A 55,612-nucleotide genomic window follows, 5' to 3' on the forward strand; every position below is an offset into this window, starting at 1 on the left:
GCCGGGCGGCAGCGCACCGTGAGCGCCGAGGGCCTGATCCTCGCCCGCCCGGACGTGATCGTCGTCCCGGCCTGCTGCGGCGTGGACAAGGGGCCGGAGGCGGCCGAGCCGCTGGTCGCGCAGCTGCGGGCGGATCCGGCGCTGGCGCAGGTCCCCGCGGTGCGGGACGGGAGGGTGTTCACGACGACGTTCGCGGAGGTCAGCCCGGGCATCCGGAACGCCGACGCGGTCGCGACGCTGGCCCGGCGGCTGCACCCGGAGCAGTTCGCCGACCGATCCGGCTGATCGCCGGCCACCGGGACGGCGGCCGGAGGGGCTGCCGTGCGGATCCGTCCGGCGCCGTTGCCGGACGGACGTCGAGGAGGTTATCGCCGAGTCACCGCCGAGTACAGACCTCGTGAACGATCTATGCCGGCGGTGCGGTCGACGGCTCCGGTAGCCGCGGCCGGCCCGGGCGCAGCCCGTCGAGCAGCAGCGCCAGGTAACGACGTTGGTCGGCGGCGGGGTCGGGTCCGTCGTCGTCCGAGGTGCTGACCGCCATCGCCATCACCAGCACCGCGGACAGGTCACGGGTGGTCAGCTCGTCGCGCACCACGCCGGCCTCGCGGGCCCGGTCCAGCAGCCGGGCGAGAACGCGGCCGTAGCGCTGCACCGACTCGACGTCGTAGGCCCCGGACTCCCGGGCCAGCCGCAGCAGCGTCCGCCGGCCGACGATCGCCTCGACCGCACGGGTCAGCGACCCGGTCAGGTCGGCCCACGGGTCGCCGTCACCGGCCGCCGCGGTGGGCTCGACCTCGGCGGTGAAGACGTCCTCGAGCACCGCGCGGATCAGCTGGTCGCGGGTCCGGAACCGGCGGTACAGGGTCGCCACCCCGACGCCGGCCCGGCGGGCGATCTCGTCAAGCGCCACGTCGGCGCCGTCGCTCTCGAACGCCGCGGCGGCCGCGTCGACGATCCGGCGGTGGTTGCGCGCGGCGTCCGCGCGCAACGGCCGCGCGGGCCCGGCCCCGGTCGTACTCATCGGAGCACGGTAACGGTCACCAGGTCACGGGCAGTGTGTGCATCCCGTAGACGAAGTGGTAGGCGCGGAACGCCGACGCCGGCACCTCGCCGGCCGGAGCCAGCGTCGGGAACCGGCGCAGCAGCGCCGGGAACGCGGTCGTCATCTCCATCCGGGCCAGCGGCGCGCCCAGGCAGTGGTGCACGCCGTGCCCGAACGCGACGTGCCCGGGAACCCCGCGCCGGACGTCGAGCCGTTCGGGGGCGTCGACGCCGGAGGCGGGGTCGCGGTTGGCCGACGGCAGCGAGCAGATCACCACCGAGTCCTTCGGGATCGCGGTGCCGCGCAGCGCGGTGTCGGCGGTGGTCACCCGGGCCACCCCGGAGTGCACGATGCTCAGCCAGCGCAGCAGCTCCTCGACGGCGGGCCGGGCCAGCTCCGGGTCGGCGCGGATCGCGTCGGCCTGCTCCGGGTTCTCCATCAGCGCGAGGGTGCCCAGTCCCAGCATGTTCGACGTCGTCTCGTGCCCGGCGATGAGCAGCAGCCCGGCGATGCCGGTGAGCTCGTCGTGGGTGAGGTCGTCGCCGTGCTCGCGGACCAGCATCCCGAGGATGTCCTCGCCCGGGTCGGCCTGCGCGCCGTCCACCAGCCGGGACATGTACTCCCGGCTCTCCCGGGACACCGCGAGCCGCTCCTGCTGCGGCAGCGACAGGTCGAGCAGCCGCGAGGAGCGGGCCTGGAACTCGGCCCGGTCGGCGTAGGGCACCCCGAGCAGCTCGCAGATCACCAGCGACGGGACCGGCAGCGCGAACTCGGCCACCAGGTCGGCACCCGGACCGGCCTTCTCCAGGGCGTCCAGATGGTCGTCGACGATCTCCACGATCCGGGGTTCCAGCCGGGCCATCCGGCGCTGGGTGAACTCGCGGGTCAGCATCCGGCGCAACCGGCTGTGCTCCGGCGGGTCCTGCGCGAGCAGGTTCCCGGCCCGCGCCCGCTCGATCTCCTCCTCGGAGGGCTGCGGGCCGCCCGGGCGGCGCAGCGCGATGCCCGCCGCGTTGGAGTAGGTGGTGGCGTCGCCGAGCACCTCGCGGACGTCGTCGTAGCGGGTGACCAGGAACGCGTCGGTCCCGAACGCCGTGCGGACCAGCGGGATCTCGTCCGCGGTGCGGAGCTCGGCCAGCTCCGGGGCCGGGGTGAACCGGTCGCGGCGCATGTGCAGCGGCAGCGTGTCGGGGCGGACCGGGGAGTCGGTCATGGGAGAGGTCCTCCGGCTGGGCGTGAGTGGTGGACCCCCGACCGTACCCGCCGAATCGATAGGCCGCTGTCGGTTAGGGGCGGAGTGCCCGGTTCCGGGGCGGAGGTCCGCTTCGGCCGGGCCGCGGCCGCGCGGCAGGATCGGCGGATGCGACTCGCACTCCGGGTGCTGCCCACCGCCGACCTCGGCCCGAGCGGCCTGCGCGGCCTGCGCGGTCTGCTGGAGGCCGCCTTCACCGACGGCTACGACGACGGGTCCTGGGACCACGCGCTCGGCGGCCTGCACGTGCTCGCCGGGCCGCCGGAGGCCCCGGTCGGACACGCCGCGGTGGTCCTGCGGCGGGTGCTGCACGGCGGGGTCGCGCTGCGCACCGGCTACGTGGAGTCGGTCGCGGTGCACCCGGACCGGCAGCGGCACGGGCTGGGCGCCGCGCTGATGGCCGAGGTCGAGCGGCTGATCCGGGGTGGCTACCAGATCGGCGCGCTGGGAGCCGCGGACCGCGCGGCCGCGCTGTACCGGCGTCGGGGCTGGCAGGTCTGGACCGGTCCGCTGGGCGGGCTCACCCCGGACGGCGTCGTCCCCACACCGGACGAGCGTGGGGCGGTGCACGTGCTGCCGGTCGGCATCGACCTGGACCCGTCGACGCCGCTGGTGTGCGACTGGCGGGACGGCGAGCTGTGGTGAGCGCGGCGACCGCCGGCGCCCGTCGCGCGAGTGACCCCGCAGGTTCACCCGGACGTCAGGTGGGGCTCGGGTCCCGGCCATCCCGGGGGACTGGGCTTCGGGCGTGCAGCTGGCCGTCCTGGATCTCGCGGGTACCACCATGGCCGACGACGGTCTGGTGCTCGAGGCGATGCGTGCCGGCCTGCGCGCCTGCCGGGTCCGGGTCGACGGCCCCTGCTACCCGGCGCTGGACCGGCAGGCCCGCGCCACGATGGACCGCTCCACGCTCACCGTGTTCGGCGAGCTGCTCGACGGGGACATGTACCGGGCCCGCCGCGGGCACGCCGCGTTCACCGAGTTCCTCACCGCCGCCGCGGACGACGGCCGGGTCCGGCCGGTGCCCGGCGCCCCCGCCGCCCTCGACGCGCTGCGGGACGCCGGCGTCCCGGTGGCGCTGATCTGTGGTTTCGCCCCGGCCCTGCGGGACCGGCTGGTCGTCGCGCTGGGGTTCGGCGCCCGCGCCGACATGGTGCTGTGCCCGGCCGAGGTCGGCGGCCGGGGCCTGCCCGACCCGGACCTGGTGCACGCCGCGCTCCGCCGGTCCGGCGCCGAACCCGCGCAGGCCGCGGTGGCCGGGGACGCCACGGCCGGCATCGACGCCGCCGTGCGGTCCGGGGCCGGGCTCGCGGTCGGGGTGCGCGGGGGAGCGCACGGCGAGCCGCGGCTGCGCGCGGCCGGCGCCGACGCCGTCATCGACTCGGTGGCCGACCTGCCGGCGCTGCTCGGCCTGCCCGGCTAGCTCCCGATCTCCGCCCGACACCCGCTGTGGTGCCGTTGACCATGACCGACAGCCGCCGGCCCGGGTACCGTCCCCGGGTGATCATGCCGCGGTGACCGCGCCGTGGCGAGCGCCGAGGAGGGGCCCGTGCAGAGACGCACCGTGCGGATCGCCGACGAGGTGGCCGGGGCCCTGGCGGCCGGTCGACCGGTGCTGGCCTGCGAGTCCACGATCGCCACGCACGGGCTGCCGCGACCACGGAACCTGCAGGTCGCGCTGGACGCCGAGGCGCTGGTGCGGGACCACGGCGCGGTCCCGGCGACGATCGGGGTGCTCGACGGCGAGGTCGTCGTCGGGTTGTCGGAGGGCGAGCTGGAGCGCCTCGCGGGCAGCGACGGTGTGCACAAGCTCAGCGCGCGGGACCTGCCGGTCGCCGCCGCCACCGGCGCCAGTGGCGGGACGACGGTGGCCGCCACCGCGCACCTCGCGCACCGGGCCGGGATCCGGGTGTTCGCCACCGGTGGGCTCGGCGGGGTGCACCGCGGCGCCGCGCGCACCTTCGACGAGTCCGCGGACCTGCCCGCGCTGGCCCGGCTGCCGGTCGTGGTCGTCAGCGCCGGGGTGAAGTCGGTGCTCGACGTGCCCGCCACCCTGGAACGGCTGGAGACGCTCGGCGTCGCCGTCGCCGGGTACCGCACGCACGCATTCCCCGGCTTCTACGTCGCCGACTCCGGGCACCGGGTCACCCAGTGCCTGGAGTCCCCCGAGCAGGTCGCGGCGGCCTGGCGGGCCGCCCGCGACCTCGGCCTGGACGCGGCGCTGCTGGTCGCGAACCCGGTGCCCGGACGCGACCAGCTGCCCCCGGCCGAGCACGACGCGGCGCTGGCATCGGCGCTCGCCGCGCTGGAGACCGCCGGCATCACCGGTGCGGCGGTGACGCCGTTCCTGCTGCAGCACGTCCGGGACACCACCGGCGACCGCAGCCTGGAGGTCAACGTCGCGGTGTACCGCAACAACATGGACCTCGGCGCCCGGATCGCAGGCGCGCTCGCAGGCCCCGGGTGACCGCCGTGCTCGCAGTGCTCGGCGACCTCGTCGAGGACGTCGTGGTCTGGCCGGGCGGCCCTGTCGAGCCCGGCACCGATACCGCGGCCCGGGTGTTCCGCCGGCGCGGGGGCAGCGCCGCCAACGTCGCCGCGGCCGCCGCCGCGCTCGGTGCCCCGGTGCGGTTCCTCGGCCGGGTCGGTGCCGACGCCGCGGGGACCGCGCTGGCCGACGGGCTGGCCGGGCTCGGCGTCGACGTGCGGGTGCAGCGGGCCGGGACGACCGGATGCGTGGTCGTCCTGGTCGACGCCGACGGCGAGCGCACCATGCTCCCCGACCGGGGCGCGGCGGCCGAGCTGGCCGATCCGGACCCCGGCTGGCCGGACGGGGTGACGCTGCTGCACCTGCCGGTCTACTCGCTGCTCGACGAGCCGTGCGCGGGAGCGGCCCGCGCGCTCGCCGCCCGGGTCCGCGACGCCGGCGGTGCGGTGTCGGTGGACGCCGCGTCCGCCGGGTCGCTGCGCGCCCACGGCCCGGCCCGCTTCCTCGACGACCTGGCCGCGCTCGGCCCGGCACACCTGCTCGCGAACCGGGCCGAGGCCGACCTGCTCGGCCTGCCCGGGACGGCGCCGCCGGGCACGGCCGTCGTCGTCAAGGACGGGCCGCGGCCGGCACTGGTGCACCTGCCCGGCGTCGCCCGCCTCGGGCTGCCCGGGGTGCCGGTCGCCCCGGCCCCGGTCGACGGCGTCCGGGACACCACCGGCGCCGGGGACGCGTTCGCCGCCGGCTACCTCACCGCGGTGCACGCCGGTGCCGACCCGCTGGTCGCCGTCGCCCGCGGGCACGCCTGCGCCGCCCGGGTGCTGTGCGGCCCCGGCGCCGCCGGGGCGTGAGCCCGGAGCGGCTACAGCCCGAACACCGACCGCGCGGTCTCGCCCAGGATGTTGCGCTTGGCGTCGTCGTCCAGGAACGGCAGCCGGGCGATCCGGCCCGGCACGTCGAAGTCCCAGTGCGGCCAGTCCGACGAGTACATCAGCGTGTTCGGGGCGTCGATCGCCCGCAACGTCGACTCCAGCAACGCGTCGTCGGTCCACTCCATCGGCTGCGAGGTGTAGTACATCTCGCGCATGTAGTGCGACGGCGGCTTCGTCAGCAGCGGCGCGTCCGACTGGCGCATGTAGTACTCGTGGTCCAGGCGCTGCATCATGAACGGCACCCAGGCCAGGCCGGACTCGATCCAGATCGTCTTCAGGCCGGGGAAGCGCTCCGGGATCCCGTTGATCACCCAGTTCGTCAGGTGCGTCATGTTGCAGGTCACGAAGCTCATCGCGTGCGCCGAGAGGAACTTGTTCATCGTCGAGGTCATCGTGTCGGCCTGGTTCGGGCCCGCATGGAACCCGATCGGCAGGCCCCGACGCTCCAGCTCGGCGTAGACCGGCATGTAGGCGTTGCGGTGCACCCCGGCGTGCCGCTGGCTGGTGACCAGGAAGCCGATCACCCCCGGGTGGTCGGCGAACTCCTCGATCGTGGCCAGGCAGGCGTCCGGGTTCTCGAACGGCAGCCCGAGCATTGTCCGGATCCGCGGTTCGTGGGGCAGCACCTGCTCGGTGAACCAACGGTTGTAGGCCTGCAGCAGCGCCGTCGCGACCTCGGGCTGCGGGTGCAGCCCGGTCTCCAGCATCGGCTGCGGGAACACCACCTGCAGGTCGATGCTCATCGCATCCATCGCGCGGCGGACCAGCTCGGCGTCGCGCTCCCCACCGGAGGCCGCTCCGGGGGTCTCCTCGGCCAGCGCCGCCTGGTGCGGGATCCGGCCCGAGACGTCCTGCATGGTCAGCCCCGGCGGGTGGTTGTGCAGGGCCAGGCGGGAGGCGTTGGGCCAGTTCCGCATCATCTGCGACGCGGTGTCCTTGAGCACCGGGGACTCCAGGTACTCCAGGATCTCCGGCCACGAGTCGAGCTCGACGTGGTGCGAGTCGACGTCGACGACGAAGTAGTCCTGCAGGTTGTAGCGCTCGGTGTCGCGGGCCGCGTTGGCCAGGATCTCCCGGCTGTCGGTGTGGGTGGTGATCTCCTGGGTGGCCGGGCGGCGGACGGCCGGGTCGGTGCGGGGCTCGGTGGCGGTCATGAGTCACTCCTCATCGCATCACTGCGCGAGAACCAGAGGGCCAGGTCGAACGGGTTCAGGTCGTGCGCGCGGAGCACGGCCGTGGCCAGCACGACGGCGTCGGTCGGGGTCAGATCGCCGGCGGCGGGCGGCTCGGCGCCCTCCTCGGCGGCGACGGTGTAGCCGCGGGCCGCGGCGGCGACCAGGGCGCGGGCTGTGCTCCGGTCCAGCGCGGCGATCGCGCCGTCGCCGAGCCCGGCGTCGATCTCGGCAGCCAGCTCGGCGACCAGGCCGTCGATCCGGCGGGCCCGCGCGCGGTGTGCCGGGATCTCAGAGGTGGACACGGACGCGCCCCCCGCTCTCGCTGACCTCGAACGCGCGCAGCGCGAAGTCCGGGCGGCCCGGGTGGGCGCCGGTCGTCACGTCGTACTCGAAGCCGTGCCAGGGGCAGACGATGTGCATGGTGTCCGGGTCGAAGACCAGCCCACGGCTGGCCTTGCGGTCGTCGAGGTCCTCGCGGACGCGGGAGACGATCCGGCCCTGGCAGGCGGGTCCGCCCTGATGGGCGCAGCGGTTCTCGTAGGCCCGCAGCTCGCCGCGGAACCGGAAGATCCCGGCCGTGCGCGGGGGAGTGGTGCCGATCTCGACGATCAGCCGGCCGCGCTCGGGGATCTCCTCCGAGCCGGCGACGTCGACGGCACGTGTGGTGGGTTCGGCTGTCACGCGCCCCAGAGTGAGCGCCGTCCCAACCTCTGTAAAGTTCACGTATATCGTGTAGTTCGTGAGCTCACCCGAGGAAGCTCCGCCGTTCACCCTGCGCCAGCTGTCGTACCTCGTCGCGGTGGCCGAGGCCGGCACGTTCACGGCGGCCGCGGAGCGGCTGCACGTCTCGGCGTCCGCGCTGTCGCTGGCCCTCGACGAGCTGGAGCGCGCCCTCGGCGTCCAGCTCACGGTGCGCCGCCGCGCGCACGGGGTACGGCTGACCGCGGCCGGGGCCGACACCCTGCGCCGGGCCCGGCACCTGCTCCGCGACGCCGGCGAGCTGGTCGGGGACGCCGGCGGCGGCTCCGGAGTCGCGGGCACCGTGCAGCTCGGCTGCTTCCCGACGCTCGCGCCCGCGGTGCTGCCCGGCCTCCTGACCCGGTTCGCCGCGGCCCACCCGCGGGCCCGGGTGGACTTCGCCGAGGCCGACCAGGACGTCCTGACCCGACGGTTGCGCGACGGTGAGCTGGACCTGGCGCTGCTCTACGACCACGACCTCGACCCGGCGCTGGCCACCCGCCGGATCACCTCGAACACGCCGTACCTGCTGCTGCCCGGCTCGCACCGGCTGGCCGGGCGGGGGCCGGTGCGCCTGCGCGCGCTCGCCGACGAGCCGATGGTGCTGTTCGACCTGCCCCCGGCGTCGGCGCACCTGACGACGGTGCTGCGTGCGGCCGGGGTGGCCCCGTGGGTGGCGCACCGCACGACGTCGGTCGAACTCGCCCGCGCGCTGGTCGGCGCGGGGCTGGGCTGGACCGTGCTGGCCCAGCGGGCTCCGTCCGGCGGCACCGCGGCCGCACAGGTCGGGGCGGTCGTCGAGGTGGCGCTGGCCGACGACCCGCCGCCGCTGGAGGTCGTGCTGGCGACGGCCCGCGCCGTCGCTCCCGGGCCGGCGGCCCGGGCGTTCGCCGAGGTCGCCCACGATCGCTGACGGGGTGCCCGGCATCCGAGGATCGTCCGGGGACGGGCGGGCGGTCGGCGTCAGACCACCGGGGTGAGGGTGCGCAGCGCCTGCGAGCCGCGGACGGCCGCGGTCAGGTCGGCCAGCGCCCGCCCGTGCGATGCGGCCAGTTCGGTCGAGTCCGCGGTGAGGGTGTTGCGGTCTTCGTACCCGGAGTGGTCCAGGTAGAGCCCGGGGGAGAGCACCTGGACGGCGAAGAACCCGGCCAGCACCGAGCGCAGCTCGTTCTGGGCCAGGAAGTGGTGCCCGCTCGCACCGGTGAGCACGGTCGCGGCCACCTTGCCCTGCAGTGGGGCGGTCTTCTCGCCCCACTTGCCGCGCTCGGTGGCCTCCAGCAGCGCCTTCAGCGACGCCGTGTGGCTCGCCCGGTAGACGGGGCTGCCGAACACGACGGCGTCGGCCTCGGCGAACGCGGCGGTGACCTCCTCGTGCGTGCTCTGCGACAGCTCGATCAGGCGGGTGTCGGCTCCGGTTCCGGCCAGCACCCCGGCCACGGCGGCCGCGGTGCGGCCACCCGGCTCCGGTCCCGCGACGACGCCGAGGACGGTCTGACTCATGTGGACTCCCGGGGGGTGAGGTGGTAACCGCCGCGGAAGAACAGCAGCGGTAGTCGGTCGGTGTCGGCGCCCAGCGCCTCGACCCGCGCGGCGACGATCGTGTGGTCCCCGCCGTCGTGCTCGGCCCACAGCGTGCAGTCGATCCAGGCCCCGACGCCGTCCAGCACCGGCGCCCCGGACGGCGCGGATGTCCAGTCGACGCCGGCGAACTTGTCGACGCCGGAGCGGGCGAACCCCGCGCTGTGATGCTCGTGGTCGGCGGCGAGCACGTTCACGCAGAACGAGCCGATCTCCCGGATCCGTGGCCAGGTCGAGGAGCTGCGCGCGGGGGAGAAACTGACCAGCGGCGGGTCCAGCGACAGCGACGAGAACGACTGGCAGGTGAAGCCGAGCGGGCCGTCCGGGCCCTGCGCGGTCACCACCACGACCCCGGAGGCGAAGGCGCCGAGGGTGTCGCGGAGCGACTCGGGTGTGACCGGGCCGGGGGTGGCGTCGGCGCGGGCGGCGGATCCGGACATGACTCGACCCTATGCAACACGGCGGGCCCCGGCCAATGATCACCGGTGCTGTCCCGCCCACCGGGAAACCGGACTCCGCAAAACCCGGCCGCGCGGGCCGCACCGGTCGGTGATCCGGCCGGCACCCGGGCGGGTCGCGCTCCGCGCCCGGGTGCCGACCGGGTACAACCTCCGGTGCCCGACGCGAGCCCCGAACTCGTGGGGAGCCCCGGGGTCCGCACACGGCCGTGTGCGTGCGTGCGGGGGTGTGTGAGCCGGTCAGCTGGCGTAGGCGCGCAGCTTGTCGGCGCGCTCGCCGACCCGCAGCTTCGCCATGACCTCGCGCTCGATCTGCCGCACCCGCTCGCGGGACAGCTTGAACGCGCGACCGATCTGGTCCAGCGTGTGCGGCTGGCCGTCGTCCAGGCCGAACCGCATCCGGATCACCGCCTGCTCCCGGTCCTCCAGGGTGGCCAACACCCGGCGGAGGTCGTCGTGCAGCAGGTGCGAGATCACCGTGTTCTCCGCGTCGGTGGCCTCGGCGTCCTCGATGAAGTCGCCGAGCGGCGCCTCCTCCTCGGACCCGACCGGCATGTCCAGGCTCACCGGGTCACGCGCGTGGTCCAGCAGGTCGGCGATCTTGTGCTCCGGGATGCCGGACTCGGCGGCCAGCTCGGCGTCACTGGGTTCGCGGCCCTGCCGCTGGTGCATGTCCCGCTTGACCCGGGCCAGCTTGTTCACCTGCTCCACCAGGTGCACGGGCAGCCGGATGGTGCGGGCCTGGTCGGCCATCCCGCGGGTGATCGCCTGCCGGATCCACCAGGTCGCGTAGGTGGAGAACTTGAAGCCCTTGGTGTAGTCGAACTTCTCGACCGCGCGGATCAGACCGAGGTTGCCCTCCTGGATCAGGTCGAGCAGCGGCATCCCGCGCCCGGTGTAGCGCTTGGCCAGGCTGACCACCAGGCGGAGGTTGGCCTCCAGCAGGTGGTTCTTGGCCCGCGCCCCGTCCCGCACGACCGCGCGCAGGTCACGGCGGTACTGCAGGTCCATCGACTCCAGCGTGCCCTCGGCCGCGGCGCTGTCCAACCGGTGCTGGGCGAAGACGCCGGCCTCGACCCGCTTGGCGAGGTCGACCTCCTGTGCCGCGCTCAGCAGTGCGGTCTTGCCGATGCCGTTGAGGTACACGCGCACCAGGTCGGCCGCCGGGCTCTGCGCGTCGAGATCCTCGGCCACGGCGGCGGCGGCACCGGGTACGGTGGCCTGGAGCGTGTCGTCGGTGCGGGCCGGCTCCGCGCTCGCCGCCGTCGCCGCGGTGGCGGCTCCGGAACGGGAACGCTTCGAGGCGGCCTTCGCGGGCGCAGCGGGAGCCTCGGTGGTGAGGCGGGGGCCGGGAACGGCCGGGGTCGCGGCCGTGTCCAGGACCGGAGCGGTCGTGGTCACCGTCATGTGTATTTCCTCCCCTGCTCGGGCGCGACGTGTCGGCGGGACAGGCCAGGGATGGCTGCACGTCGCATCGCCCTACACCGGGGTCAACGCACGAGGGAGGGCGATCGTTCCCGCGACGCGGCCCCGACCGCGGGAAATCCGCGGCCGGGGCCCATGACGTCGATCACAGATCGTTGCGCGACGGTCGCGCGTGCCCGGTCAGGGGGCGGGGACCCGCGGGGTGTTCCGCGGGTCGGCCACCGCCCGGGCGCTGCTGCGCCGCCGGGACGCCTTGCCCGTCGCCGCGGCGTCCCGCCTCGTGCCCGGCAGCGAGTGCGCGTACACGGTCTCCATCAGCACCGGCCAGTCGTGGCGCAGCGCGTCCCGCCCCATGAACAGGCCCAGGTGTCCCGCCGAGGCGGTGCGGTAGGTGACGTCCCTGGCCGGGGTGGAGACCTTCTCCGCGGCCGCGAACAGCTGCGGGGGCGGGGTGATGTGGTCGGTCGAGCCGGCCAGCAGCAGCAGCGGGCAGTCGATCGCGGCCATGTCGACCCGCTCGCCGTCGACCGTGAGCGTGCCCTCGATCAGCCGGTTGCGCCAGAACAGGTTCTCCACCAGCCACAGGTAGAACGCGCCCGGGATGTCCTGGGTGTACTTGAACCAGTCCTCGAACACCCGGTAGCGCTCGACGTGCGTGGGGTCGTCGATGTTCTCCAGCAGCTGCAGCTGGCGGGACACCTCGGACTGCGGCTGGATCGAGATGAAGTTCGACAGCACCGCCGAGCCCGGCATGTTGCCGCCGCCCGCGGCGACCAGCGCCTTGTACGGGGCCATCCCCATCGAGCCGGCCATCAGCTTGGTGGACGCCGAGATGATCGACTCGCCGGCGTGGAAGTCGATCGGGGCCCCGGCCAGGGTGAGGGTGTTGACCCGCTCCGGGTGCAGCGCGGCGTAGATCGTGGCCAGCCAGCCGCCCTGGCAGTCGCCGACCAGGTTGGCCTTCCCGCCCATCCGGCGGATCGACCGGTCGATCACCTCGAGGTAGTCGGTGATCGTGACGTTCTTCGTCGCGGTGGTCGCCGGGCGCCAGTCCAGGGTGTAGAGCCGGGTCAGTCCGGCCGCCCGGATCATCGCCAGCTGGCTCTGCTGCGGCGAGTAGTCGACGACGGTCGAGGAGTGCCCGGCCTGCGGTGGCAGCACCAGGGTGGGGACGACGTCGTCGTCGCGGTCCTCGGGCCGGGTGAAGTCGCGCAGCGACGCGAACGGGGTGGACAGCGCCACCTCGTTGGCCAGGTGCCAGGTCGGCTCGCTGCGGTCGGCCATCGTCGAGAGCCACAGCAGCGACCGGCGCGCGGCGTCGCCGGGCTTGGCGAGCCGTTGCACGGCGTCGATCCAGTAGGCCCCGGTGGCGCGCCCGACCTCGGTGACCACCTTGGCGAGGTTCGTCGCGTTGTAGGAGAGCAGGTAGCGCAGCGGGTCCGGTGCGGTGCTCCCGGACCTCGTCGCGGCGGCCGTGTCCCGGTCCTCGGGCAACACGCGCGGACCGCGCTCCCTGGCGGGGGCACTCGTCTGGCTGGTCGCGGTGCTCATGGGCCTCTCCCATCGACTCTGATGACCGGGGGCCTCCACCCGGGTTACCGAACGGTAAAGGGCGTTCGAGATCCCAAGCAACCCGAGACCTACTCGGGAGTAGTGCTTGCTGGATCAAGCGCAGGTGAGGGGGCTCTCACGCGAACCTCGCGATCGGGACTGCCTACCCGTGAGTACGCCGTCACCATGGGTGGCATCCCTTTCGGGCCCTCGTCCGGGCCCGCGCACCGAGGCACGGACGCCATCCCGGCCGATCGCAGGAGTGAGTCACAGTGACCAGCCAGCCCGCCGCATCCCAGCCCGACACCACCGAGGACACCATCAGCCCCCAGGCCGCCGAGGTGCTGCGCCGGCAGGCGGCCGGGCTCGTCCGGGACCTGCGCGAGCTCGCCGACCCGGAGGGCATCGCGGCGAAGGTCGACCCGGTCGGCTTCGGTGGCGCGCTGGGGGAGGCCGCGAAGTCCCTGACCCGCAGTCCCGGCGCGGTGCTGCGCGCCGGCTTCGGATTCGGCCTCGACTCGGCCAAGGCGGTCGGCGCCGCGGCGAACCGGGCCGTCGGCCGGACCACCACCGGACCGGCGTCGTTGCCCGAGAAGGACAAGCGCTACGCCGACCCGGCCTGGGAGGGCAACGCCTGGTACTACCTGGCCCGCCAGGAGCACGCGCTGCTCGCCGACCGGCTGACCGAGCTGTCGCAGGCGGCGCGGGTGTCGCCGGTGGCGCGCCGGAAGCTGGACTGGCTGGTCGGGCAGACGATCGAGGCGCTGGCCCCGAACAACGCCGTCGTCACCAACCCGGCCTGGCCGAAGAAGATCGTCGACACCGGCGGGCTGAACGTGGTCCGCGGCGCCCGGAACATGCTGCGCGACGCCGTGCAGAACCGCGGGATGCCGCGCCAGACCACTCCCGGCCAGTTCGTCGTCGGCAAGGACCTCGCGGTCACCCCGGGGCAGGTGGTCTTCCGGAACCGGCTGATCGAGCTGATCCAGTACGAGCCGCAGACCGAGAAGGTGCACGAGACACCGCTGCTGATGAGCCCGCCGTGGATCAACAAGTACTACATCATGGATCTCGCACCGGAGAAGTCGCTGGTCGAGTGGGCGGTGCAGCACGGCCACACGGTCTTCATGATGAGCTACCGGAACCCGGACTCCGGCCTCGCCGACGTGACGATGAGCGACTACCTGCGCGAGGGGCCGCTCGCCGCGCTGGACGTCGTCGGTGAGATCACCGGCAAAGACAAGATCAATGTCGCGGGGCTGTGCCTGGGCGGCACGCTGTCCGCGGCCACCGCGGCCTGGCTGCGGGCCAAGGGCGACGACCGGATCAACTCGCTGACCCTGATGAACACGCTGCTCGACTTCACCGGTCCCGGGCAGCTCGGCGTGTTCACCGACGAGCAGACGGTGAGCCGTCTCGAGCGCTCGATGCGTAAGGACGGCTACCTGCCCTCGTCGAGCATGAAGACCACGTTCGACCTGCTGCGGGCCACCGACCTGATGTGGAACTACGTGGTCAACGACTGGATGCTCGGCGAGGACCCGAAGCCGTTCGACATGCTGAGCTGGAACGCCGACTCCACCCGGATGCCGGCCGCGATGCAGACCGAGTACCTGCGCACGCTCTACCTGCAGAACCAGTTCGCCGAGGGCAAGCTGGAGCTGGCAGGGGAGCGGCTCGACCTGGCCGACATCCGGCAGGACACCTACGTGATCACCGCCGAGTCCGACCACATCGCACCGTGGAAGTCCGTCTACACCGGAGCGGCGAAGATCGGCGGCAAGGTCCGCTTCGTGCTCTCGAACTCCGGGCACATCGCGGGCGTGGTGAACCCGCCGTCGCCGAAGTCGCGGCACTGGTACGGCGAGTCCGAGGACCTGCCCGCATCGGCCACCGACTGGCGCGACGACGCCGGCGAGCACAAGGCGTCCTGGTGGGAGGACTGGACGCCGTGGATCGCCGAGCACGCCGGCAAGCAGGTCGCTCCGCCGAAGAAGGTCGGCAGCGACGCCCACCCGCCACTCGAGCCCGCGCCCGGGCGCTACGTGCGCAACGGCTGAGCGCCGCCACGCACCGCCCCGATGATCGACGACGAGCGCCGGGGCGGTGCGCGCGGGGCGCGCCGGGTGCGTGCGTCGCGGGCCCGCAACGGGAACAATGCGCGGCCATGGACCGTGTACCTACCCCGTCCGCGCGCCGGCGCCCGCCGCGCGGACCGCATCGCAGCCGGGTCGCGCCGTGAGCCGGGCGCAGCGGGCCGACGGGGAGCGGCGCAACGGCCGGCCCGCCGGATCGGACGGGGCCAGTGCCGCGTCCGCCGCCGCGACGGGCCCGAACGGGCTGCGCGAGGCCGGCGCGCGCGCCGCCGAGGACGCCTGGAGCGCCCAGGTGAACGCGCTCGGCGGCTTCATCCGCGCGCAGCGCCAGATGGCCAAGCTCTCGCTGCGCGAGATGGCGGCGATGACCAAGGTGTCGAACGCCTATCTCAGCCAGGTCGAGCGCGGGCTGCACCAGCCCTCGCTCAAGGTGCTCCGCTCGATCGCGGACGCGCTGCACCTCAACACCGACCAGATGCTCAGCCGGGCCGGCTGGTCGGCGCGCGACGACGACCCGGTACCGGGCCCTGACGGCCCGGCGGCCGAGTCGGGGCCCGCCGAGTCCGCGGAGCCCGTGGTGCCCTCGGTGGAGGCCGCGATCGCGGTGGACTCCCGGCTGTCCGAGGAGCAGAAGGCGGCCCTGCTGGGCGTCTACCGGAGCTTCGCCGAGCGTGCTTGACATACTTATCGCCGCTGCGTAGTTTTGTGGGCACGACGGAGCGCGAGCCTGCGCCCGCCGCTCTGCAGACACCGAGCAGCACCCCGGAAGGGAGAGTGCGATGACCGCCTCCACCGAGCAGTTCGTCGACATCACCAAGCGTGGCCAGGATCTGGTCACCGAGTCCGTGCGCAGCTGGACCGACGCCGTTCAGGGCTTCGCCGGCCAGTTCGCCGGCGGCAACCGCCCGCAGCTGCCGGACGCCGGCCTGGCCGTCGACCGCGTCTTCGACTTCTACGAGCAGGTTCTGGGCCAGCAGCGCCAGCTGGCCAAGACCGTCGTCGGGGCCGGGCACACGGTCGTCGACCAGTGGACCGAGCAGACCGGCAAGGCCGCCGAGGCCGTGACCGAGCACGCCGCGTGGAACACCGAGAAGGCCGCGGACGGCACCGCCGAGGGCGCCCAGAAGACCGCGCGCGCCACCCGCTCCACCGGCAAGTGACATCCGCGCCGGCCCGACCGGCCGGCGGCGCGATGCCGCGACCCCCCGTCCGGTTCTCCGGGCGGGGGTCGCTCGTGCGTGTGACCGGTGCGACCGGCTGCCGCGCGTCCCGGGGTCGGCCCTGTCGTTACCGGCCGGTCGGGGGAAGCCTGGGCCCATGAGCAGCCCCGCACGACCCCGCCGGATCGCGATCGCCTGCCAGGGCGGGGGCAGTCACACCGCGTTCACGGCCGGTGTCCTGGCCCGGATGCTGCGCAGTGGCGTGTTCGACGACGCCGAGATCGTCGGGCTGTCCGGGACCTCCGGCGGCGCCCTCTGCGCGCTGGTGGCCTGGGACCGGCTGCGGCACGGCGAAGGAGACGGGGAGGGGGACACCGCATCGCACCGCACGGCGGCCGCCGAGGCGCTGGAGGAGTTCTGGGCCGACAACGCCGCGCGCTCGCCGCTGGCCCGGCTGCAGAACGCCGGCCTGGTCTGGGCCGGTGCGCTGCAGGGCCTGGGGCTGCTCCCGGCGAGCACCCCGTACGCGCTCCCGCGCCCGCTCGACGGCAGCAGGCAGTTCCTCGACCTGCTCGCCCGGCACGTCGACCTGCCGACGGCCGCACCGGATCCCGAGGGCCGGGAGCCGCTGCTGCTGCTCGGCGCGGTCGACGTCCTGACCGGCGAGTTCCGCGCGTTCTCCAGCCGCACCGACCGGATCACCGGCGAGGCCGTGCTGGCCTCGGCGGCGATCCCGAACCTGTTCCGCGCCGTGCACGTCGACGGCGGCGCCTACTGGGACGGGCTGTTCTCGCAGAACCCGCCGGTGCGCGACCTGCTCAGCACCGATCCGGACGAGCTCTGGGTGATCCAGATCAACCCGTCCGAGATCGACGCCGAGCCGCGCTCGCTGGTCGAGATCTCGGACCGGCGCAACGCGCTGGCCGGCAACCTCTCGCTGCACCAGGAGCTCGGGTTCATCGAGACCGTCGACCGGCTGCTGGCCGACGGGATGCTGCGTCCCGAGTCCGGGTACCGGCAGGTCACCGTGCGGGTGCTGGAGATGCCGCGGTCGGTGCTCGCCGCCCGGATCATCGGGTCGGCCTCGAAGCTGAACCGCGACGTCCGGTTCCTGGACCACCTGCGGCGCCGGGGTGCGGCGCAGGCCGACCGGTTCCTCGGCGCGCTGGCCTTCGAGCGGGCGGTCCGCGACCGGGACCCGGCGGCGATGCGGGCCGCGATGACCCCGGACGCGCGGCTGTGGTCCACCCGCCCCGTTCCGCGAGCGGGATGCCGCCGGGGTCCCGCTGGCCGAGCACGCCGACGACCTGGTCGACGGCTGGTTCGCGATCGACCCGACCCGCAAGCAGGTCGCCCGGGACGAGGCGACCTGGGCGGTCCGGGTCACCCGGCCCGACGGGACGGAGGCCGAGGGGCGCGCCGAGGCCGTCCTCGCCGGTGACGGCCGGGTCAGCACGCTGTGGCTCGGCCCAGTGCCCGGCTGAGCGTGCCCGGTTGAGCCCGGCCCACGGATCGGAGCCGGACCGGAGCCGGATCGGCAGGGTCAGAACGGGATCAGCGGCACCACCACGAGCCGCAGCAGCAGTACCGCCACGAACACGATCAGGACCGCGAGGTCCAGGCCGACCGCGCCCATCCGGACCGGCTGTACGCGCCGCCGGACCGGCGCGACGACCGGCTCGGTGACGCCGTGGGTGATCCGCTGGGCGGTACTCAGTGCGGTGCCACCGCGCCCGTACCCGGCCACGTCGATCCAGTCGACGATCACCCGGGCGAGCAGCACGACCTGGAACAGCACCAGTACCAGGCCGATCAGGGAAGCGATCACGGTAGGACTCCTCTCCGGTTTCTCCCGATCGTCCCTTCCCGACCTGAGAACCGGATGAGAGACCGCCGGTGCGGATCCGTGTCAGACCTCGACGAGGACGGTGAAGGGGCCGTCGTTGACCGACTCGACGGCCATGGCCGCACCGAACTCGCCGGTCTCGACCCTCGCGCCGCGCCCGCGCAGGGCCGCGACGACCGCGTCCACGACCGGTTCCGCGTCGTCGGGCCGGGCCGCCGCAGACCAGGACGGGCGGCGGCCCTTCCGGGTGTCGCCGTACAGCGTGAACTGGCTGACCACCAGCAGCGGGGCGCCGGTCTCGGCGCAGGACAGCTCGCCGCGCAGCAGCCGCAGCTCGTGCAGCTTGCGGGCCATCGTGCCCACCGCGGCCGGGTCGGCCGTGTCCACCGCGGCCGGGTCGGCGATGTCGTCGCGGTGCACGCCGAGCAGAACCAGCAGCCCGGCCCCGATCTCGCCGGAGACCCGCTGCCCGACGCCGTCGACGTCCTCGATCGTCACCGACGCCCGGCGCACCCGCGCGACCACCGCCCTCACCGGCGGGTCCGCCCGATCAGGGGCGCGGCGCGGGTCATCCGACCGGGCCGGCCGGGGTCGCCGGCGCCGCGATCCCGGTGCCCTGCGGCCACCCGTCGACCGGGATCAGCAGGCCGTGCCGGACGAGCTCGCGGACCGCGGGCAGCGAGGCCGCGGTCAGCGCGTCGGCGGGCCGGTCGTGCGCGAACGACAGCAGCGCGATCAGCTCGGACAGCGGCAGGTCGCCCCGGCAGCCGGCGAGCAGCGCCGCGGCCGGCCCGTCGACCTGGTGCTCCCAGCCGGGGCCGCCCCAGCGGCGCACGGTCGTCGACAGCTCGGCCCAGCCGCCCTCCGGGGCGACCGACGACGCGGTCTCCAGCACCGTCTCCGGGGCGATCAGCAGCCGGGCGCCGAGCAGGTCGTCGTCCCGGGAGTGCGCGCGCAGCCAGTCGATCCGGTCGAGCCAGCCGGTCATCTCCCGGCCGAGGCCCTCGCCGAGCTCGCCGGGCAGGTCCTCGACCACGACGGTCGGCTCGGAGTCGGTGCGGCGCAGCAGCAGGAACCCGAACCCGACGCCCTCGACCCGCTCGGACTCCATCCAGTCCAGCCACGCCCTGGCCTGCTCGCGGGCCGCCGGCGAGGACGGGACCAGCCCGGCGTCGCGCTGCCAGGTCCCGACGTGCATCGCCGGGTCGACCACCTCGCGCTGCAGGATCCAGGCGTCCATCCCGGGCGGCAGCCAGGACCGCACCCGGTCCGGCCAGTCCTCGCCGCGCACGTGCAACCAGGATCCGAGCAGCTGCGCGACACCGCCGTCGGTGAGCAGGCCCGGCAGCTCACCGACCAGGGCCGCGAGCGCGGAGTCGCCGGCCTGCCCGGAGTCCCGGTAGACGTAGTCCACCCGGGGCGGGCCGGGCACGAACGGCGGGTTCGACACGATCTGGTCGAAGCGTTCCCCGGCAACCGGGGAGAACCACGGGCCCTCCCGCAGGTCGGCCTCTACACCGGACAGCGCGCAGGTCAGCCGGGCCAGTGCCAGCGCGCGCGGCGCGACGTCGGTGCCGACCACCCGCAGCGCGTGCCGGGAGGCGTGCAGTGCCTGCACCCCGCAGCCGGTGCCCAGGTCCAGCAGCGAGCCGACCGGGCGGCGCGCGGTGGCCGCGGCCAGCGACAGCGACGCCCCACCGACGCCGGTGACGTGCTCGCGGTCCTGCCTCGAGGCCGGCCCCTCCAGATCGGACACCACCCACCAGTCGGCGCCGGAGGTGCCGTCGTCGCCAGCGCCCTCGCCGTACGGGCGGACGTCCAGCGCCGCCCGGATGCCGTCCGGGGTGCGGCGCAGGATCCGGCCGGTCAGCAGCGGGTCGAGATCACCGAGCGCGGCGGTGACGCCCGGCTCGGGCTCGGTGCCCGCCAGCAGGAACAGCCGGATCAGGGTGCCGAGCTCGCCGCCGTCGGCGCACGCCCGGGCCGCGGGCTCCGGCTCGCCGCGGGTCAGCGCCTCGTGCGCGGATGCCCCGAGCAGCGCGTGCACGCCGTCCGGGGTGAAGTCGGCGTCGCGCAGGCAGCCGCGGACCCGCTGCGCCCGGGTGGGGTCGAGATGGGGGAGCACGGGCCCATTGTCGCGTGCCATCCTTTCCGGCATGACCGGCATCTGCATCGCCCAGGAACCCGAGGCCGACGCGTTGCTCGAGCGCGAGCCGCTGGCGCTGCTGATCGGCATGCTGCTCGACCAGCAGATCCAGATGGAGGTCGCGTTCCGCGGGCCGCAGAAGCTGCACGAGCGGCTCGGGGGCCTGGACGTGCGGGTGATCGCCGACCACGACCCGGACGCGTTCGCCACGCTGGCCACCACGCCGCCCGCGATCCACCGCTACGGCGGCTCGATGGCCAGGCGGGTGCAGGAGATGTGCCGGGCGATCGTCGAGGACTGGGACGGTGACCCGGCCGCGATCTGGACCCGGCCCGATCCGGACGGCACCGGCCCGGACGGCCGCGAGGTGCTGCGCCGGCTCAAGGCGCTTCCCGGCTACGGCGAGCAGAAGGCGAAGATCTTCGTCGCCATCCTGGGCAAGCAGTACGGCGTCACCCCGGAGGGCTGGCGGGAGGCGGCCGGTGACTACGGCGCGGACGGCTCCCGGCTCTCGGCCGCCGACGTCGTCGACGGGCAGACGCTGGTCGAGGTGCGCGACACCAAGAAGGCCATCAAGGCCGCGGCGCGCGAGAGGAAGGCCGCGGCCACGAAATGATCGTCGCGGCGGGCTAGCATCGGTGGCGTGCACAAGGTCCCGGACGCGCTCAGCGGCGCACGAGTGATCGACCCGGACCAGGTCTGCGACGCCGTCGCGGTGCTCGCCGACGCCGACCGGGTGACCGAGGCGGCGACCGTCCTGGATGTGCTGGGCGAGGTCAACCGGCTCTCCATCCTGCTCGCGCTGCAGCACGCCGGGGATCTCTGCGTCTCCGATCTCGCGGTCGCGGTGCGGATGAGCGACTCGGCGGTGTCGCACGCGCTGCGGCTGCTGCGGGCGCACGGCATGGTCACCGCGCACCGGCAGGGCCGGCTGGTCCGCTACCGGCTCTCCGGCGGACTGCCCCGGCAGCTGCTGGAGGTCGTGTCCGCGGCGGCGGTGTCCGCCGGGCGGCTGCACGCGCACGGCGGCGGCGACGGTGCCGAGGCCACTGAAGGCCCTCTCGCAACCGAGGGCACTGTCGGAACCGAGGGCACTGTCGGAACCGAGGGCGGGGAGTTCGCGTGACGGGGACCGGTCGGGTCGCGATGGTCGAGCAGGTCCGCCCGCCCGTCTCGGACGAGAAGATCGACGACGAGATCGACCGCCTGCTCGATGCCCTGGACACCGTGCACGACGAGGGCTGGTACCCCGAGGTCGAGGTCGTCCGGCCGTGGTCGGCGCACAACCCGCGGATCTCCGGCGAGTTCGCCCGGCCCGGCGCGATCCGCCGCTACCTGCACCGCGAGCTGCGTGAGCTGGCCGCGGCCGGCGCCACGGTCACCGTGCGGGCGTCCCGGCCCGCCATCGGCTTCGACGACCCGGCGTTCTTCGCCGCGCTCGACGAGGACCGCTTCGACCTGCGGGTGAAGAAGCTGTTCCTGTTCGGCCCGGAGCGGATGGCGATCTCGCTGGACCGGCTCTCGCATTACACCGGCACGCCCGCAGAGTCGTTCCAGCGGCACGTGCTGTTCACCAACTACGCGATGCACGTCGAATCGTTCCTGGAGCGGTTCCCGGACGCCGAGCGGCCGGACCGGGACGGCGTCCAGATGCCCGCCTACCACCACCCGCGCGCGGGTGGCGACGGCGTCACGCTGGTCAACATCGGCGTCGGGCCGGCGAACGCCAAGACCGTCACCGACCACCTGGCCGTCCTCCGGCCGGACACGATGATCATGATCGGGCACTGCGGCGGCCTGCGAAACCGGCAGGAGCTGGGCGACTTCGTGCTGGCCACCGCCTACCAGCGGGCCGACCACGTGCTCGACGGGGTGCTCCCGGCCGACGTCCCGGTGATCCCCAGCCTGCGGCTCAACGGCTACCTGATGGATGCGCTGGGCGACGCAGGCGCGACCTGGCGGCCCGGCGTCGTGCACACCACGGACAACCGGAACTGGGAGTTCAACCAGTCCGCAACGCTGGCCAGGATGCGGGCAGCGCGGGCGGTCGCGGTGGACATGGAGTCCGCGACGATCGCGGCCAACGGCTTCCGCTACCGGATCCCGAACGCCACCCTGCTCTGCGTCTCGGACAAGCCGCTGCACCACGAGCCGAAGCTGGCCGGTGGCGCCCGGGCGTTCTACGAGGCCAGCAAGCGCAAGCACCTCGGGATCGCGCTGGAGGCTCTCGAGCGGGTCCGCCGGGAGCACCCGGACGGCCTGCCCGGCTCCGAGGTCCGCTCGGTCGACGAGCCGCTGCTGGGTAACGGCCCGGACGGCGTCTGAACGGGCTCCGGTGGCCCGTGTCGTCGGTCGCCGCCGACGGCGCGCGGGGAACGGTTGCGAGTGACACCATGGGGGACGGAGGTGGTCACGTGAGCGACCAGCGAGATGCGGACTCCGTCCTCATCACGGACGCCCAGATGTCCTACGACGAGGAGCTGGCGGTCCGCAAGCGGCGCTACAAGTGGATGATGGGCATGCGCATCCCGTGCATGATCCTGGCCGCCGTCTTCTACCAGGTCCCCTGGGTCGCGGTGACCCTGCTCGTGATCTCGATCCCGCTGCCGTGGATCGCCGTGCTCGTCGCGAACGACCGGTTGCCCCGCAAGGTCGAGCAGCCCAGCCGGTACCGGCCCGACCGTCCGGAGCTGGAGTCCCGCCCGTACGAGGTGATCGACTCGTCGGAGCCCGCGAGCGGTACGGCGCCGCCGGCCGCCGACCCGGCTGCGGACGCCCCGGACGGCACGCCCGGGGCTACCGGGACCGCGTCCGGGCCGAGGCCCGGCCCGGGCGGCTGAACACGCTTCCCCCGTCGGGCATCATGGAGCCATGACCACGACGACGCTGCCCGAGGTCGACACCAAGCCAGAGGGCACCGAGACCACCGGCGACGACACGCCGGAGATGTTCCACTACGTCCAGAAGTCCAAGATCGCGGAGAGCGCGATCCTGGGCAACATGGTGGTGGCGCTCTGCGGCGAGACCTTCCCGGTGACCAAGTCCCCGCGGCCCGGTTCTCCGGTGTGCCCGGAGTGCAAGGAGATCTTCGAGGGCCTGCCCAAGAGTGGCGACGACGACTCCTGAGTGACGGCCTGCGGGCCGTGCCCGGCTCACTCCCGTGCCAGTACCAGCCGCAGCGCGGGCGCGGTGGGGCATCCGGGCACCGAGGGCAGCCGGGTCTCGACGACCAGGCCCTCCGCGCGGTAGAGCGCGAGCGCGGGCCGGTTGTCCGGGGCGACCTCCAGCCACAGCCGCCCCGCGGCGAGCCAGGGCGGCGCCGCCCATCCCGGGTCGACGGTGACGCCGTCCGGTCCCGCCGCGCCCGGGACCGCGGCCAGGGTGAGCGCCGCCCGCAGCAGGGCGCGGCCGAGCCCGGTGCCGCGGTGCTCGACGGCCACCACCAGGCGGTGCAGCTCCACCCCCGGCTCCGGGCCGCGCGGGCCGGCGAGCACCAGGTAGCCGGCGAGGCCGGCGCCGTCGTCGAGGACCAGGTGGACGCGGTCCGGCGCGGCCGCGGCGGCCGCGTGCCATCCGGGGCCCGAGTCACCGAGCACCCCGCCGGTCCCCGCGTCCAGTCGCTGCAGGGCCGCCTCGTCGGTACCGGCAGCCCGTCCCGCCCCGTCGGTACCGCCGGACCGGGCCGGACGCAGCACCAGAGCCATCGGCCGTCCCTCCGTTCGGCGCCGCCGGTGACCTGCCGCGTCCCTGACCCGGCCCCGGTCAGGAGGCCAGGAAGCGGTCGATCTCCGCGGCGAACGGCTCCGGATCGAGGATCAGGTCCAGATGCCCGCCGGGATAACGGTGCACCCGGGAGCGCTGGATCCCACGCTGCATCATCGTCGCGTTCCCCCGCGGGACGATCGGGTCGTCGTCCCCGGCCATGATCAGGGTGTCCGCGGTGATCGCGGGCAGCAGCGGCAGGCTGGTCCAACCGGACAGCGCGAGCAGCTGGTAGTAGTAGCCGCGCATCGGGCCGCGGGCCGCGCCCGCCCCGAGTGCCTCGGCCGCCCGCTCCGGGTGGTCGCGCAGCGACCCGCCGTAGATCCGGGCCGCCACCGAGTCGACGTAGCCCGGATCCTGGTGCCGTTTCGGCGAGGTCAGGACCGCCATCACCCGCGGCGAGGCCGGGATCATCAGCGCACCCGGCCCGGTCGCGGCCAGCACCAGCTTGCGCACCCGCCGCCGGCGGCTGATCGCGATCTGCTGGGCCAGCATGCCGCCCCAGGAGAAGCCCAGGACGTCGGCCTCGCGGATGTCGAGCCGGGTCAGCACCTGGCCGATCCGGTGCGCCAACCAGGACAGGTGGTACGGCAGCCGGGGCAGCGGCGAGCCGCCGATCCCGGGCGGGTCGAACCGTATGACGTCCAGATCCGGCGGCAGCGCCGCGACCAGCGGATCCAGGACGTCGGTGGCAGCGCCGATGCCGTTGCACAGGAGCAGCGGGGTACGGCGCGCACCGGGCCCGGAGGCGGGGCGGCGCGTCACGCGCAGGGTCCGGCCGCCGACGAACACGTCGTGGACCTCGACGTCGGCGCGGTCCGGCCCGGGCACGTGGGAAGCGGGAGTGGCCATCAGGTCGCAGCGTAGGGGCCCGGCGCGCCGGGCGCCGTTGCCAACCTCACCCCCGGACGTCGGCGGGGACGGCCGCGGCCGGGCCGAGGTTGGTGCCCGGGGCCGGGAACAGCGGCCGCAGCCGGCGTCCGCCCAGCTCCGGCGGGGCGTCGCGCAACGTCCCGGCACGGGTAGCTAGCCATCCGGCCAGGTCGTCCCACCAGGAACCGGCCACCTGCTCCGCCGCGGCCGACCACCCGGCGGGCGTGCCGCCGCCGGCGTCGCACGGTCCGACCCGGAACGACGACCCCGCTCCGGGTGGCGCGATCAGCGCCCCCGCCTGGTCGCCCGGGGCGAGCACCAGCCGGCAGGCGCCGCCGAGCAGCCGGGCCGTACGGTGACCGCCGGACCACGGCCGCACCGGGTCGTCCGCGACGGCGACCAGGTAGCCGTCCCGGCGGAGCTCGGCCGGGCGCACCGGGGTCCCGAGCACGGTGCCGCCGGCGGCCCCGTCCGGCCCCGCCCCGGCCAGCGTGACCAGGTCGGTGTGCAGCGCGGCCGGCAGCGGCAACAGGTCCGCCGCCCAGGCCCGCAACGCCCGCGCCGCCCGGCCGGACCCCGCGGGCGCCTGTCCGGCCGGGTGCTCGGCGACCGCGAACGGCAGCACCCGGTCGGCGCCGCGCCGCCACGCCCGGGGCCGGACCGCCTCGTGTCCGTCGAGCACGCCGTCCCGGGTCGCCCGCTCCGACGCCCGGCGCAACGCGGCGGGGTCCGGCCGGGAGCCGGGCAGCGCGTCCGACCGGTCCAGCACGGTGGCCAGGTAGGCGGCTGCCGCGATCCGGTCGTCGAGCCCGACCGCGGCGAGGTGCGCCTGCACCGCGGCCGTCAGCAGGCCGCCGGAGCGCACCCCGACCAGCGACGCCCGCGGCGCGCGGGTGATCCGGGTGCAGGCGTCCAGGGCATCCAGGACGGCGGCGGCGTGCGCGTCCAGGTCCCGGCCGGCGTCGGCGGGCCCGGCCGGGCGCCAGGACAGCGTGAACACCTGCAGGCCCGCCCGCAGCAGGTGCTCGACCAGCGAGAACCCCGGCGCGAGGTCGGCCAGCCAGTAGCGGTGCACCAGCGGTGGGACGACCAGCACCGGGGTGTCGTGCACCTGCTCGGTCGCCGGGAGGTACTGCAGCAGCTCGAACACCGGGGTGCGCAGGACGACCGCGCCCGGTGCGGCGGCGACGTCGCGGCCGCGGACCGGGCCGGAGACCGTGTCCCGTGCGCCGGTGTCGAACGGGTCGCCGGGACCGGGGGTGCTGCCGCCCCGGTGCGGGCCCTCCCTGCCGGCGGCCGGTACGTGCGCCGGGTGCGGGATCAGGCCGGTCAGGCCCGCCAGCACGGCCCGCAGCCGGGCGGCGTCGGCCGGGGGGAGGTGGGCGGTGTCCGCGCCGGTGTCGTCGAGCACCCCGGTGGCGGCGGTGACCGTCGCCAGGCAGGTCTGCACCGCGCGGCGCCGCAGCGGGTCGGTCACCCAGCTGCCGAGCAGGCCACCGGCCCGATCGTCGTCGGCCCGTCCGCCGGCCGGGCCGAGCGTGGACAGGCCCAGGCCGACCCGGCCCAGCTCGACCACGAGCGCCCCACCCCGGCGCAGCAGCACGGTCGGCCGCGCGGCCAGCGCCGCGGCCAGCCGCAGCCCGGCGGCCGGGAGCGCCGGCGGCCCCGCGGACCGCTCCGGACCGGCCGGGTGCTCGTGCGTGCTCATCATCACCACCATCATCCCCATGCGCGGATGCCGCGACACGTTCACCCGGGCGTCGTCGTCCGGTCGTCCGGGGCGGGCAGCGTGGGCGTCCGCGGCCGGGGCGAGGAGCCCGGCCGCGCCGTCGACCGTGGGAGCCCGATGACCACCGTCCCCGCCCCGTCCGCCCGGTCCGCCGGGGTGTTCCTGCGCGAGTTCGTCCGCCACCCGGTGCACACCGCGTCGTGCACGCCCAGCTCACGGGCGCTGGCCGAGGTGATGTGCGCGCCGGTGCCCGCGGACGGGGACCCGGTCGTCGTCGAGCTGGGGCCGGGGACCGGGGCGTTCACCGACCTCATCGCCGAGCGGCTCGGCGGGCGCGGGCACCACCTGGCCGTCGAGCTGAACCCGCGGCTCGCCGCCCTGCTGCAGCGCCGGCATCCCGGCCTGGACGTGGCCGTCGCCCCGGCCGCCGAGCTGCCGGCCCTGCTCGCCGAGCGCGGCCTGGCCGGGTGCGACGTCGTGGTGTCCGGACTGCCCTGGGCGGCCTGGCCGGAGACCACACCGCTGCTGACCGAGGTGCTCGCCGCGGCGCTGCACCCGGACGGCGCCCTCACCCAGTTCGGGTACGCGTGGACTCGCCGCGCACGCCCGGCCCGACGGCTGCGCCACCGGCTCGACCAGGTGTTCGCCGAGGTCGTGAGCGGGCCTGCGATCCTGCGCAACGTCCCGCCCGCGTTCGTGCACACCGCGCGGCGGCCCCGGCGCGAGGACGTCCCGCGGCGCTGACCCCGGACGGAGCCGCCACGCCACCCGACCGGCGGCCGTGCCGACCCCGCCGCGCCGAGGCCACGCCGACCCGCCACGCCGGGCTGGGTGGGCTGACCTCGGCGGGTGGTCCCGGGCCGTGCCCACCCGGGGGTCGCGGGCCCGCCGCGGGATATCCTGATCGTCGCCCCGCAACCGCGCCGCGGCGCCCGGTGGCCGGTCGGTTCACCAGCCCGCCGGCAGCCCGGGGCAGGCAGGTTCCCGCTCCGGGAACGACCCACGGACCAGGGGAGACGTGTGTCGCAAGCCCAGCTCGTGTCGCCCGAGACCCGTCCGCTGCGCGCCTGGCAGCGCAGCGCCCTCGCCCGCTACCTGGCGTCCGGACCGCGGGACTTCCTCACGGTCGCGACGCCCGGCGCGGGCAAGACGACGTTCGCGCTGCGGGTCGCCGCCGAACTGCTCGCCGACCGGGTGATCGACGCCGTGACGGTCGTCACGCCGACCGAGCACCTGAAGCACCAGTGGGCCGAGGCGGCAGTGGCCGCCGGCATCGCGATCGACCCGGAGTTCCGCAACGCGACGGGCGGCACGTCGCGGGACTACCACGGCATCGCCGTCACCTACGCCGGTGTCGCCGCGCACCCGATGCTGCACCGCAACCGCACCGAGAACCGCCGGATGCTGGTGATCCTGGACGAGATCCACCACGCCGGTGACGCCCGGTCCTGGGGGGATGCGGTCTACGAGGCGTTCGAGCCCGCGACCCGGCGGCTCGCGCTGACCGGTACCCCGTTCCGCTCCGACGACAACCCGATCCCGTTCGTCGAGTACGTCCCGGACGCCGAGGGGGCACCGCGCAGCCGGGCCGACCACCAGTACGGCTACGCCGAGGCACTGGCCGACAACGTCGTCCGGCCGGTGGTGTTCCTGGCGTACTCCGGGACGTCCAACTGGCGGACCAGCGCGGGGGAGGAGATCACCGCGCGGCTCGGCGAACCGCTGACCCGCGAGCAGACCGCGATGGCCTGGCGGACAGCGCTGGACCCGGCCGGGGACTGGATCCCGTCGGTACTCGCCGCGGCCGACCGGCGGCTGCAGAGCCACCGCGACGGCGGTATGCCGGACGCTGGCGGGCTGGTGATCGCCTCCGATCAGGCCACCGCCCGGGCCTATGCCGGGGTGCTGCGCGGCATTACCGGGGTGCAGCCCGCGGTCGTCCTCTCCGATGAAGCCGGGGCCTCCGAACGGATCGCGGAGTTCGGCCGCTCGGAGGAGCGCTGGATGGTCGCGGTGCGCATGGTGTCCGAGGGTGTCGACGTGCCGCGGCTGGCCGTCGGTGTCTACGCGACCTCGGCGTCCACGCCGCTGTTCTTCGCCCAGGCGATCGGCCGGTTCGTGCGGTCCCGGCGGCCGGGGGAGACCGCGTCGGTGTTCGTCCCGAGCGTGCCGGTGCTGCTCGGGCTGGCCAGCGAGCTGGAGTCACAGCGCGACCACGTGCTGGGCAAGCCGCAGCGCCCGGACGAGACCTGGAACGACGCCGAGCTGAACGAGGCCAACCAGCAGCAGGACGAGCCCGGCGAGCAGGACAAGGGCTTCACCTCGCTGGGTGCCGACGCCGAGCTGGACCAGCTGATCTACGAGGGCGCCACCTACTCCGCCGACGAGGAGGACTACCTCGGGCTGCCGGGCCTGCTCGAGCCCGAGCAGGTGCGCACGCTGCTGTCCAAGCGCCAGGCCGACTGGGTCGCCAAGGGGTCGCCCACCCACCCGTCGCCCCGCTCCGGTGCCCAGGCCCGCGCCACCCCGGCGACCGAGCCGACGCCACCGCCGCCCGCCGAGCGGGGCCCCGCCGGTGTCCGGGAGCGGCTGCAGACCCTGCGCAAGGAGCTGAACACGCTCGTCGCGCTGCACAACCACAAGACCCGCAAGCCGCACGGCAAGATTCACAACGATCTGCGTGCCCACTGCGGCGGCCCGCCCGTCGCGATGGCCACCATCGAGCAGCTCGAGGAGCGGATCGCCACCCTGCGCTCCTGGCGCTGACCGCCCGGAAGGCGCGCCTCCCTGCGGCTCGGCAGCGGACGCGCACGGGATCGGAGAACGCGCACCCGATCGGGCGCGCGTTCATCGAATCGGTGCGCGTCCGCCCCCGGGACACGCCCTCCGGCGTCCTCGCCGGGCCGGGGTCCGGCGGCGCGGCTCCTCCGGGAGCGCGGTCGGCCGGGGACGGTGCGCCGTTCCGGGCGGGTCCGCTCAGGTGGGGTGGTCGCGGGTGCCGGCGGAGCCGGCGGTGGCCGGCTCCGGGGCGGGGTCGTCACCGTCCTTGGAGCGCACGGCGACCGCGGCGATCACCAGCGCGATCCCGGCCGTCTCCAGGGCGCCGGGGAGCTGGGCCAGCACGACCAGGCCGACCAGCGTCGCCGTCGCGGGCAGCAGCGCCAGCAGCACCGCGAACCGGGCCTGCCCGACCCGGCGCAGCACCACCTGGTCCAGCACGTAGGGGATCACCGACGACAGCACGCCCAGCCCGATGGACAGGGCCAGCACCCACGGATCGGCGAGCGGTGTGAGGTTGACCACGCCGAAAGCCGCCGGCGAGCCGGCGGCGCCGGTGAGCAGCAGCGGGGACAGCAGCACGGCGGCGAGGGTGAAACCGGTGGCGAGGTCGTCGATGCCGCTCCCGGCCCGGGCCACCCGCTTGCCGAGCACGATGTAGGCCGCCCACATGGCGGCCGCACCGAGCGCCCAGAGCACCCCGCTGGGACTGCCGGACCAGCGGACGTCGGCGATCAGCAGGACCCCGACGGCGGCCAGCAGCACCGCACCCCAGTCTCGGAACCGGCGCGAGGCCAGCGCCGCGACCAGCACCGGGCCGGTGAACTCGATCGCGACCGCGGTGCCAAGCGGCAGCCGGGCGATCGCCTCGTAGTACGCGACGTTCATCAGGGCCGTGGCCAGCCCGAACAGGCCCGCGCGGGCCAGCCGGGCGCCGCTCCAGGCGGCACGGCCCGGTCGGCGCCACGCCAGCAGGATCAGGGCTGCCCCGATCAGCCGCAGCTCGGCCACCGCGGCGGGGGCCAGCCGGTCGAAGAGTCCTACGGCGAGTGCCGCACCGACGTACATCGAGGTGCCGCCGACCAGGAAGAGCAACGGTGCGGGGATCCGCTCGCCGATCGGCCGTGCACTCACCCGGCCACGGTAACCCGCGACACACGGTGGTCACCGTCCCGCGCTTGCACGGGCGCCCGGTCGCCCCGCATGATTCACACGCAGTCAACTTCATACGTAATCGGTCACCGCGGGTATATCGAGGCGACCCCGATGCGACCGGATCCGGAGCCGGACGTGACGGACGTCGCGACGCGCCCCGGGAACACGTGCAGGGGTCCGACACGTCTGCTTAAGTGTGGGCGACCCGCCTGGTGCGGTCGTCACAGTGATACGGCGGAGGGCCGCCCGAGCCCGCCGCCGCGATGGAGGGAGACCGCTATGCAGCCCGAAACGCTGACCCGGCCCGAACTGACCCTCGCCGACCGCTGTGACCGTTGCGGTGCGGCGGCCAAGGTGCGTGCGATTCTTCCCTCCGGTGGGGAACTCCTGTTCTGCAACCACCACGGTCGTGCCCACGCCGAGAAGCTGCGTGAGTCCGGCGTGGAGGTCCAGCAGGGCGAGGAGTGACCGTCCGCGGGCCGAAGACGCCCGACCAGACCTGAACCGGACGGGGCGGGGATCCAGCAGGGTCCCCGCCCCGTTCGCGTGTCGGGTCCCGCCCACGACCGTCCCGCCGGACCGCGTGGAGCGCGCGGGGAACCCCGACCGGGAGCCCGGCGGGACCCGAGCTACCCGAGCAGCGCCCGGGCCCGGGCCCAGCTGTCCGGATCCACCGGCACCCCGCGGGCCAGGTTGTCGGCCCGGACGGTGCGGGCGCGGTCGCCGGGAACGGCGACCGGCCCGTGCCCGGGCGCCGGTTCGAGGGCCCGCAGGGCGTCCAGGTACGCGCGGACGCCGGCGGCCGGGCCGCCGAACGCGGCCGGGTCGACCGCCAGCAGCAGGTCGCCCTTGGTGACCGGGTCGGTGACGTCGAGGGTGCCGCGGACGTCCGTACCGAGCGCGGTGTGTGTGAGCGAGGCGACCAGCAGCTCCAGCACCAGCGCCAGCGCGTAGCCCTTCGGACCGCCGAACGGGGTGATCGCCCCGTCCAGGGCGGCGGCCGCGTCGGTGGTCGGCAGGCCCTCGGCGTCCACCACGGACCCGGACGGGAGCGGCTCGCCGCGGGCGGCGTGGTCGAGCACCTTGCCGCGGGAGACCTGCCCGGTCGCCATGTCGAGCACCACCGGCTCCCCGCCGTCGGTCGGGACGGCCGCGGCGAGCGGGTTGGTGCCGATCATCGCCGGGGCCGCGCCCCACGGGTGCACGAGCGCCTCGGACGTCGTCGTGGCGATCCCGACCAGGCCGCGGGCGGCCAGCCGCTCGACGTAGGGCGCGAGCATCCCGAGGTGCCCGCACCTGCGGATCGCGGCGACCGCGATCCCGGTCTCGGCAGCCGGGCCGGGGAGCGCGTCGCAGGCGGCCAGAGCGGTGGGCGGGCCGAGGCCGTCGTGGCCGTCCACCCGCAGCACGCCCGGCCGGGCCCGCTCGGTCGTCGGCGCCGCCACCGGGTCGATCAGCCCGGCCCGCACCCGTCCGGCCAGCACCTCGAGGCGCCGGATGCCGTGCGAGGCGTGCCCGCGCAGGTCGCCCTCGCAGAGCCACTCGCCCTGCACCCGGGCCGTGGCGTCCGGCACGCCGAGTCCGGTGAGGACCCCGACGGTCAGGGCCACATGGTCGTCGACGGGTACGCGGTGGTCGCTGCTCACGATCGGTCAGCGTAGGGTCGGGCCCAGAACCGCGGGAGCCCGCGTACCGGGGCTGAGAGGGCGGCAGGACCGGCCGTCGACCGTTCGAACCTGATCCGGTTGACACCGGCGTAGGGAGGCCGCTCCTTGCTGTTCTCACGTGCCCGTCCCCCCATCGTCGTGCCGGCAGCGCTGCTGCTCGCGCTCGCGCTCGTCCTGACCGGCTGCGCCGACACGGGCGACGACCGGGGGAACGGCGGCGAGCCGATCCGGGTGGCCCTGGACTGGACGCCGAACACCAACCATCTGGGCCTGTTCGTCGCCCAGCAGGCCGGGTACTTCCGCGACGCCGGGCTGGACGTCGAGTTCCTGCCCTACAACCAGACGTCGCCGGACGTCCTGGTCGGTTCCGGTGCCGCCGAGTTCGGCGTCAGCTTCCAGGACTCGTTCACCTACTCCAAGGCGGCCGGTGCGGACATCACCTCGGTGATGGCGATCCTGCAGCACTGGGCCACCGAGATCGCCGTGCGCGCCGACCGGCCGGACATCACGCGCCCGCGCGACCTCGACGGCACGGTCTTCGCCGGGTTCGGCGGGCCGGGCGAGACCGCGACCATGCAGGCGGTGATCAGGGCTGACGGCGGCCGCGGCGAGTTCCGCACCGAGGTCCTCGCCACCGCCGCCTACGAGGCGCTCTACGCCGGACAGGCCGACTTCACCCTGCCGTTCGTGCACGTCGAGGGGCTCGAGGCGCAGCTGCGCGGTGAGCCGTTGCGCACGTTCCGCTACACCGACTACGGCTTCCCGGACGCCTACAACGTCCTGCTCGCCGGCAACTCGACCTGGCTGGGGCAGAACCCGGACCGGGCCCGGGCGTTCGTCCAGGCGGTGCAGCGCGGCTACGCCCTCGCCGCCGAGAACCCCGCCGGGGCCGCGCGGATGTTGAAGGAGGCCAACCCGGGCGCGTTCACGAACGACGAGCTCATCGACCGCGGCGCCGCGATGCTGGCGCGGGGATACCTGCGCGACGGGCAGGGCCGGGTCGGGTTCCAGACGCCGGAGAAGTGGTCGGCGTTCTCCGGGTTCCTCTACGACACCGGCACCGTCGCCGGGCCGGACGGCGCGCCGGTGCGGCAGAAGCCGGACTTCGCGACCTGGTTCACCAACGAGTACCTGGCGCCGTGAGGGCGGGCGGGTTGGCGCGCCGGCTCGCACCCGCGGTGCTCGTCGTCGCCGTCGGGCTTCTCGCCTGGCAGGTCGCGGTCACCGCGCTCGGCCTGCGGCCGCAGGTACTGCCCTCGCCGCTCCGCGTGCTGGCGCAGGGCTGGGCGTTCCGCTCCGCGCTGTGGGAGAACACGCTGCCGACGGTCCAGGTCACCGCGATCGGCTTCGCGGTGTCACTGGCGGTGGCCTGGTCGATCGCGGTCGCGGTGGACTTCTCGCCGTGGCTGCGCCGGGCCCTGACCCCGCTGCTGGTGGCGTCCCAGACACTGCCGGTGGTGGCGATCGCCCCGCTGCTGATCATCTGGTTCGGCTTCGGGCTGCTGCCGAAGGTGCTGGTGATCGCGCTGGTGACGTTCTTCCCGGTCGCCGTCGGGCTGATCGAGGGGTTCGCCGCGACCGACCGGTCGGCGACCGCGCTGCTGCGCAGCATGGGCGCCTCGCGCTGGCAGCGGTTCCGCTACGTCCGGCTGCCGGGCGCGCTGCCGTCGTTCTTCACCTCGCTGCGGATCGCGATCACCTACGCGGTGACCGGCGCGATCTTCGCCGAGTACGTCGGTGCCCGTGCCGGGCTGGGGATCTTCATGCAGCTGCAGCGCAACCAGTTCCGCACCGATCTGGTGCTCGCCGCCGTCGGGGTGGCCGCGGCGCTCTCGGTGGCCCTGTTCGGGCTCACCTACCTGGTGCAACGCCTGGTCACCCCCTGGTACCGGGGTGATCATCGATGAAGGTCGCGGTGCACGACCTCGCGGTGCGCTACGGCGCCCTGGAGGTGCTGTCCGAGGTGTCGCTGTCGGTGGCGCCCGGCGAGTTCGTCTCGATCGTCGGGCCGTCCGGGTGCGGGAAGTCGACGCTGTTCGAGACGCTCGTCGGGATCGGAGACGGCGCCACGGTCACCGGGACCGTCGAGGTGGACGGCGGCCCGGCCCGGGGCGCGCCGTTCGGCTACATGCCCCAACAGGACCTGCTCTTCCCCTGGCGGACGGTGCTGGACAACACCACGCTGGGGATGGAGGTCGCCGGGGTGTCCCGGCGCGAGGCCCGTGAGCGGGCGCGGGCGCTGTTCGAGCCGTTCGGGCTGGCCGGATTCGAACGATCCCGGCCGGCCGAACTCTCCGGTGGGATGCGGCAGCGGGCGGCGCTGCTGCGCACCGTCGTCGGCGGGCAGTCGGTGCTGCTGCTCGACGAGCCGTTCGGCGCCCTGGACGCGCTGACCCGGGTCGGGATGCAGGAGTGGCTGGAGTCGATGCGTGAGCACTACGGCTGGACCACCCTGCTGATCACCCACGACGTCCGGGAGGCGGCCTTCCTGTCCGACCGGGTCGTCGTGCTCTCGCCGCGGCCCGCGACGGTACGGACCGAGATCGCCGTAGACCTGCCCCGGCCGCGGACCCGGGAGATCCTCACGGACCCGGGACTCGCCCGTGTCGAGGCGGATCTGCTGGAGACCCTGCGGAGCTGATGCCCGGGCAGGCCGGGTGGCAGCACGACAACAAATGACCGCGGCCGTGACCGGATCGTGACTCGGTCGGGTGGACTTTCTCGATCCAGTGTGCTGTGCCTCGCATCGCTCGACCTAATACGTTGGCGCTCGCAACATTATAGGTCTGAAGCCACAGTGTCGTGGAGGGATGTCCATGAGGATGCGCGAGGCGCGGCCCCGGCTGCGGCGGACGATGGTGGCGGCGGGGCTGGGCCTCGTGCTCGCGCTGTCGGCGTGCGGCCAGAACAGCGCCGGCGGCGGCGAGGAGGCCGCAGGGTCCGGCGAGTCCGGGGAGGGTGGGATCAAGGTCGGGGTGATCCTCCCGGAGACCGACACCTCGGCCCGCTGGGAGGGCTTCGACAAGCCAATGCTCGACAGGGCGATGCGTGCCGAGGGCCTCGATCCCGACATCCAGAACGCCCAGGGCGACGAGCAGAAGTTCTCGACCCTGGCCGACGGGATGATCTCGAGTGGGGTACAGGTCCTGGTCATCGCCTCGATCAGCGGCGACGGCGGCAATGCCGTCGCGCAGAAGGCCAAGGCGCAGGGCATCCCGGTGATCGACTACGACCGGCTGAACCTGGGCGGCACCAGCGACTACTACGTCTCGTTCGACAACGAGAAGGTCGGGGAGCTGCAGGGCCAGGGCCTCGTGCAGGGCATCGGGGACAAGCCGGGCGCGCAGATCATCCAGATCGAGGGCGCGCCCACTGACAACAACGCGACCCTCTACACGAACGGCCAGCTGAAGGTGCTGCAGCCGAAGTACGACTCCGGCGCGTACCGGCTCGTGCAGAACCAGGCCATCGACAAGTGGGACAACCAGGTCGCGGGCACCACGTTCGAGCAGATCCTGACCGGCAACGGCGGCAAGGTCGACGGCGTCGCCGTCGCGAACGACGGCATGGCCGGTTCGATCATCACGGTGCTCAGCAAGTACGGCCTCAACGGCAGGGTCCCGGTCACGGGGCAGGACGCCACCGCCGACGGGCTCGCCGCGATCCTGCGCGGCGACCAGTACATGACGGTGTTCAAACCGATCCAGGAGGAGGCCGACGCCGCCGCGAAGTTGGCCGGCGCGCTGGCCAGGGGCGACACCGCGGCCGCCGACGCCGTCGCGACGCAGACGGTGAACGACCCGGAGGGCGACCGGGACGTCAAGTCCGTGCTGCTCACCCCGCAGCTGATCACCAAGGGCAACGTCAAGACGGTCACCGACGCCGGCTACATCGAGCCCGCCGAGATCTGCGACGGCCCGAACGCCGCGGTCTGCGGCGAGCTCGGCATCCAGTAGCAGCCACCTCCGGCCGTGGCGGGACGACCTCCCGCCACGGCCGGGCCCTACCGGAGGGACGGCCATGGCCGAACCGATCCTGACCCTGCGCCGGGTGTCCAAGAACTTCGGCGCGGTGCGGGTCCTGCACGACGTCGACCTCACCGTCCGCGCCGGCGAGGTCACCGCACTCGTCGGTGACAACGGCGCAGGCAAGTCCACCCTGGTCAAGTGCGTCGCGGGCATCCACCCGATCGACGGCGGTGAGATCGTCTTCGACGGTGCGCCGGTGACGCTCGGCGCGCCCGCGGACGCCGCCCGGCTCGGCATCGAGGTCGTCTACCAGGACCTCGCGCTGGCCGACAATCTCGACATCGTCCAGAACATGTTCCTGGGCCGCGAGCGCGGCCGGCCCTGGATGCTCGACGAGGGCTCGATGGAGCAGGCGGCGCGCGACACGCTCGCGTCGCTCTCGGTCCGGACCGTCACCTCGGTGCGGACCCCGGTGGCCTCACTGTCCGGCGGGCAGCGGCAGACCGTCGCCATCGCCAAGTCGGTGCTCTGGGACTCCCGGGTCGTCCTGCTCGACGAGCCGACCGCGGCGCTCGGCGTCGCGCAGACCCGCCAGGTGCTCGACCTCGTCCGGCGGCTGGCCGAGCAGGGCCTCGCCGTCCTGCTGATCAGCCACAACATGGCCGACGTCTTCGAGGTCTCGGACCGGATCGCCTGCCTCTATCTCGGCCGCATGGTCGCCGAGGTGCCGACCCGCGACGTCACGCACTCGCAGGTCGTCCAGCTGATCACCGCCGGTCGCTCCGGCGAGCTGGGACTGGCCCGGCCCGAGTCGGAGACCGTCTGATGGCGGGCCGCCCCGGCTCCGGACCCGAGCCCGACCCCGTGGAGCCCACCGACGGACCGATCGTGACCGACCGCCGGACCGACCGGGCGGGAGAGCAGGCGGCGCCGGCGAGCGCCGCGCAGCGGACGAACCCCGGCAACCGGGCCGCCGACTTCGGCATCGACACCACCGCGCACACCACCTCCGAGGCGGTCGGGGCCTACCTGAAGGGACTGCGTGCCGGCGAGCTCGGCACGCTGCCGGCGCTGCTCGGCCTGGCCGCGCTGTTCGTGCTGTTCACCGTCCTGGACTCCGGCGGCACCTTCCCGAGCCTGCTCAACCTGGCCAACCTCCTGCAGCAGGGCGCAGGCCCCACGATCATCGCGATGGGCCTGGTGTTCGTGCTGCTCACCGGGGAGATCGACCTCGCGGCGGGCACCGCGTCCGGGCTCGCGGCGGCGCTGATGGCGCTGCACCTGGTGAACGACGGCAACGTTCTCGGCGCCACCGGGACGGTCGTGTTCGTGCTGCTCGTGATCGTGATGCTGGTCGCGGCCGCGCTCGCCGCGCTGGTCCGGGTGTGGGCCGGGACGGTGATCAGCCTGCTCACCGCGGTGCTGCTGGTGGTGGGCGTCCCGGCGACCGCGTGGACGGTGATGGGGCTCGCGATCGGCGCCGGTGTCGTCATCGGCTGCCTCACCGGCTTCCTCGTCGCCCGGGTCGGGATGCCGTCGTTCGTGGTCACCCTGGCCCTGTTCATCACCTGGCAGGGCGTGATCCTGCAGCTGATCGGCGACGGCGGCACCCTCGCCCTGCGCGATCCCCTGATCAACGCGGTGGCCAACGGGAACCTGTCGGTCACCGCGTCCTGGGTACTGTTCGTGGTGGCCGCGGGCGGCTACGCGGCGGTCCAGCTGGTCCGCCAGCGCTCCCGGCTCCGCGCCGGGCTGGTCGCCCGGCCGACCGGGCTGGTACTGATCAAGATTGGGGCGGTGGTGGTGCTGGGCGGGCTCGCCACGTTCGCGCTCGTCCAGAACCGCTCGCCGGGCGTCGTCGCGATCGCCGGCGTGCCCTACGTCGTCCCGATCGTGCTGGTCCTGCTGGTGCTGGGCACCTGGGTGCTCGACCGGACCCGCTTCGGCAGGCACGTCTACGCCGTCGGCGGCAACCGGGAGGCGGCCCGCCGGGCCGGCATCGACGTCGTCCGGATCCGGGCCTCGGTGTTCGTGATCTCGACGGCGTTCGCGGCGATCGGCGCGATCGTCTACTCGTCGAAGATCGGCTCGGTGAACCCGGCCGCCGGCGGTGGCAACACCCTGCTGTTCGCGGTCGGCGCCGCGGTGATCGGCGGGACGTCGCTGTTCGGCGGGCGGGGACGGATCAGCTACGCCGTCATCGGCGGCACCGTGCTGGCCACCGTGCAGAACGGTCTCGGCCTGCTCAAGCAGCCGGCCGCCGTCGTGTTCGTGGTGACCGGCCTGGTGCTGCTGCTGGCCGCGGCGGTCGACGTGCTGTCCCGGCGACGATCGGTGGCCACCGGGCGGTGACCACGACCAACCCCGGTGCCCACTCGGGCACCCGTCCCGACGACGCGCGCCGGCACAACCGGTCGGCCCTGCTGCGCAGGCTGCACGTCGACGGCCCGTGCACCCGCGCCACCCTGGCCGGCGAGCTCGGCCTCAACCGCAGCACGATCAAGTCGGTGGTGGACGGGCTCGCCGAGGCCGGGGTGGTGTCCGAGGCCGTCCCGGCCCGGCGCTCCGGCGCCGGGCGGCCGTCGTTGCTGGTGCTGCCCGACCCGCAGGCGGCCGTGGTGCTCGCCGTCGACATCCGGGTGGACCAGGTCGCGCTGGCGATGGTCGGGATCGGCGGGCAGATCCTCGGCCGGCACAGCTGGAACCTGCACCGCACGACCCGGTTGCCCGGCGAGGTGATCACCCACATGGCCGAGTCGGCCGACCTGTTGCGCGACGAGCTCGGGGTGACCGAGCACGGCGTCGGGGTGTCGGTGCCCGGCGTCGTGCGGCGTGCGGACGGATTCGTGCACGAGGCACCCAACCTGGGGTGGCGCGACGTCGGGCTCGGCACCCGGCTCGCCGGCGTCCTCGGCCGTCCGGTGCAGGTCGCGAACGACGCCGAGCTGGGGGCGCTGGCCGAACACGTGCGCGGGGCCGGCCGGGACGCCGCCGACATGGTCTACGTGTCCGCGGACGTCGGTGTCGGCGGCGGGGTGATCTCCGGCGGGCGTCCGCTGCGCGGCACCGGCGGCTACGTCGGCGAGCTCGGTCACCTGCTGGTCCGCCCGGACGGGCGGGAGTGCTTCTGCGGTGCGCAGGGTTGCTGGGAGACCGAGGTCGGCGAGCCGGCGCTGTGCCGGGCGCTCGACCTGCCCGAGGACACCCCGCGCGGGGTGCTGGTCGCCGAGCTGCGCGCGCTGGCCGCGGTGCCCGGTCGCGCCGAGGAGCTGCTCGGCGACTACGCCGGGTGGATGGCGGCCGGGCTGGTGACCGTGGTGAACATGCTGGCGCCCGAGCTCGTCGTGCTCGGTGACCTGTTCGGTGCCCTGCCCCCGACGGTGGTCGACCGGGTCCGTGCCCAGGTCGAGCGGCGCAGCCTGGTCAGCCGCGCCGTCGGCGGCACCCGGGTCGCGGTGTCCCCGCTCGGCCGCGACGGCGCCCTGGTCGGCGCGGCCGAGCTGGCGTTCGAACCGGTGCTCGGGGCCGTCTGAGCGGGTCGCTCAGTCCAGCCGGGACGCCAGCTCGGGCAGGGTCCTGACGGTGAAGGTCGGCGCCGTGAGGTGGCCGGGCCACGGCTCGTCGTGCCGGTCGAGCCAGGCCGTCGCCATCCCGACCCGCTGCGCGCCGTGCAGGTCCCACGGGTGCACCGCGACCAGCACCGCCTCGGACGGCTCGATCCCGCAGACGTGCAGCGCGTGCTCGTAGGCGGCGGGAGCGGGCTTCCAGATCCCGGCGTCCTCGACCGAGAGGACGGCGTCGAACTCGTCGCGCAGCCCGTGCTCGCCGAGCAGCCGTTCGGCGACGCCGGCGGCGCCGTTGGACAGCGTTACCAGCCGCAGCCCGGCCGCGCGCAGCGCCGCGACGCCGGCGTGCACGTCCGGGTGCACCGGCAGCGCGAGGAAACCGTCCAGGACCTGCCGCGCGCCGTCGTCCGGATCGGCGCCGGAGCCGTGCCGGCGCAGCAGCTGCGCCGCGGTCTCCCGGCCGATCTCGGCGAAGGTCCGCAGCTCGCCGCCGGCGGCCAGCGCGATGCCCTCGCGCAGCGTGCTCGCGAACCAGTACGGGGCCACCCACTCGGGGGCGCCGAGGCCGGTGAACCGCTCGGACAGCGGGGTCAGGTCGGACAGCGTCTCGTTGACGTCGAACACCACGGTCGTGATCGCCATCCGCCTACCCTGGCGGGTGTGGGAGCTCCGCGCACGCTGATCGTCCTCGGCGGCACGACCGAGGGCCGGGCGGCCGCCGCGGCACTCGCCGGACGGCCGGGGGTGCGGGTGGTGTCGTCGCTGGCCGGGGCGGTGCGCGCACCGTCACTGCCGGACGGCGAGGTGCGGGTCGGCGGGTTCGGCGGGGCCGAGGGGCTGGCCGCGTACCTGTGCGCGGAGCGGGTGGCGGGAGTGCTGGACGCGACCCACCCGTTCGCGGCCGGGATGACCGCGAACGCGGCCGCCGCCTGCGCGGCGGCCGGCGTTCCGCTGGTGGTGCTGCGCCGGCCGGGCTGGACGGCCGGGCCGGGGGACCGCTGGCACCGGGTCGGCTCGGTCGCCGCCGCCGCCGCGGCGCTCCCGGCCCTGCTGCCCGGCGACGGTCGGGTCCTGCTGACGACCGGGCGCGGCGGGCTGGCCCGGTTCGCCGGCGTCGACGCCGCGTTCTGGATCCGCTCGGTCGACCCGCCGGACCCGCCGCTGCCTGCCCGGCACACCCTGCTGCTCGACCGCGGCCCCTTCGACCTCGATGCCGAGCGCGCCCTGCTCGACGGTGTGCGCCCGCACGTGCTGGTCACCAAGGACTCCGGCGGGACCGCGACCGCGCCGAAGCTCACCGCGGCCCGGGAGCGCGGGGTGCCGGTCGTGCTGGTGGACCGCCCGCCGCTGCCCGGCGGCGTGCCCGCCGTGTGCACCGTGGACGACGCCGTGGCCCGCCTCCTCGAGTGAGCCCGGCCTCGGGTTCGACGGCCCGGCACCCCGGCGCTCCGGATGTCCCGAGGGTGCCCCTCGGAGCGGCGCGGGCGGCGTGCGCGGCGACGGTGCTCGTCGCACCTCCGATATCCTCGCAGGACGAGTGAAAGGGGTGGCCGGTGGTCGCAGCGGTGCTGTTCGACATGGACGGGACGCTCGTCGAGTCCGACGCTGCGGTGGCCCGCTCCTGGTCGGCGTGGGCCCGCGAGTACGGGGTGCCGGCGGAGGCGCTGGACGCGGTCGCGCACGGGGTCCCGGCGGACGGCACGATCCGGTTGCTGCGCCCGGACCTGACCGGTGCCGAGCTGGACGCGGCCGCCGCGCGCCAACTGGCGCTGCAGTACGACGACCTGCACGACGTCACCGCGCTGCCCGGCGCGCACGACCTGCTCGCCGCGCTCACCGCGGCCGGGGTGCCATGGGCCGTGGTGACCAGCGCCGACCGGCGGCTGGCCCGGGCCCGGCTGGCCGCGGCCGGCATCGATCCTCCGGTGCTGGTGGCCCGGGACGACATCGCCCGCGGCAAGCCGGACCCCGAGGGCTACCGGGCTGCCGCGACCGCGCTCGGGGTGTCGCCGGGGGAGTGCCTGGTCGTCGAGGACGCCGAGGCCGGCCTCGCCGCGGGCCGCGCCGCCGGGGCCCGCACCGCGGCGCTGCGCGGACTGGACGGCGACGTGCGCCCGGCCGACCTGACCGCGCTGGCCGGGCTGCTCGGCCTCACCGTCCCGGCCCGCTGAGCAGGGCTTTCCACCCGGCGCCCGAGCCCGGCCGGCGGAGCAGCACATCTCGACCGGTCGCCGTCCCGGCCGGCCGGGCGGCGCGGGTCAGCCGGTCGTCGTCCCGGAGCCGTAGTGGCGGGGGGTGAACACGACCGGTGCGCCGCCGCGCTCGACGACCCGGGTGGTCGACGATCCGACGATCACCAGCGTGCGCATGTCCACCAGCTCCGGATCCAGCTCGCCCAGCGTGGTGACGGTGATCCGCTCGCCCGCGCCGCCGACGTCGCGGCCCAGCACCACCGGGGTCTCCGGCGCGCGGTGCTCGAGCAGCACGTCGCGGGCCGCGCCGACCTGCCACGGACGGGCCTTCGACCGCGGGTTGTAGATCGCGATCGCCAGGTCCGCGGCGGCCGCGGCGGCCAGCCGTCCGGCGACGACGTCCCAGGGCTTGAGCCGGTCGGACAGCGAGATCAGCGCGTGGTCGTGGCCCAGCGGGGCGCCCACCGACGCCGACACCGCCTGCGCCGCGGAGAGCCCGGGCAGCACTCGGACCGTGACGTCGCGGTACTTGGGCTCGGCCGCGACCTCCAGCACGGCGGTGGCCATCGCGAACACGCCGGGGTCACCGGCCGAGACGACCGCGACCCGGCGGCCGGACGCGGCCAGCTCGAGCGCGTGTGCGGACCGCTCGGACTCCACGCGGTTGTCCGAGGCGTGCCGGGTCTGGCGCGGGTTCGGCGGGACCCGGTCCAGGTAGGGCCCGTAGCCGACGAGGTCGTCGGCCTCGGCGAGCGCGGCGGCGACCTGCGGGGTCAGCCAGTCCCGCCCGGCCGGACCGGTCCCGACGACCACGACCTCGCCCGGGCCGCGGACACCGCCCTCGCCCGCGCCGGGGACGCCGCCCTCGACCGGGTCGCCCGGCGGCAGGACGCGGCGCTCGGCGTCCGGCACCGAGGACGCGACCTCGCCGGGGACCAGCGCGATCGCGAAGTAGGGCACCTCGCCCGGGTCGACCTCGGCGATCGCCCCGGTCCGCTGGTCCGGCATGGTGGCGCGCTCGACGTACCGGGCCCGGTCCAGCTTCCCGGAATCGGTCAGGGCGTCGCGCACGGCGCCGAAGGTGCGGCCGAGCTTCATCACCGCGGCCGAGTCGGTGTCGGCCAGCCGGCGGGCCAGCTCGTCGCGCGGCAGCGTCCCGGGCAGCACGGTGAGCACCTCGTCCCGCTCCACCAGCGGCCTGCCCAGCGCGGCCGACGCGGCACTGATCGAGGTGACGCCGGGGACGACCTCGGTGCGGTAGCGGCCGGCCAGCCGCTTGTGCATGTGCATGTAGGAGCCGTAGAAGAGCGGATCGCCCTCGGCGAGCAGGACGACGTCGCGCCCGGCGTCCAGGTGCGCCGCGAGCCGGGCGGCGGCCTCGGCGTAGAAGTCGTCGATCGCGCCCTGATAGCCGCCGGGATGGTCGGTGGCCTCGGTGGTGACCGGGTAGACCAGCGCCTCCTCGATCGCGGTGCCGGACAGGTGCGGTTCGGCGATCCGCCGCGCGATCGAGCGGCCGTGCCGGGCGGAGTGGTAGGCGAGCACGTCGGCGTCCCGGACCAGGCGGGCCGCCTTGATGGTGGTCAGTTCCGGGTCGCCGGGGCCGAGCCCGACGCCGTACAGGGTGCCCGCAGTGCTGTCCGGCCCCTCCGCGGGACCACGTACGTCGGGGCTCACGCGATGATCTCCTGCTCGTGGGCCAGCGCGTTCAGCGCCGCCGCGGTGATCGCCGAGCCGCCGCGCCGGCCGTGCACGACCAGGTACTCCAGGTCGGTGCGCGCGGCGAGGGCCTGCTTGGACTCGGCGGCGCCGATGAAACCGACCGGGATGCCCAGGACCGCGGCCGGTCGCGGGGCACCCCGGTCGATCAGGTCGAGCAGGTGGAACAGCCCCGTCGGGGCGTTGCCGATCGCGACCACCGCACCCTCGAACCGGTCCGCGAGCAGTTCCAGCGCCGCGGCCGAGCGCGTGTTGCCGATGCGCGCCGCGAGCTCGGGGACCCGCGGGTCGCGCAGCAGGCACAGCACCTCGTTGCCGGCGGGCAGCCGGGCCGCGGTCACGCCGGAGGCGACCATCGTCGCGTCGCAGAGGATCGGTCCGCCGTCCTTCAGCGCCCGGCGCGCGCTCTCGACGACGCCGTCCGACGCGGCGATGTCGGCCGGCAGGTCCACCTGCCCGCAGGCGTGGATCATGCGGACGGCGACGTCGGCCATACCCGGCGGCAGCCCGCACAGGTCGGCCTCGGCGCGGATCGTCGCGAACGAGCGCCGGTAGATCTCGGCGCCGTCGGTGATGTAGTCGTACCCGCTCATCGCACTCCCTCGCTGCGCTCGGTCGGCGCTGCGCGCAGGCGCTGTGTCGATGATGCGCTCGCAAGCTCGCTCAGCGGTGCTCCTCGGTCGGTTCCGGAAGGTCGGTCGGTGCCGGCAGGCCCCGCGCCAGACCGTCGATCTCGTAGGACGCCGGGCCGGTGGCGACGGCGTCGGCGTGTGGGGTGTGCGGGGCGCCGCAGCGACGGGCGCAGCCGGCGACGTGCACGGCCCGCTCGGTGCCGAGCCGGATCAGCTCCCGGGCGTGCCCGCGGACGTCGGACAGCGACTTCGCGCACCCCGGTGCGCCGGCGCACGCGCTGACCCGCAGCGCGGGATGAGCCGGGTCGACGACGAGGCCCGCGTCCCGCAGCACGCCGAGCACGCTCGACGGGTGGTGCGGCGCCGGCAGGACGAGCGTCCGCCACGGCGTGACCAGTAGTTCCGGGGCGAGGTCGGCGAGCGTGCGCACCTGCGCCGACGACAGCTCACCCAGTACCGGCGCCGCTCCCACCGCGGCGCCGTCCAGCGTCCCCACCGCCGGACCGGCTCGCCCGGCGCCCAGCGTTGCGCGATCGTCGTCCGGATCGCCGTTCGGCAACGCTCGACCGGCCGCGGATGCGTCGGCGGGGGCGGATCGGGACGCTCGGTCCCGGAGGGCGGTGGCGATCCTCGCGGCGGCGTCCGGGAGCTCCGCGGCGCGCCAGGCGCGGGCGTCCGGGTCCGCGGCGTGCTCGTCCCGCAGCGCCACGAACACCTCGGCGGCGTCGAGCAGCAGGCCGGGCGCACCGGCCGGCGAGCAGGTCAGGCCGGTGCCGGTGCCGGTCACCCGCAGCTCGCCGCCGGTGGCAGAGCCGGCGACCCAGGACAGGTCGGGGCGCTCGCCGGCGACGTCACCGCGGCCGTCGTCGAGGGCGATCAGGAACCTGCCGGGCAGGCCGGCGAGCGCCGGGCGGGCACAGAGGCCGACGTCGAGCAGGGCGGCGAGACCGCGGACGTCGGCGAGCCCGCCGGTGATGCCGGACAGCGGGGAGGCCAGCACGTTGCGGACCCGCTCGTGGGTGGTCGAGGGCAGCAGCCCGGCCGCGGCGAGCCGGGCCACCGGGCGCGGGTCGCCCGGGTCCAGGCCGCGCAGCTGCAGGTTGCCGCGCGAGGTCAGGTGGACCGCGCCGTCGCCGGCGGCGTCGGCCAGCTCGGCGACCGCCCGGAACGGGTCCGCGCCGACGACCCCGCCGGGCAGCCGGACCCGGGCCAGCGCACCGTCCGCCGCGAGGTGCGGCGACACGACGCCGGGGCAGGCGTCGGTGCGGGTGCGGGCGGGCGTCGGCACGACCGTCACTCTAGGCGGCGTCGATCGTGATCCGGCCCGCCCGGACGCGGCGGGATCGGTCACACGGCGCGGACCGGCCCGACCGCACGGCCGGCGCCCCGCGCAGGCGCCCGGTGCGCCGAGCTGCCGGCCGCCGGAGCGGCGTTCGCGTCGGCCGCGTACCCGGCGTCGGCCTGTAGGTGTCGGCCAGCGCACCGCCCGCCTCGGGACGGGCGCGGAGGTCGCCGAACGGCACGTGACTGCTCTTCGATCATCCTGGGCTCAGGGGGCGTCGGGCAGGTACCGGCGAGCCGCGGAGAAGTCCGTGCGGACCGGGGTGAGCCGGACCGGCGTCGCGGCGTCGAACGCCTCGATCATGGTCCCGTCCCCGGCGTACAGCGCGACGTGCGTGGCAGGGGAGCCCCAGAACAGCAGGTCGCCGGGCTGCAGCGCGTCCCGGTCGACCGGACGCCCGCCGCGGGCCTGGTCCGAGGCGTCCCGGCCGATCGTGACGCCGTGCAGGGCGTGCACGAGCCCGGTCAGCCCCGAGCAGTCCGGGCCGAACCCGGACCGCCCGCCCCACAGGTAGGGCCGGTCCAGGAACAGCCGCGCGGTCCGCACCAGGTCCGGGCCGGTGGGCGCGGCCGCGTCGCCGACCCGGACGTGCCCGGCGTCGGTCCAGGCGGTCCCGCCCTCGGGCAGCGCGAGCTGCACCGACTCGCCCCCGCCGGCCAGGACCGGGAGCCGGGTCCCGGCGCTGACCTCCCGCAGCCGCTCGGTGCGCGCGGTGTCGCGGTGCAGCCAAGTAGTGGCGACACCGTCGACGGTCCCCGCGGGCAGCGTCGCGGCCAGCCCGGCGAAGGTGGCGGAGTCGGTGAGCTGGGCCTGGGGGATCCATCCGGGGTAGCCGCGGTCGTCCTTGCCGCTGGGCTGGTCCGGGACCGCGACCCGCGCCCACCCGTCCTGCCGCTCGAGCACCCGTACCGGGGCGCCGTAGAGGACCTGGGTCTGGGTGCGGGACGCCGTCGTCAGCTCGCGGCGGTCGGCCACCGTCATCGCCGAGAGCCAGCCCGCCGGGTCGGCCGGGGAGCTCACGGCCGCCCGGTCCTGCGCGCGCGGGCTGGTCGGCGAGGTCCAGACGGTCGCGACCGAGACGTCGACGTGGGCCCGGTCGGCCGCCGGGAGCTCCGGCCCGGCGTGCGCGACGGACAGCGGCAGGCCGGCGGTGACACCGCAGGCGAGCAGCAGTGCGGTCACCCGGCGCAGCGCGCGGAGCGGTGAGGGCGGACGCACGGGCACGGGGGCTCCTCCGCTGGCCGGGATGGTGCGCCGCCAGGCTGCGGGCGCACCGCGCGTCCCGCCCGCAGGCACACCGGCGGGCCCCCCGGTCGGGGGTGGACGGTCATCCGGGCCGGTGACGGAGCGGGCCCGCGTCGGGGGAGACCGGGTCCGCGGACCGGCCGCTGCGGCGGTCCCACTCCGCCCGGACGTCGTCGCCGGTCGGGCGGGTCAGCAGCGACACGACGACGAACGCGACCAGCCCGGACCCGATGCCGGCGAACACCGGCTCGTTGGCGTAGAGGTCGCCGAGCGCGAGCATCGTGGCCAGCGTCGCCACGGTGCCGGCGGCCATCGCGGCGAGCGCCCCGGCCCGGGTGGCGCGCCGCCACACCAGCCCGCCGATGATCGGCACCAGCAGGCCGCCGACGAGGATGCCGTAGGCGAGGGTGAGTGCGGCGACGACGTCCTGCAGCAGGCCGGAGAGCACGATCACCACGACGCCGAACCCCGCGACCGCCCAGCGGTTCCCGGCCAGCTCGTCGTCGGAGCCGGACGTCGGCCGGAACCGGCCCAGCAGGTCCTGCTTGAACACCGTCGCCGTCGCCAGCAACGCGCCGCTGGAGGTCGACATGACCGCGGACAGCGCCGCGGCGAGCACCAGCCCGGCCGCGACGGGCGGCATCGCCGCGTCGACGATCGCGGCGAACGCGTCGTCCCGCTCGGCCAGTCCGGGCACGATGACCTGGGCGGCGGTCCCGATCAGCGCGCCGGCGACGCCGTAGGCCAGGCAGTAGACGCCCGCACCGACGCCGGCCCAGCGCGCGACACCGGGGGAGCGGGCGGTGAACACGCGCTGCCAGATGTCCTGCCCGATGAGCAGGCCGAAGCCGTAGGTCACGAAGTAGGTGAGGATCGTGCCGCCCCCGATGGAGGTGAGCGACAGCGCGTCGGCCGGGACCGCCGCGGCCAGGCCGTCCCAGCCGCCTGCCCGCCACAGCACCACGGGCAACAGCACCAGGAAGATCCCGATCGTCTGGATCAGGAACTGGACGAAGTCGGTGAGCGTCACCGACCACATCCCGCCCAGGGTCGAGTAGATGACGACCACGATCCCGCCGACCACGATCGCGGGCACCCGGCCGATGTCCAGCAGCACGCCGAAGATCGTCGCGTAGGCGATCGTCGAGGTCACCGAGAGCATCAGCGTGTAGGCCCACATGACGACGCCGGCCGGCGCGCCGAGGCCGGTGCCGTAGCGCAGCTCCAGCATCTGACCGACGGTGAACACCCCGAGCCGCTGGATCCGGGCGGAGACCAGCGACGACAGCACCAGGATCCCGCTGCCGATCGCGACGACCAGCCACATCCCGGAGATGCCGTACTCGTAGCCCAGCCCGACCCCGCCGATGGTGGAGGCCCCGCCGAGGACGACCGCGGCCATCGTCCCGGAGTACAGCCACGGCCCGAGCCGGCGTCCCGCGACGAGGAAGTCGCTGCGGTCACGGGTACGGCGGCGCCCCCAGAACCCGAAGGCGATCATGGCGGCGAGGTAGAGGACGACGACGGTGACGTCCACGGCTCAGCCCTCCGAACGGTTGGCGGCGAGCACGGACAGCAGCTCGTACGCGACGTGCGCGGCCGCGATGCCGGTGACCTCCGCGTGGTCGTAGGCCGGGGCGACCTCGACGACGTCGGCGCCGACGACGTCGGTGCCGACCAGCGCGCGCAGCACGTGCAGCAGTTCCCGACTGGTCAACCCCCCGGCCTCCGGCGTCCCGGTGCCGGGGGCGTGCGCGGGATCGAGGACGTCGATGTCGACCGAGACGTACACCGGCCCGGTACCCACCCGCTGCCGCATCCGCTCGACGACGGCCGGTAGCCCGTCGGTCTGGAACGCGTCGGTGTGGATCACCTGGAAGCCCAGGACCTCGTCGTTCGTCAGGTCCTGCTCGGAGTAGAGCGGCCCGCGGATGCCGACGTGCAGGCAGCGTGCCGGATCGAGGAGTCCCTCCTCGGCGGCGTTGCGGAACGGCGTCCCGTGGGTGATGTCGGCGCCGAAGTAGGTGTCCCAGGTGTCGAGGTGCGCGTCGAAGTGGACGACACCGACGGGGCCGTGCGTGCGCGCCACCGAGCGGAGCAGGGGCAGTGCGACCGTGTGGTCGCCGCCCAGGGCGAGCAGCGTCGTCCCGTCCGCGCGCAGCCGGTCGGCGGTCTCCTCGATCGTCCGGACCGCCTCGGCGATGTCGAACGGGTTGATGCCGAGGTCGCCGGCGTCGGCGACCTGCTGCGCCGCGAACGGCGCCGCCCCCAGCGGCGGGTGGTAGGGCCGCAGCAGCTTCGACGACGCCCGCACGTGCGCGGGCCCGAACCGCGCGCCCGGCCGGTAGGAGACCCCGGAGTCGAACGGCAACCCCAGTACCGCGACGTCCGCACGGTCGACCTCGTCGAGACGGGGTAGGCGGGCGAACGTGGCGGGACCGGCGAAACGGGGGACGGTGCTGGCGTCGACCGGGCCGACGGGCATGGGGACCTCCTTGTGCGGTTCGGCACACCGTCCTCCCCACCTGCCGCCGGAAGAAGTGACAGAACGTCGAACTCGTCGCAATCATGTTCGACATGACGTCCATGCCGCCCGACGGCGTGACCCTGCGGGCCCTGCTGGCCGACCCGGCGCTGCGGCTGGGTCGTGAGGCGGTCGACGACGCGGACCTCGACGTGTCCGTCGCCGCCGCGGCGGTGTCCGAGCTCGTGGAGCCGGGCGGCTGGCTGCAGGGTGGCGAGCTGCTGCTGACCGTCGGGTTCCTGCTGCCCGCCGACGTCGACGGCCTGACGGCCTACGCCCGGCACCTGCGCGCGCACGGCGTCGTCGCGCTCGGGATCGGGCTCGGCGCCGACCTGCCGCACCGGCGCACCCCGCCGGCGCTGGTCACCGCGACGCGGCGGGCCGGACTGCCGCTGCTGTCGGTGCCCGACGGGGTGCCGTTCATCGCCGTCACCAAGGCGGTGTTCGCCCACCGCCACGCGGCCGAGCGGGCGCGGTTGCAGTGGGCGCTGCGCACCCGGCGGGCACTGACCGCGGCTGCCGTCGCGCCGGGCGGGGCGGAGGCGGTGCTGGCCGCGCACGCCGGGGCGACCGGCCGGGCCGGGGTCGTGGTGGACCTGCTGGGACGGGTGCTGGCCGCCGCACCGGTCGAGGGTGCGGCCGAGCTGGCCGGGGAGCTGGCGACGACCGTCGCGGACGTGCGTGGGCAGGGCCTGCTCGGCGCAGCGGTCGAGGTGACGCCCGCGCCGCCGGGCGAGGCGCGCCGCCGGGAGGTCCACCCGCTCGGCGCGCGCCGGATCCGCGCCCTGCTGCTGATCGACGGCCCGGCCGGCGCTCCCGCTCACCAGGTCACCGGGGACCTGGTCTCGTTGCTGTCGCTGGAGCTCGAACGCCGGTTCGGCCTGGACTCCGCGGCTCGTCGGGACCGGGCACGGCTGCTCGCCGCCCTGGACCGCGGCGTGGTCGACGACGACGTCGCCGGACGCCGGCTCGCCGCCGCGGGAGTGCCGGAGACGGCGTTGCGGGCCGCCGTCGTCGCGGCGCCGCGCCCGGACGAGCTCGCCGCCGATCTGGCCGCGGTGTTGCCGGACGCGCTGGTCCGGGTCGCCCCCGGAGCGGAGGGCTCCGACGGGCCGGACGACGCGGCCGGGCGGGTGGAGCTGGCGGTGCCGGCGTCGGTGGACCTGGAGGCGGTCCTCGGTGCGTTCTCCGCGCAGCGGCCTGCCGGGATCGGCATCGCCGTCCGGCCCGGCGCCCTTGCGGTGTCGCTGCGGCAGGCACGCTCGGCGCTGCCCGTGGCCCGGCTGACCGGACGCCCCGCGCACGCCGACGACGTCGCCTCCAGCCGGATGCTGCTCGCCCTGCTCGACCGCGACCGGCTACGGGGGTTCGCCGACGCCGTCCTCGGTCCGTTCGACGCCGATCCGCGCGGCGCGGAGCTCGTGCGCGCGGTCGCCGCGTTCGTCGAGCACAACGGGCACTGGGCGGCGACCGCGTCGGGGCTGGGCGTGCACCGGCACACCGTGCGGAACCGGATCGAGGCCGCGGAGCGGATCAGCGGCCGGCGGCTGGACTCGGCTCAGGACCGGCACGAGCTGTGGCTGGCGCTGCGCGCCCGCGACCTCGGCCGGGCCGGCGACGGCGGCTGAGCCCGCCGGGCCGGGCGTGTGGATCACCACCGGAGGCGCGGCCTTGCTTGACGGGACACGAGCCCGCCCGTGAAGGTGAGCCCACAACCGAAGACGGCGGGCGGGAATGCAGGAAGCCGGTGCGAGTCCGGCGCGGTCCCGCCACTGTGACCCGCGCTCCGTCCCCGGCGCCGCGGACAGCCAGACACTGTCACCGCTCGCCGCGCCCGCCCGCACGCCGCCCGGCGCGCGGGCCCACCTGCTCCCGGGACGAGGATCCCGAGGAAGGTCCGGATGATGACGCCCGCCCGCACCGGGGGCACCCGGTGATCCTGCTCCTGTCCACCTCGGACACCGACCTGCTCTCAGCCCGGTCCTCGGGTGCCGACTACCGGCTCGCGAACCCGAACCGGGTGACGCGCGACGAGCTGGCCGAGATGGCCGACGCGGCCGACGTCGTCGTCGTCCGGGTGCTCGGCGGCTACCGGTACTTCGAGGAGGGCCTGGACCTGCTGCGGGCCCGGCCCACCCCGCTGGTCTGCCTGGGCGGCGAGATGGCCCCGGACGCCGAGATGATGGAGCTGTCCAGCACCCCGGCCGGGATCGCCGCGGAGGCGCACACCTACCTCGCGCAGGGCGGCACCGAGAACCTGGCGCAGCTGCACGCGTTCCTCTCCGACACCGTGCTGCTCACCGGCGAAGGCTTCGCGCCGCCGGTCGAGCTGCCCGAGTGGGGCGTCCTCGAGCGGCGCGCCGTCGAGCACGACGGCGGATACGTCGCGGTGCTCTTCTACCGCGCCCAGTACCTGGCCGGGAACACCACCTACGTCGAGGCGCTCTGCGACGCGATCGAGGCCAAGGGCGCCCGTCCGCTCCCGATCTGGTGCGCGTCGCTGCGTCAGGCCCCGGCGGCGATGCTCGACGAGCTGCGGCAGGCCGACGCCATGGTCGTCACCGTGCTCGCCGCCGGCGGTACCAAGCCTGCGTCCGCGCAGGCCGGGGGCGAGGACGAGGAGTGGGACGTCGCCGCGCTCGCCGCGCTGGACGTCCCGATCCTGCAGGGGCTGTGCCTGACGTCGTCGCGTGCCTCCTGGGAGGAGAACGACGACGGGCTGTCCCCGCTGGACGTCGCCACCCAGGTCGCCGTCCCCGAGTTCGACGGCCGGCTGATCACGGTCCCGTTCTCGTTCAAGGAGACCGACGACGACGGTCTGTCGATCTACGTGCCGGACGCCGAGCGGGCCGCCCGGGTCGCCGGGATCGCGGTCAACCACGCGACCCTGCGGCGGGTCCCGAACGCGGACAAGAAGATCGTGCTGATGCTGTCGGCGTACCCGACCAAGCACGCGCGGATCGGCAACGCGGTCGGGCTGGACACCCCGGCGTCGGCGATCGCGCTGATCCGGGCGTTGGCGGCGGCCGGATACGACACGGGAGACTTCCCGGGCGTCGAGGCCGGTGACGGCGACGCGCTGATGCATGCCCTGATCGAGGCCGGTGGGCAGGACCCGGACTGGCTGTCCGAGACCCAGCTCGCCGGGAACCCGATCCGGATCTCCGGCTCGGTGTACCGGTCGTGGTTCGAGACCCTCCCGCAGGACTTCCGTGCGGGGGTGGAGGAGCACTGGGGTGCGGCGCCGGGCGAGCACTACGTGTCGGACGGCGACATCGTCGTCGCGGCGCTGCGCAGCGGCAACGTGACGCTGATGGTGCAGCCGCCGCGCGGGTTCGGCGAGAACCCGGTCGCGATCTACCACGACCCGGACCTGCCGCCGTCGCACCACTACCTGGCGGCCTACCGCTGGCTGGCCGCGCCGGCGGCGGACGGCGGGTTCGGCGCGCACGCGATCGTGCACATCGGCAAGCACGGCAACCTGGAGTGGCTGCCCGGCAAGACGCTGGGGATGTCGGCGTCCTGCGGGACCGACGCGGTGCTCGGCGACCTGCCGCTGGTCTACCCGTTCCTGGTCAACGACCCGGGTGAGGGCACCCAGGCCAAGCGGCGCGCGCACGCCACCCTGGTCGACCACCTCATCCCGCCGATGGCCCGCGCCGAGAGCTACGGCGACATCGCGCGGCTGGAGCAGCTGCTCGACGAGCACGCCAACATCTCCGCGCTCGACCCGGCCAAGCTGCCCGCGATCCGCCAGCAGATCTGGACGCTGATGACCGCGGCGCAGATGCACAAGGACCTGGGCCTGGAGCAGCGCCCGGACGAGGACGTCTTCGACGACATGCTGCTGCACGTCGACGGCTGGCTGTGCGAGATCAAGGACGTCCAGATCCGGGACGGCCTGCACGTACTCGCGCTGGCGCCGGAGGGGGAGCAGCGGGTCGATCTGGTGCTCGCGATGCTGCGTGCGCGGCAGATGTGGGGCGGCGAGCAGTCGGTGCCGGGCCTGCGCCAGTCGCTCGGACTGGTCGAGGACGGCTCCGAGACCGGGGCCCGCACCGACGGCGTCGAGCGGGTGGCGAGGGCCCTGGTCGCCGGCATGGAGGCGCGCGGCTGGGACGCCGCCGCCGCACCGGACGTCGTCGCCGGGCACCTCGGCGCCCCCGGATCGGGCTCCGGCTCGGCCCCCGGCTCCGGCTCCGGCTCCGGCTCCGGCTCCGAAGGGCACCCTCGGGGCCCCGGCGGAGACGAGGGCGCCCCTCGGGACACCCCGGCGGGGCTCCCCGGCGCGGACCCGGCGGCCGTCGAGACGGTGCTCCGGTTCGCCGCGGACGAGGTCGTCCCCCGGCTCGACGCCACCACCCACGAGCTGGACCGGGTGCTGCACGCCCTCGACGGCGGGTTCATCCCGGCCGGGCCGTCCGGGTCGCCGCTGCGCGGGCTGATCAACGTGCTGCCGACCGGGCGGAACTTCTACTCGGTGGACCCCAAGGCGGTGCCCTCGAAGCTGGCCTGGGAGACCGGGCAGGCGATGGCCGAGTCGCTGGTCGAGCGCTACCGGGCCGACCACGGCGAGTACCCGAGCTCGGTGGGTCTGTCGGTGTGGGGGACCAGCGCCATGCGGACCTCCGGTGACGACGTCGCCGAGGTCTTCGCGCTGCTCGGCGTCCGTCCGGTGTGGGACGACGCGAGCCGCCGCGTCCGGGACCTCGAGGTGATCGACCTGGACGAGCTGGGCCGGCCGCGGATCGACGTCACCGTCCGGATCTCCGGGTTCTTCCGGGACGCGTTCCCGCACGTCCTGGCCCTGCTCGACGACGCCGTCGAGCTGGTCTCCGGACTCGACGAGCCGGCCGAGCAGAACTACGTCCGCGCCCACGTGCTGGCCGACCGGGCGCGGCACGGCGACGAGCGCCGCGCCCGCACCCGGATCTTCGGTTCCAAGCCGGGCACCTACGGCGCGGGCCTGCTGCAGCTGGTCGACTCGCGCGACTGGCGCGGCGACGCCGATCTGGCCGAGGTCTACTCCACCTGGGGTGGCTACGCCTACGGCCGTGGCCTGGACGGCGTCCCGGCCCGCGACGACATGGAGAACGCCTACCGGCGGATCGCCGTCGCGGCGAAGAACATCGACACCCGCGAGCACGACATCGCCGACTCCGACGACTACTACCAGTACCACGGCGGCATGGTCGCCACGGTGCGCGCGCTGACCGGGTCGGCGCCGGAGGCCTACGTCGGCGACTCGACCCGCCCGGAGTCGGTGCGCACCCGCAGCCTGCACGAGGAGACCGCCCGGGTCTTCCGGGCCCGCGTGGTCAACCCGCGCTGGATGGCCGCGATGCGCCGGCACGGCTACAAGGGCGCCTTCGAGATGGCCGCGACCGTCGACTACCTGTTCGGCTGGGACGCCACCACCGGCGTCATCGCCGACTGGCAGTACGAGACGCTGACCTCCGAGTACGTGCTGGATCCGGAGAACCGCAAGTTCCTCACCGACTCCAACCCGTGGGCGCTGCACGGGATGGCCGAGCGGCTGCTCGAAGCGGCCGACCGGGGCCTGTGGGAGTCGCCGGAGACGTCCACACTGGACGCGCTGCGGCAGGCGTACCTGGAGACCGAGGGCGATCTGGAGGACGACGGCTGAGGCCGCTGCCGTCGCCCACGGACCGCGACCCGTGGACGGACGGCCGGCCCCGGGGCCTCGATCCGGGCGACCGCGGATCAGTCGAAGAACTTGCGCCGGCGGATCTCGGCCCGTCGCCGGCGCAGCCGCCAGCCGGCCCGGGTGCGGACGATCTCGTCGTGGTAGTCGCCGGTCACCGGCGACCCGTCGTTCGGGAAGCCGATGAACTTGCTGTGCGCACGCACGGTGCCGTCCGGCTGCTCGTCGAGAGTCGTGTTCGTGGTGACGTGGGCGTACATGTTGCGACCCTTGAAGGTCGCGATGACGTCGTCGGCGCCGTGCAGGTCCCGGCCCCCGGTGGCGCTGCGGTCGAACACGAAGTCCTCGGCGAAGACCTCGTGCGCGCGGTCCCAGTCGTGGTCGTCGACGACGTGGCCGTAGTCGGCCAGCAGCGACCGGATCGCCCAGTGGTCCTCGGGGGTCAGCACGGTCCGGCCCGGCACGGTTCGGAGCCAACAAGCATGACGTGAGTGTGCCCGATCCGGGCTCAGCGGGGCGCCGGCGCCGGAGCGCGCAGGCCGTCCAGGACGAGATCGAGCTGGCGCACCCAGGCGCCGGGGGCCGGGTCGGCGGTGACCTCGGTGATCCGCCCCAGCCCGACCAGCAGCAGCCCGATGTCGTCCGGCGTGACGTCGGCGCGCAGGCTGCCCTCGGCCCGGGCACGGGCGACCAGGTCGGCGATGATCGGGTGCATCCGGCGCCGGCAGGCGTCGAGGTCCGGGGCGTCGTCGGGCGGACCGGCGAAGCGTTCTCGCAACCCCCGGTGGGCGACGTGCCTGGTCAGCGCGTCGACCATGAACTCGCGCAGCCCCGACCACGCGTTCGCGCCGCCGGCCGCGGCCTGCGCGGCCCGGGCCCAGGCCTCCAGGTCGTCGGCCAGCACCTCG

At 74.9% G+C, this 55,612-nt stretch carries 55 protein-coding genes and 2 riboswitches (2 of these 57 running past the window's edge); of the genes, 29 read left to right on the forward strand and 26 right to left on the reverse strand.

Features of this window, described 5'->3' with window-relative positions:
• Positions 1-285, forward strand: the final stretch of a protein-coding gene (locus ACLFMI_RS12750) for an ABC transporter substrate-binding protein (protein WP_410948029.1). It extends 762 nt beyond the left edge of the window; the window shows 285 of its 1,047 coding nt (coding positions 763-1,047); its start codon lies beyond the left edge, outside the window; its stop codon occupies positions 283-285.
• A 121-nt stretch (positions 286-406) separates the two neighbouring features.
• Here ACLFMI_RS12750 and ACLFMI_RS12755 read toward each other — a convergent pair whose 3' ends face one another.
• Together ACLFMI_RS12755 and ACLFMI_RS12760 are read right to left on the reverse strand one after the other, a co-directional pair.
• Complete coding sequence (locus tag ACLFMI_RS12755) at positions 407-1,021, reverse strand: TetR/AcrR family transcriptional regulator (protein WP_410948030.1); 615 nt, start codon at positions 1,019-1,021, stop codon at positions 407-409.
• Between the two features lie 16 nt (positions 1,022-1,037).
• Entirely contained in the window at positions 1,038-2,255 is a 1,218-nt protein-coding gene (locus ACLFMI_RS12760) for a cytochrome P450 (protein WP_410948031.1), read from the reverse strand.
• A 147-nt stretch (positions 2,256-2,402) separates the two neighbouring features.
• Between ACLFMI_RS12760 and ACLFMI_RS12765 the strand changes: the two genes are divergently transcribed.
• The 4 genes from ACLFMI_RS12765 to ACLFMI_RS12780 all read left to right on the forward strand — a co-directional run bounded on the left by ACLFMI_RS12765 (position 2,403) and on the right by ACLFMI_RS12780 (position 5,633).
• Complete coding sequence (locus tag ACLFMI_RS12765; RefSeq protein WP_410948032.1) at positions 2,403-2,939, forward strand: GNAT family N-acetyltransferase; 537 nt, start codon at positions 2,403-2,405, stop codon at positions 2,937-2,939.
• Between the two features lie 103 nt (positions 2,940-3,042).
• The gene (locus ACLFMI_RS12770; protein WP_410948033.1) at positions 3,043-3,717 is read left to right on the forward strand and encodes an HAD family hydrolase; all 675 of its coding nucleotides are present in this window, start codon (positions 3,043-3,045) and stop codon (positions 3,715-3,717) included.
• Positions 3,718-3,843: 126 nt separating this feature from the next.
• Positions 3,844-4,761: a pseudouridine-5'-phosphate glycosidase gene (locus ACLFMI_RS12775; protein WP_410948034.1), complete on the forward strand. Its 918-nt coding sequence runs from the start codon at positions 3,844-3,846 to the stop codon at positions 4,759-4,761.
• 5 nt (positions 4,762-4,766) lie between these two features.
• Positions 4,767-5,633, forward strand: a complete 867-nt coding sequence (locus ACLFMI_RS12780; protein ID WP_410948035.1) for a carbohydrate kinase family protein — start codon at positions 4,767-4,769, stop codon at positions 5,631-5,633.
• Positions 5,634-5,644: 11 nt separating this feature from the next.
• Here ACLFMI_RS12780 and ACLFMI_RS12785 read toward each other — a convergent pair whose 3' ends face one another.
• The 3 genes from ACLFMI_RS12785 to ACLFMI_RS12795 are packed head-to-tail and all read right to left on the reverse strand — an operon-like array spanning position 5,645 to position 7,570.
• The gene (locus ACLFMI_RS12785) at positions 5,645-6,868 is read right to left on the reverse strand and encodes an amidohydrolase family protein (protein WP_410948036.1); all 1,224 of its coding nucleotides are present in this window, start codon (positions 6,866-6,868) and stop codon (positions 5,645-5,647) included.
• The gene (locus ACLFMI_RS12790; RefSeq protein ID WP_410948037.1) at positions 6,865-7,191 is read right to left on the reverse strand and encodes a hypothetical protein; all 327 of its coding nucleotides are present in this window, start codon (positions 7,189-7,191) and stop codon (positions 6,865-6,867) included. Before ACLFMI_RS12790 ends, ACLFMI_RS12785 begins: the two co-directional genes overlap by 4 nt.
• Complete coding sequence (locus ACLFMI_RS12795) at positions 7,178-7,570, reverse strand: Rieske (2Fe-2S) protein (RefSeq protein WP_410948038.1); 393 nt, start codon at positions 7,568-7,570, stop codon at positions 7,178-7,180. The genes ACLFMI_RS12790 and ACLFMI_RS12795 overlap by 14 nt, the downstream gene beginning before the upstream one ends.
• Before the next feature lie 58 nt (positions 7,571-7,628).
• Between ACLFMI_RS12795 and ACLFMI_RS12800 the strand changes: the two genes are divergently transcribed.
• Complete coding sequence (locus ACLFMI_RS12800; protein WP_410948039.1) at positions 7,629-8,540, forward strand: LysR substrate-binding domain-containing protein; 912 nt, start codon at positions 7,629-7,631, stop codon at positions 8,538-8,540.
• 50 nt (positions 8,541-8,590) lie between these two features.
• Here ACLFMI_RS12800 and ACLFMI_RS12805 read toward each other — a convergent pair whose 3' ends face one another.
• The 4 genes from ACLFMI_RS12805 to ACLFMI_RS12820 form a co-directional block, all read right to left on the reverse strand.
• The gene (locus ACLFMI_RS12805) at positions 8,591-9,127 is read right to left on the reverse strand and encodes an NAD(P)H-dependent oxidoreductase (protein WP_410948040.1); all 537 of its coding nucleotides are present in this window, start codon (positions 9,125-9,127) and stop codon (positions 8,591-8,593) included.
• Entirely contained in the window at positions 9,124-9,645 is a 522-nt protein-coding gene (locus tag ACLFMI_RS12810) for a flavin reductase family protein (RefSeq protein WP_410948041.1), read from the reverse strand. Before ACLFMI_RS12810 ends, ACLFMI_RS12805 begins: the two co-directional genes overlap by 4 nt.
• A 258-nt stretch (positions 9,646-9,903) precedes the next feature.
• Positions 9,904-11,070 carry a sigma-70 family RNA polymerase sigma factor gene (locus ACLFMI_RS12815; protein ID WP_410948042.1) on the reverse strand — a complete coding sequence of 389 codons (1,167 nt, stop codon included), beginning with the start codon at positions 11,068-11,070 and terminating at the stop codon, positions 9,904-9,906.
• 198 nt (positions 11,071-11,268) lie between these two features.
• Positions 11,269-12,639, reverse strand: coding sequence for an alpha/beta fold hydrolase (locus tag ACLFMI_RS12820; protein ID WP_410948043.1), 1,371 nt, complete (start codon positions 12,637-12,639; stop codon positions 11,269-11,271).
• 272 nt (positions 12,640-12,911) lie between these two features.
• Here ACLFMI_RS12820 and ACLFMI_RS12825 point away from each other — a divergent pair, with 272 nt between their 5' ends.
• The 4 genes from ACLFMI_RS12825 (at position 12,912) to ACLFMI_RS12840 (ending at position 17,336) form a co-directional block, all read left to right on the forward strand.
• Positions 12,912-14,699, forward strand: coding sequence for a PHA/PHB synthase family protein (locus ACLFMI_RS12825; RefSeq protein WP_410948044.1), 1,788 nt, complete (start codon positions 12,912-12,914; stop codon positions 14,697-14,699).
• A 178-nt stretch (positions 14,700-14,877) separates the two neighbouring features.
• Complete coding sequence (locus tag ACLFMI_RS12830; protein ID WP_410948045.1) at positions 14,878-15,414, forward strand: helix-turn-helix domain-containing protein; 537 nt, start codon at positions 14,878-14,880, stop codon at positions 15,412-15,414.
• A gap of 100 nt (positions 15,415-15,514) precedes the next feature.
• Entirely contained in the window at positions 15,515-15,895 is a 381-nt protein-coding gene (locus ACLFMI_RS12835) for a hypothetical protein (RefSeq protein WP_410948046.1), read from the forward strand.
• Positions 15,896-16,052: 157 nt separating this feature from the next.
• Positions 16,053-17,336 (forward strand): patatin-like phospholipase family protein, encoded by a 1,284-nt coding sequence (locus ACLFMI_RS12840; protein WP_410948047.1) that lies wholly within the window; start codon positions 16,053-16,055, stop codon positions 17,334-17,336.
• Between the two features lie 102 nt (positions 17,337-17,438).
• Here the strand turns inward: ACLFMI_RS12840 and ACLFMI_RS12845 are convergent, their stop codons facing one another.
• The 3 genes from ACLFMI_RS12845 to ACLFMI_RS12855 all read right to left on the reverse strand — a co-directional run bounded on the left by ACLFMI_RS12845 (position 17,439) and on the right by ACLFMI_RS12855 (position 19,887).
• Positions 17,439-17,723, reverse strand: coding sequence for a YggT family protein (locus tag ACLFMI_RS12845; RefSeq protein WP_410948048.1), 285 nt, complete (start codon positions 17,721-17,723; stop codon positions 17,439-17,441).
• Positions 17,724-17,804: 81 nt separating this feature from the next.
• Positions 17,805-18,275 (reverse strand): D-aminoacyl-tRNA deacylase, encoded by a 471-nt coding sequence (gene dtd, locus ACLFMI_RS12850; RefSeq protein ID WP_410948049.1) that lies wholly within the window; start codon positions 18,273-18,275, stop codon positions 17,805-17,807.
• Between the two features lie 34 nt (positions 18,276-18,309).
• Complete coding sequence (locus tag ACLFMI_RS12855; protein ID WP_410948050.1) at positions 18,310-19,887, reverse strand: DUF7782 domain-containing protein; 1,578 nt, start codon at positions 19,885-19,887, stop codon at positions 18,310-18,312.
• Positions 19,888-19,897: 10 nt separating this feature from the next.
• Between ACLFMI_RS12855 and ACLFMI_RS12860 the strand changes: the two genes are divergently transcribed.
• From ACLFMI_RS12860 to ACLFMI_RS12880, 5 genes are all read left to right on the forward strand, one after another.
• Positions 19,898-20,503, forward strand: coding sequence for an HhH-GPD-type base excision DNA repair protein (locus tag ACLFMI_RS12860; protein ID WP_410948051.1), 606 nt, complete (start codon positions 19,898-19,900; stop codon positions 20,501-20,503).
• A gap of 27 nt (positions 20,504-20,530) precedes the next feature.
• On the forward strand, positions 20,531-21,013 hold the full coding sequence (locus tag ACLFMI_RS12865) for an ArsR/SmtB family transcription factor (protein ID WP_410948052.1): 483 nt from the start codon (positions 20,531-20,533) through the stop codon (positions 21,011-21,013).
• Positions 21,010-22,212 carry an AMP nucleosidase gene (locus ACLFMI_RS12870; RefSeq protein ID WP_410948053.1) on the forward strand — a complete coding sequence of 401 codons (1,203 nt, stop codon included), beginning with the start codon at positions 21,010-21,012 and terminating at the stop codon, positions 22,210-22,212. The genes ACLFMI_RS12865 and ACLFMI_RS12870 overlap by 4 nt, the downstream gene beginning before the upstream one ends.
• A gap of 89 nt (positions 22,213-22,301) precedes the next feature.
• Entirely contained in the window at positions 22,302-22,727 is a 426-nt protein-coding gene (locus ACLFMI_RS12875) for a DUF3099 domain-containing protein (protein ID WP_410948054.1), read from the forward strand.
• Between the two features lie 31 nt (positions 22,728-22,758).
• Positions 22,759-23,013 carry a DUF3039 domain-containing protein gene (locus ACLFMI_RS12880; RefSeq protein ID WP_410948055.1) on the forward strand — a complete coding sequence of 85 codons (255 nt, stop codon included), beginning with the start codon at positions 22,759-22,761 and terminating at the stop codon, positions 23,011-23,013.
• A 26-nt stretch (positions 23,014-23,039) separates the two neighbouring features.
• On the opposite strand, the gene ACLFMI_RS12885 is transcribed toward ACLFMI_RS12880, so the two are convergent.
• The 3 genes from ACLFMI_RS12885 to ACLFMI_RS12895 are packed head-to-tail and all read right to left on the reverse strand — an operon-like array spanning position 23,040 to position 26,230.
• Complete coding sequence (locus ACLFMI_RS12885; protein ID WP_410948056.1) at positions 23,040-23,591, reverse strand: GNAT family N-acetyltransferase; 552 nt, start codon at positions 23,589-23,591, stop codon at positions 23,040-23,042.
• A gap of 58 nt (positions 23,592-23,649) precedes the next feature.
• A complete protein-coding gene (locus tag ACLFMI_RS12890; RefSeq protein WP_410948057.1) occupies positions 23,650-24,501 on the reverse strand; it encodes an alpha/beta fold hydrolase in 852 nt (283 codons plus the stop codon).
• Between the two features lie 46 nt (positions 24,502-24,547).
• Positions 24,548-26,230 carry a hypothetical protein gene (locus ACLFMI_RS12895; RefSeq protein WP_410948058.1) on the reverse strand — a complete coding sequence of 561 codons (1,683 nt, stop codon included), beginning with the start codon at positions 26,228-26,230 and terminating at the stop codon, positions 24,548-24,550.
• 27 nt (positions 26,231-26,257) lie between these two features.
• On the opposite strand from ACLFMI_RS12895, the gene ACLFMI_RS12900 reads away from it, so the two are divergent.
• Positions 26,258-26,995 carry a class I SAM-dependent methyltransferase gene (locus ACLFMI_RS12900; RefSeq protein WP_410948059.1) on the forward strand — a complete coding sequence of 246 codons (738 nt, stop codon included), beginning with the start codon at positions 26,258-26,260 and terminating at the stop codon, positions 26,993-26,995.
• Positions 26,996-27,271: 276 nt separating this feature from the next.
• A complete protein-coding gene (locus ACLFMI_RS12905; RefSeq protein WP_410948060.1) occupies positions 27,272-29,017 on the forward strand; it encodes a DEAD/DEAH box helicase in 1,746 nt (581 codons plus the stop codon).
• Positions 29,018-29,227: 210 nt separating this feature from the next.
• Here ACLFMI_RS12905 and ACLFMI_RS12910 read toward each other — a convergent pair whose 3' ends face one another.
• The gene (locus tag ACLFMI_RS12910; RefSeq protein WP_410948149.1) at positions 29,228-30,097 is read right to left on the reverse strand and encodes an EamA family transporter; all 870 of its coding nucleotides are present in this window, start codon (positions 30,095-30,097) and stop codon (positions 29,228-29,230) included.
• A gap of 366 nt (positions 30,098-30,463) precedes the next feature.
• On the opposite strand from ACLFMI_RS12910, the gene ACLFMI_RS12915 reads away from it, so the two are divergent.
• Positions 30,464-30,652 (forward strand): DUF7455 domain-containing protein, encoded by a 189-nt coding sequence (locus tag ACLFMI_RS12915; protein WP_410948061.1) that lies wholly within the window; start codon positions 30,464-30,466, stop codon positions 30,650-30,652.
• 161 nt (positions 30,653-30,813) lie between these two features.
• Here the strand turns inward: ACLFMI_RS12915 and ACLFMI_RS12920 are convergent, their stop codons facing one another.
• Positions 30,814-31,830 (reverse strand): Ldh family oxidoreductase, encoded by a 1,017-nt coding sequence (locus ACLFMI_RS12920; RefSeq protein ID WP_410948062.1) that lies wholly within the window; start codon positions 31,828-31,830, stop codon positions 30,814-30,816.
• Between the two features lie 21 nt (positions 31,831-31,851).
• Positions 31,852-31,964, forward strand: a riboswitch (TPP riboswitch).
• Between the two features lie 25 nt (positions 31,965-31,989).
• Between ACLFMI_RS12920 and ACLFMI_RS12925 the strand changes: the two genes are divergently transcribed.
• The 7 genes from ACLFMI_RS12925 to ACLFMI_RS12955 all read left to right on the forward strand — a co-directional run bounded on the left by ACLFMI_RS12925 (position 31,990) and on the right by ACLFMI_RS12955 (position 39,352).
• Positions 31,990-32,994, forward strand: coding sequence for an ABC transporter substrate-binding protein (locus ACLFMI_RS12925; protein WP_410948063.1), 1,005 nt, complete (start codon positions 31,990-31,992; stop codon positions 32,992-32,994).
• Positions 32,991-33,758 (forward strand): ABC transporter permease, encoded by a 768-nt coding sequence (locus tag ACLFMI_RS12930; protein WP_410948064.1) that lies wholly within the window; start codon positions 32,991-32,993, stop codon positions 33,756-33,758. Before ACLFMI_RS12925 ends, ACLFMI_RS12930 begins: the two co-directional genes overlap by 4 nt.
• On the forward strand, positions 33,755-34,492 hold the full coding sequence (locus ACLFMI_RS12935) for an ABC transporter ATP-binding protein (RefSeq protein ID WP_410948065.1): 738 nt from the start codon (positions 33,755-33,757) through the stop codon (positions 34,490-34,492). The genes ACLFMI_RS12930 and ACLFMI_RS12935 overlap by 4 nt, the downstream gene beginning before the upstream one ends.
• A 181-nt stretch (positions 34,493-34,673) precedes the next feature.
• The gene (locus tag ACLFMI_RS12940) at positions 34,674-35,807 is read left to right on the forward strand and encodes a sugar ABC transporter substrate-binding protein (protein ID WP_410948150.1); all 1,134 of its coding nucleotides are present in this window, start codon (positions 34,674-34,676) and stop codon (positions 35,805-35,807) included.
• A gap of 64 nt (positions 35,808-35,871) precedes the next feature.
• Positions 35,872-36,645 (forward strand): ATP-binding cassette domain-containing protein, encoded by a 774-nt coding sequence (locus ACLFMI_RS12945; protein ID WP_410948066.1) that lies wholly within the window; start codon positions 35,872-35,874, stop codon positions 36,643-36,645.
• Entirely contained in the window at positions 36,645-38,171 is a 1,527-nt protein-coding gene (locus ACLFMI_RS12950) for a sugar ABC transporter permease (RefSeq protein WP_410948067.1), read from the forward strand. Before ACLFMI_RS12945 ends, ACLFMI_RS12950 begins: the two co-directional genes overlap by 1 nt.
• Entirely contained in the window at positions 38,168-39,352 is a 1,185-nt protein-coding gene (locus ACLFMI_RS12955; RefSeq protein ID WP_410948068.1) for an ROK family protein, read from the forward strand. Before ACLFMI_RS12950 ends, ACLFMI_RS12955 begins: the two co-directional genes overlap by 4 nt.
• Before the next feature lie 9 nt (positions 39,353-39,361).
• Here ACLFMI_RS12955 and ACLFMI_RS12960 read toward each other — a convergent pair whose 3' ends face one another.
• On the reverse strand, positions 39,362-40,027 hold the full coding sequence (locus ACLFMI_RS12960) for a haloacid dehalogenase type II (protein WP_410948069.1): 666 nt from the start codon (positions 40,025-40,027) through the stop codon (positions 39,362-39,364).
• An 18-nt stretch (positions 40,028-40,045) separates the two neighbouring features.
• Between ACLFMI_RS12960 and ACLFMI_RS12965 the strand changes: the two genes are divergently transcribed.
• Both ACLFMI_RS12965 and ACLFMI_RS12970 read left to right on the forward strand, forming a co-directional pair.
• Positions 40,046-40,795 carry a cobalt-precorrin-6A reductase gene (locus ACLFMI_RS12965; protein WP_410948070.1) on the forward strand — a complete coding sequence of 250 codons (750 nt, stop codon included), beginning with the start codon at positions 40,046-40,048 and terminating at the stop codon, positions 40,793-40,795.
• 143 nt (positions 40,796-40,938) lie between these two features.
• Positions 40,939-41,556 carry an HAD-IA family hydrolase gene (locus tag ACLFMI_RS12970; RefSeq protein WP_410948071.1) on the forward strand — a complete coding sequence of 206 codons (618 nt, stop codon included), beginning with the start codon at positions 40,939-40,941 and terminating at the stop codon, positions 41,554-41,556.
• Positions 41,557-41,643: 87 nt separating this feature from the next.
• Here the strand turns inward: ACLFMI_RS12970 and ACLFMI_RS12975 are convergent, their stop codons facing one another.
• The 6 genes from ACLFMI_RS12975 to speB all read right to left on the reverse strand — a co-directional run bounded on the left by ACLFMI_RS12975 (position 41,644) and on the right by speB (position 49,000).
• The gene (locus tag ACLFMI_RS12975; RefSeq protein ID WP_410948072.1) at positions 41,644-43,254 is read right to left on the reverse strand and encodes a precorrin-2 C(20)-methyltransferase; all 1,611 of its coding nucleotides are present in this window, start codon (positions 43,252-43,254) and stop codon (positions 41,644-41,646) included.
• Complete coding sequence (locus ACLFMI_RS12980; RefSeq protein WP_410948073.1) at positions 43,251-43,889, reverse strand: precorrin-8X methylmutase; 639 nt, start codon at positions 43,887-43,889, stop codon at positions 43,251-43,253. The genes ACLFMI_RS12975 and ACLFMI_RS12980 overlap by 4 nt, the downstream gene beginning before the upstream one ends.
• Positions 43,890-43,959: 70 nt before the next feature.
• Positions 43,960-45,216, reverse strand: a complete 1,257-nt coding sequence (locus ACLFMI_RS12985) for a precorrin-3B synthase (RefSeq protein ID WP_410948074.1) — start codon at positions 45,214-45,216, stop codon at positions 43,960-43,962.
• 261 nt (positions 45,217-45,477) lie between these two features.
• Entirely contained in the window at positions 45,478-46,494 is a 1,017-nt protein-coding gene (locus ACLFMI_RS12990; protein WP_410948075.1) for a C40 family peptidase, read from the reverse strand.
• A 103-nt stretch (positions 46,495-46,597) separates the two neighbouring features.
• Positions 46,598-48,052 (reverse strand): sodium:solute symporter family protein, encoded by a 1,455-nt coding sequence (locus ACLFMI_RS12995; RefSeq protein ID WP_410948076.1) that lies wholly within the window; start codon positions 48,050-48,052, stop codon positions 46,598-46,600.
• 3 nt (positions 48,053-48,055) lie between these two features.
• Positions 48,056-49,000, reverse strand: coding sequence for an agmatinase (gene speB / locus ACLFMI_RS13000; RefSeq protein ID WP_410948077.1), 945 nt, complete (start codon positions 48,998-49,000; stop codon positions 48,056-48,058).
• Positions 49,001-49,092: 92 nt separating this feature from the next.
• Here speB and ACLFMI_RS13005 point away from each other — a divergent pair, with 92 nt between their 5' ends.
• A complete protein-coding gene (locus ACLFMI_RS13005) occupies positions 49,093-50,667 on the forward strand; it encodes a PucR family transcriptional regulator (RefSeq protein WP_410948078.1) in 1,575 nt (524 codons plus the stop codon).
• A 109-nt stretch (positions 50,668-50,776) separates the two neighbouring features.
• Positions 50,777-50,857: riboswitch (cobalamin riboswitch) on the forward strand.
• A 115-nt stretch (positions 50,858-50,972) separates the two neighbouring features.
• The gene (locus ACLFMI_RS13010) at positions 50,973-54,686 is read left to right on the forward strand and encodes a cobaltochelatase subunit CobN (protein ID WP_410948079.1); all 3,714 of its coding nucleotides are present in this window, start codon (positions 50,973-50,975) and stop codon (positions 54,684-54,686) included.
• A gap of 77 nt (positions 54,687-54,763) precedes the next feature.
• Here ACLFMI_RS13010 and ACLFMI_RS13015 read toward each other — a convergent pair whose 3' ends face one another.
• Positions 54,764-55,168 (reverse strand): nuclear transport factor 2 family protein, encoded by a 405-nt coding sequence (locus tag ACLFMI_RS13015; RefSeq protein WP_410948080.1) that lies wholly within the window; start codon positions 55,166-55,168, stop codon positions 54,764-54,766.
• Positions 55,169-55,212: 44 nt separating this feature from the next.
• Positions 55,213-55,612: the 3' portion of a TetR/AcrR family transcriptional regulator gene (locus ACLFMI_RS13020; RefSeq protein ID WP_410948081.1), read on the reverse strand. Its footprint extends 197 nt past the window's final position; the window shows 400 of its 597 coding nt (coding positions 198-597); its start codon lies beyond the right edge, outside the window — the gene reads right to left on this strand; it ends in the stop codon at positions 55,213-55,215.

The organism is Pseudonocardia nantongensis, from assembly GCF_046546495.1.
In the GTDB taxonomy this organism is placed as follows: domain Bacteria; phylum Actinomycetota; class Actinomycetes; order Mycobacteriales; family Pseudonocardiaceae; genus Pseudonocardia; species Pseudonocardia nantongensis.

Bases quoted from the DNA above. Each gene is read 5' to 3' on its own strand.
- ACLFMI_RS12755 (WP_410948030.1), bottom strand. From the start codon at position 1,021: ATGAGTACGACCGGGGCCGGGCCCGCGCGGCCGTTGCGCGCGGACGCC.
- ACLFMI_RS12760 (WP_410948031.1), bottom strand. From the start codon at position 2,255: ATGACCGACTCCCCGGTCCGCCCCGACACGCTGCCGCTGCACATGCGC.
- ACLFMI_RS12765 (WP_410948032.1), top strand. From the start codon at position 2,403: ATGCGACTCGCACTCCGGGTGCTGCCCACCGCCGACCTCGGCCCGAGC.
- ACLFMI_RS12785 (WP_410948036.1), bottom strand. From the start codon at position 6,868: ATGACCGCCACCGAGCCCCGCACCGACCCGGCCGTCCGCCGCCCGGCC.
- ACLFMI_RS12805 (WP_410948040.1), bottom strand. From the start codon at position 9,127: ATGAGTCAGACCGTCCTCGGCGTCGTCGCGGGACCGGAGCCGGGTGGC.
- ACLFMI_RS12810 (WP_410948041.1), bottom strand. From the start codon at position 9,645: ATGTCCGGATCCGCCGCCCGCGCCGACGCCACCCCCGGCCCGGTCACA.
- ACLFMI_RS12815 (WP_410948042.1), bottom strand. From the start codon at position 11,070: ATGACGGTGACCACGACCGCTCCGGTCCTGGACACGGCCGCGACCCCG.
- ACLFMI_RS12820 (WP_410948043.1), bottom strand. From the start codon at position 12,639: ATGAGCACCGCGACCAGCCAGACGAGTGCCCCCGCCAGGGAGCGCGGT.
- ACLFMI_RS12835 (WP_410948046.1), top strand. From the start codon at position 15,515: ATGACCGCCTCCACCGAGCAGTTCGTCGACATCACCAAGCGTGGCCAG.
- ACLFMI_RS12840 (WP_410948047.1), top strand. From the start codon at position 16,053: ATGAGCAGCCCCGCACGACCCCGCCGGATCGCGATCGCCTGCCAGGGC.
- ACLFMI_RS12855 (WP_410948050.1), bottom strand. From the start codon at position 19,887: ATGGCACGCGACAATGGGCCCGTGCTCCCCCATCTCGACCCCACCCGG.
- ACLFMI_RS12860 (WP_410948051.1), top strand. From the start codon at position 19,898: ATGACCGGCATCTGCATCGCCCAGGAACCCGAGGCCGACGCGTTGCTC.
- ACLFMI_RS12880 (WP_410948055.1), top strand. From the start codon at position 22,759: ATGACCACGACGACGCTGCCCGAGGTCGACACCAAGCCAGAGGGCACC.
- ACLFMI_RS12885 (WP_410948056.1), bottom strand. From the start codon at position 23,591: ATGGCTCTGGTGCTGCGTCCGGCCCGGTCCGGCGGTACCGACGGGGCG.
- ACLFMI_RS12890 (WP_410948057.1), bottom strand. From the start codon at position 24,501: ATGGCCACTCCCGCTTCCCACGTGCCCGGGCCGGACCGCGCCGACGTC.
- ACLFMI_RS12895 (WP_410948058.1), bottom strand. From the start codon at position 26,230: ATGAGCACGCACGAGCACCCGGCCGGTCCGGAGCGGTCCGCGGGGCCG.
- ACLFMI_RS12900 (WP_410948059.1), top strand. From the start codon at position 26,258: ATGCCGCGACACGTTCACCCGGGCGTCGTCGTCCGGTCGTCCGGGGCG.
- ACLFMI_RS12910 (WP_410948149.1), bottom strand. From the start codon at position 30,097: ATGTACGTCGGTGCGGCACTCGCCGTAGGACTCTTCGACCGGCTGGCC.
- ACLFMI_RS12915 (WP_410948061.1), top strand. From the start codon at position 30,464: ATGCAGCCCGAAACGCTGACCCGGCCCGAACTGACCCTCGCCGACCGC.
- ACLFMI_RS12935 (WP_410948065.1), top strand. From the start codon at position 33,755: ATGAAGGTCGCGGTGCACGACCTCGCGGTGCGCTACGGCGCCCTGGAG.
- ACLFMI_RS12940 (WP_410948150.1), top strand. From the start codon at position 34,674: ATGCGCGAGGCGCGGCCCCGGCTGCGGCGGACGATGGTGGCGGCGGGG.
- ACLFMI_RS12945 (WP_410948066.1), top strand. From the start codon at position 35,872: ATGGCCGAACCGATCCTGACCCTGCGCCGGGTGTCCAAGAACTTCGGC.
- ACLFMI_RS12950 (WP_410948067.1), top strand. From the start codon at position 36,645: ATGGCGGGCCGCCCCGGCTCCGGACCCGAGCCCGACCCCGTGGAGCCC.
- ACLFMI_RS12960 (WP_410948069.1), bottom strand. From the start codon at position 40,027: ATGGCGATCACGACCGTGGTGTTCGACGTCAACGAGACGCTGTCCGAC.
- ACLFMI_RS12980 (WP_410948073.1), bottom strand. From the start codon at position 43,889: ATGAGCGGGTACGACTACATCACCGACGGCGCCGAGATCTACCGGCGC.
- speB (WP_410948077.1), bottom strand. From the start codon at position 49,000: ATGCCCGTCGGCCCGGTCGACGCCAGCACCGTCCCCCGTTTCGCCGGT.
- ACLFMI_RS13005 (WP_410948078.1), top strand. From the start codon at position 49,093: ATGACGTCCATGCCGCCCGACGGCGTGACCCTGCGGGCCCTGCTGGCC.